The sequence below is a fragment of the Pseudomonas sp. NyZ201 genome (assembly GCF_049860765.1).
Lineage (GTDB): Bacteria > Pseudomonadota > Gammaproteobacteria > Pseudomonadales > Pseudomonadaceae > Aquipseudomonas > Aquipseudomonas bharatica.
Genome location: NZ_CP187557.1, coordinates 1,512,981 through 1,568,499 on the forward strand (window position 1 = coordinate 1,512,981; position 55,519 = coordinate 1,568,499).

Annotated in this window: 48 protein-coding genes, 2 tRNA genes, 1 pseudogene and 1 riboswitch (2 of these 52 only partly in view); of the genes and pseudogenes, 32 read left to right on the plus strand and 19 right to left on the minus strand. The window is 64.8% G+C overall.

Annotation, left to right across the window (positions count from 1 at the left end; genetic code table 11):
* Both ACPFMA_RS06975 and ACPFMA_RS06980 read right to left on the minus strand, forming a co-directional pair.
* On the minus strand, positions 1-573 hold the start of the coding sequence (locus ACPFMA_RS06975) for a PQQ-dependent sugar dehydrogenase (RefSeq protein WP_420059280.1). It extends 744 nt beyond the left edge of the window; the window shows 573 of its 1,317 coding nt (coding positions 1-573); the start codon lies at positions 571-573; the stop codon falls past the left edge of the window.
* A gap of 95 nt (positions 574-668) precedes the next feature.
* Positions 669-1,247, minus strand: coding sequence for a hypothetical protein (locus ACPFMA_RS06980; protein WP_425929894.1), 579 nt, complete (start codon positions 1,245-1,247; stop codon positions 669-671).
* A 158-nt stretch (positions 1,248-1,405) separates the two neighbouring features.
* A riboswitch (cobalamin riboswitch) is annotated at positions 1,406-1,615 on the plus strand.
* 117 nt (positions 1,616-1,732) lie between these two features.
* Here ACPFMA_RS06980 and cobO point away from each other — a divergent pair.
* The 14 genes from cobO to ACPFMA_RS07050 all read left to right on the plus strand — a co-directional run bounded on the left by cobO (position 1,733) and on the right by ACPFMA_RS07050 (position 13,045).
* Positions 1,733-2,344, plus strand: coding sequence for a cob(I)yrinic acid a,c-diamide adenosyltransferase (gene cobO / locus ACPFMA_RS06985; RefSeq protein ID WP_420059278.1), 612 nt, complete (start codon positions 1,733-1,735; stop codon positions 2,342-2,344).
* Entirely contained in the window at positions 2,341-3,636 is a 1,296-nt protein-coding gene (locus tag ACPFMA_RS06990) for a cobyrinate a,c-diamide synthase (RefSeq protein WP_425929895.1), read from the plus strand. The genes cobO and ACPFMA_RS06990 overlap by 4 nt, the downstream gene beginning before the upstream one ends.
* A complete protein-coding gene (gene bluB / locus ACPFMA_RS06995; RefSeq protein ID WP_064305010.1) occupies positions 3,633-4,283 on the plus strand; it encodes a 5,6-dimethylbenzimidazole synthase in 651 nt (216 codons plus the stop codon). Before ACPFMA_RS06990 ends, bluB begins: the two co-directional genes overlap by 4 nt.
* Positions 4,280-5,188, plus strand: coding sequence for an adenosylcobinamide-phosphate synthase CbiB (gene cbiB / locus ACPFMA_RS07000; RefSeq protein WP_064305009.1), 909 nt, complete (start codon positions 4,280-4,282; stop codon positions 5,186-5,188). Before bluB ends, cbiB begins: the two co-directional genes overlap by 4 nt.
* Positions 5,181-6,173 carry a threonine-phosphate decarboxylase CobD gene (cobD, locus tag ACPFMA_RS07005; protein WP_064305008.1) on the plus strand — a complete coding sequence of 331 codons (993 nt, stop codon included), beginning with the start codon at positions 5,181-5,183 and terminating at the stop codon, positions 6,171-6,173. The genes cbiB and cobD overlap by 8 nt, the downstream gene beginning before the upstream one ends.
* Positions 6,170-7,624 carry a cobyric acid synthase gene (locus ACPFMA_RS07010; protein ID WP_425929896.1) on the plus strand — a complete coding sequence of 485 codons (1,455 nt, stop codon included), beginning with the start codon at positions 6,170-6,172 and terminating at the stop codon, positions 7,622-7,624. Before cobD ends, ACPFMA_RS07010 begins: the two co-directional genes overlap by 4 nt.
* 1 nt (position 7,625) lies before the next feature.
* On the plus strand, positions 7,626-8,147 hold the full coding sequence (gene cobU, locus ACPFMA_RS07015; protein WP_009407407.1) for a bifunctional adenosylcobinamide kinase/adenosylcobinamide-phosphate guanylyltransferase: 522 nt from the start codon (positions 7,626-7,628) through the stop codon (positions 8,145-8,147).
* Entirely contained in the window at positions 8,144-9,199 is a 1,056-nt protein-coding gene (gene cobT, locus ACPFMA_RS07020; protein WP_064305006.1) for a nicotinate-nucleotide--dimethylbenzimidazole phosphoribosyltransferase, read from the plus strand. Before cobU ends, cobT begins: the two co-directional genes overlap by 4 nt.
* Positions 9,196-9,762, plus strand: coding sequence for an alpha-ribazole phosphatase family protein (gene cobC / locus ACPFMA_RS07025; RefSeq protein ID WP_425929897.1), 567 nt, complete (start codon positions 9,196-9,198; stop codon positions 9,760-9,762). The genes cobT and cobC overlap by 4 nt, the downstream gene beginning before the upstream one ends.
* A 134-nt stretch (positions 9,763-9,896) precedes the next feature.
* Positions 9,897-10,625: an adenosylcobinamide-GDP ribazoletransferase gene (locus ACPFMA_RS07030; RefSeq protein WP_064305004.1), complete on the plus strand. Its 729-nt coding sequence runs from the start codon at positions 9,897-9,899 to the stop codon at positions 10,623-10,625.
* 43 nt (positions 10,626-10,668) lie between these two features.
* Positions 10,669-11,073: a MarR family winged helix-turn-helix transcriptional regulator gene (locus tag ACPFMA_RS07035; RefSeq protein WP_064305003.1), complete on the plus strand. Its 405-nt coding sequence runs from the start codon at positions 10,669-10,671 to the stop codon at positions 11,071-11,073.
* Between the two features lie 62 nt (positions 11,074-11,135).
* A complete protein-coding gene (locus tag ACPFMA_RS07040; protein WP_064305002.1) occupies positions 11,136-12,338 on the plus strand; it encodes an MFS transporter in 1,203 nt (400 codons plus the stop codon).
* On the plus strand, positions 12,335-12,457 hold the full coding sequence (locus ACPFMA_RS07045) for a hypothetical protein (protein WP_009407416.1): 123 nt from the start codon (positions 12,335-12,337) through the stop codon (positions 12,455-12,457). The genes ACPFMA_RS07040 and ACPFMA_RS07045 overlap by 4 nt, the downstream gene beginning before the upstream one ends.
* Before the next feature lie 39 nt (positions 12,458-12,496).
* Positions 12,497-13,045, plus strand: coding sequence for a glutathione peroxidase (locus ACPFMA_RS07050; protein WP_064305001.1), 549 nt, complete (start codon positions 12,497-12,499; stop codon positions 13,043-13,045).
* Positions 13,046-13,049: 4 nt separating this feature from the next.
* Here the strand turns inward: ACPFMA_RS07050 and ACPFMA_RS07055 are convergent, their stop codons facing one another.
* Positions 13,050-13,316, minus strand: coding sequence for a DUF2798 domain-containing protein (locus ACPFMA_RS07055; protein WP_009407418.1), 267 nt, complete (start codon positions 13,314-13,316; stop codon positions 13,050-13,052).
* Positions 13,317-13,437: 121 nt separating this feature from the next.
* Between ACPFMA_RS07055 and ACPFMA_RS07060 the strand changes: the two genes are divergently transcribed.
* The gene (locus ACPFMA_RS07060) at positions 13,438-14,373 is read left to right on the plus strand and encodes a LysR family transcriptional regulator (protein WP_064304999.1); all 936 of its coding nucleotides are present in this window, start codon (positions 13,438-13,440) and stop codon (positions 14,371-14,373) included.
* A gap of 51 nt (positions 14,374-14,424) precedes the next feature.
* On the opposite strand, the gene ACPFMA_RS07065 is transcribed toward ACPFMA_RS07060, so the two are convergent.
* From ACPFMA_RS07065 to ACPFMA_RS07075, 3 genes are all read right to left on the minus strand, one after another.
* Complete coding sequence (locus ACPFMA_RS07065) at positions 14,425-15,693, minus strand: OmpP1/FadL family transporter (protein WP_064304998.1); 1,269 nt, start codon at positions 15,691-15,693, stop codon at positions 14,425-14,427.
* A 147-nt stretch (positions 15,694-15,840) separates the two neighbouring features.
* Positions 15,841-16,323, minus strand: coding sequence for a hypothetical protein (locus ACPFMA_RS07070; protein WP_064304997.1), 483 nt, complete (start codon positions 16,321-16,323; stop codon positions 15,841-15,843).
* 273 nt (positions 16,324-16,596) lie between these two features.
* Positions 16,597-16,821: a hypothetical protein gene (locus ACPFMA_RS07075; protein ID WP_037062346.1), complete on the minus strand. Its 225-nt coding sequence runs from the start codon at positions 16,819-16,821 to the stop codon at positions 16,597-16,599.
* Positions 16,822-17,785: 964 nt separating this feature from the next.
* On the opposite strand from ACPFMA_RS07075, the pseudogene ACPFMA_RS07080 reads away from it, so the two are divergent.
* Both ACPFMA_RS07080 and rmuC read left to right on the plus strand, forming a co-directional pair.
* Positions 17,786-18,100 (plus strand): annotated as a pseudogene (locus ACPFMA_RS07080) (sel1 repeat family protein); the annotation flags it as partial.
* A 70-nt stretch (positions 18,101-18,170) separates the two neighbouring features.
* A complete protein-coding gene (gene rmuC / locus ACPFMA_RS07085) occupies positions 18,171-19,685 on the plus strand; it encodes a DNA recombination protein RmuC (RefSeq protein ID WP_425929898.1) in 1,515 nt (504 codons plus the stop codon).
* Here rmuC and ACPFMA_RS07090 read toward each other — a convergent pair.
* The gene (locus tag ACPFMA_RS07090; protein WP_420059268.1) at positions 19,657-23,133 is read right to left on the minus strand and encodes a PAS domain-containing hybrid sensor histidine kinase/response regulator; all 3,477 of its coding nucleotides are present in this window, start codon (positions 23,131-23,133) and stop codon (positions 19,657-19,659) included. The two genes, rmuC and ACPFMA_RS07090, sit on opposite strands and share 29 nt — an antisense overlap.
* Before the next feature lie 245 nt (positions 23,134-23,378).
* Between ACPFMA_RS07090 and ACPFMA_RS07095 the strand changes: the two genes are divergently transcribed.
* Together ACPFMA_RS07095 and ACPFMA_RS07100 are read left to right on the plus strand one after the other, a co-directional pair.
* Positions 23,379-24,512 (plus strand): TDT family transporter, encoded by a 1,134-nt coding sequence (locus tag ACPFMA_RS07095; RefSeq protein WP_064304994.1) that lies wholly within the window; start codon positions 23,379-23,381, stop codon positions 24,510-24,512.
* Positions 24,513-24,716: 204 nt separating this feature from the next.
* Complete coding sequence (locus tag ACPFMA_RS07100) at positions 24,717-26,591, plus strand: MFS transporter (protein WP_425929899.1); 1,875 nt, start codon at positions 24,717-24,719, stop codon at positions 26,589-26,591.
* Here ACPFMA_RS07100 and sugE read toward each other — a convergent pair.
* Positions 26,588-26,905 (minus strand): quaternary ammonium compound efflux SMR transporter SugE, encoded by a 318-nt coding sequence (sugE, locus tag ACPFMA_RS07105; protein ID WP_009407432.1) that lies wholly within the window; start codon positions 26,903-26,905, stop codon positions 26,588-26,590. The two genes, ACPFMA_RS07100 and sugE, sit on opposite strands and share 4 nt — an antisense overlap.
* A 232-nt stretch (positions 26,906-27,137) precedes the next feature.
* Complete coding sequence (gene rdgC / locus ACPFMA_RS07110; protein WP_009407434.1) at positions 27,138-28,058, minus strand: recombination-associated protein RdgC; 921 nt, start codon at positions 28,056-28,058, stop codon at positions 27,138-27,140.
* Positions 28,059-28,217: 159 nt separating this feature from the next.
* Between rdgC and ACPFMA_RS07115 the strand changes: the two genes are divergently transcribed.
* The 3 genes from ACPFMA_RS07115 to ACPFMA_RS07125 all read left to right on the plus strand — a co-directional run bounded on the left by ACPFMA_RS07115 (position 28,218) and on the right by ACPFMA_RS07125 (position 30,224).
* Positions 28,218-28,293, plus strand: a tRNA-Val gene (locus ACPFMA_RS07115).
* A gap of 16 nt (positions 28,294-28,309) precedes the next feature.
* Positions 28,310-28,386: transfer RNA gene (locus ACPFMA_RS07120), tRNA-Asp, on the plus strand.
* Between the two features lie 146 nt (positions 28,387-28,532).
* Positions 28,533-30,224 (plus strand): molecular chaperone HscC, encoded by a 1,692-nt coding sequence (locus tag ACPFMA_RS07125; RefSeq protein WP_279897977.1) that lies wholly within the window; start codon positions 28,533-28,535, stop codon positions 30,222-30,224.
* On the opposite strand, the gene ACPFMA_RS07130 is transcribed toward ACPFMA_RS07125, so the two are convergent.
* Positions 30,172-32,880, minus strand: coding sequence for a DUF805 domain-containing protein (locus ACPFMA_RS07130; RefSeq protein WP_425929900.1), 2,709 nt, complete (start codon positions 32,878-32,880; stop codon positions 30,172-30,174). The two genes, ACPFMA_RS07125 and ACPFMA_RS07130, sit on opposite strands and share 53 nt — an antisense overlap.
* The gene (locus tag ACPFMA_RS07135; RefSeq protein WP_420057322.1) at positions 32,877-33,572 is read right to left on the minus strand and encodes a DUF1266 domain-containing protein; all 696 of its coding nucleotides are present in this window, start codon (positions 33,570-33,572) and stop codon (positions 32,877-32,879) included. Before ACPFMA_RS07135 ends, ACPFMA_RS07130 begins: the two co-directional genes overlap by 4 nt.
* Before the next feature lie 396 nt (positions 33,573-33,968).
* On the opposite strand from ACPFMA_RS07135, the gene ACPFMA_RS07140 reads away from it, so the two are divergent.
* From ACPFMA_RS07140 to ACPFMA_RS07175, 8 genes are all read left to right on the plus strand, one after another.
* Positions 33,969-37,721 carry a molybdopterin-dependent oxidoreductase gene (locus ACPFMA_RS07140; protein WP_425929901.1) on the plus strand — a complete coding sequence of 1,251 codons (3,753 nt, stop codon included), beginning with the start codon at positions 33,969-33,971 and terminating at the stop codon, positions 37,719-37,721.
* A gap of 371 nt (positions 37,722-38,092) precedes the next feature.
* A complete protein-coding gene (gene nirB / locus ACPFMA_RS07145) occupies positions 38,093-40,651 on the plus strand; it encodes a nitrite reductase large subunit NirB (RefSeq protein ID WP_425929902.1) in 2,559 nt (852 codons plus the stop codon).
* Entirely contained in the window at positions 40,651-41,010 is a 360-nt protein-coding gene (gene nirD, locus ACPFMA_RS07150; protein WP_064304987.1) for a nitrite reductase small subunit NirD, read from the plus strand. The genes nirB and nirD overlap by 1 nt, the downstream gene beginning before the upstream one ends.
* 133 nt (positions 41,011-41,143) lie before the next feature.
* Positions 41,144-42,076 (plus strand): pca operon transcription factor PcaQ, encoded by a 933-nt coding sequence (gene pcaQ, locus ACPFMA_RS07155; RefSeq protein ID WP_009407447.1) that lies wholly within the window; start codon positions 41,144-41,146, stop codon positions 42,074-42,076.
* A 177-nt stretch (positions 42,077-42,253) separates the two neighbouring features.
* Positions 42,254-43,015, plus strand: coding sequence for an FKBP-type peptidyl-prolyl cis-trans isomerase (locus tag ACPFMA_RS07160; protein WP_425929903.1), 762 nt, complete (start codon positions 42,254-42,256; stop codon positions 43,013-43,015).
* Between the two features lie 275 nt (positions 43,016-43,290).
* Complete coding sequence (locus ACPFMA_RS07165; protein WP_064304986.1) at positions 43,291-43,731, plus strand: YkvA family protein; 441 nt, start codon at positions 43,291-43,293, stop codon at positions 43,729-43,731.
* Between the two features lie 100 nt (positions 43,732-43,831).
* Positions 43,832-44,176: a helix-turn-helix domain-containing protein gene (locus ACPFMA_RS07170; RefSeq protein WP_064304985.1), complete on the plus strand. Its 345-nt coding sequence runs from the start codon at positions 43,832-43,834 to the stop codon at positions 44,174-44,176.
* On the plus strand, positions 44,173-44,541 hold the full coding sequence (locus tag ACPFMA_RS07175; protein WP_009407455.1) for a hypothetical protein: 369 nt from the start codon (positions 44,173-44,175) through the stop codon (positions 44,539-44,541). Before ACPFMA_RS07170 ends, ACPFMA_RS07175 begins: the two co-directional genes overlap by 4 nt.
* A gap of 58 nt (positions 44,542-44,599) precedes the next feature.
* On the opposite strand, the gene ACPFMA_RS07180 is transcribed toward ACPFMA_RS07175, so the two are convergent.
* Positions 44,600-46,357 carry a bifunctional diguanylate cyclase/phosphodiesterase gene (locus ACPFMA_RS07180; RefSeq protein WP_064304984.1) on the minus strand — a complete coding sequence of 586 codons (1,758 nt, stop codon included), beginning with the start codon at positions 46,355-46,357 and terminating at the stop codon, positions 44,600-44,602.
* A gap of 134 nt (positions 46,358-46,491) precedes the next feature.
* On the minus strand, positions 46,492-48,594 hold the full coding sequence (locus ACPFMA_RS07185; RefSeq protein ID WP_420057532.1) for a carboxy terminal-processing peptidase: 2,103 nt from the start codon (positions 48,592-48,594) through the stop codon (positions 46,492-46,494).
* Positions 48,595-48,732: 138 nt separating this feature from the next.
* Between ACPFMA_RS07185 and ACPFMA_RS07190 the strand changes: the two genes are divergently transcribed.
* The gene (locus tag ACPFMA_RS07190; RefSeq protein WP_064304982.1) at positions 48,733-49,695 is read left to right on the plus strand and encodes an NAD(P)H-quinone oxidoreductase; all 963 of its coding nucleotides are present in this window, start codon (positions 48,733-48,735) and stop codon (positions 49,693-49,695) included.
* Positions 49,696-49,808: 113 nt separating this feature from the next.
* Here ACPFMA_RS07190 and ACPFMA_RS07195 read toward each other — a convergent pair whose 3' ends face one another.
* From ACPFMA_RS07195 to ACPFMA_RS07220, 6 genes are all read right to left on the minus strand, one after another.
* On the minus strand, positions 49,809-50,462 hold the full coding sequence (locus ACPFMA_RS07195) for an HAD family hydrolase (protein ID WP_009407463.1): 654 nt from the start codon (positions 50,460-50,462) through the stop codon (positions 49,809-49,811).
* 22 nt (positions 50,463-50,484) lie between these two features.
* Positions 50,485-51,474, minus strand: a complete 990-nt coding sequence (locus tag ACPFMA_RS07200; protein WP_064304980.1) for an ABC transporter ATP-binding protein — start codon at positions 51,472-51,474, stop codon at positions 50,485-50,487.
* 1 nt (position 51,475) lies between these two features.
* Positions 51,476-52,273 (minus strand): ABC transporter permease, encoded by a 798-nt coding sequence (locus tag ACPFMA_RS07205; protein WP_009407467.1) that lies wholly within the window; start codon positions 52,271-52,273, stop codon positions 51,476-51,478.
* Positions 52,260-53,102, minus strand: a complete 843-nt coding sequence (locus ACPFMA_RS07210) for an ABC transporter permease (RefSeq protein WP_009407469.1) — start codon at positions 53,100-53,102, stop codon at positions 52,260-52,262. The genes ACPFMA_RS07205 and ACPFMA_RS07210 overlap by 14 nt, the downstream gene beginning before the upstream one ends.
* On the minus strand, positions 53,099-53,905 hold the full coding sequence (locus tag ACPFMA_RS07215) for an alkaline phosphatase family protein (protein WP_425929904.1): 807 nt from the start codon (positions 53,903-53,905) through the stop codon (positions 53,099-53,101). Before ACPFMA_RS07215 ends, ACPFMA_RS07210 begins: the two co-directional genes overlap by 4 nt.
* 130 nt (positions 53,906-54,035) lie before the next feature.
* The gene (locus tag ACPFMA_RS07220; RefSeq protein ID WP_009407473.1) at positions 54,036-55,100 is read right to left on the minus strand and encodes an ABC transporter substrate-binding protein; all 1,065 of its coding nucleotides are present in this window, start codon (positions 55,098-55,100) and stop codon (positions 54,036-54,038) included.
* 345 nt (positions 55,101-55,445) lie between these two features.
* Between ACPFMA_RS07220 and ACPFMA_RS07225 the strand changes: the two genes are divergently transcribed.
* Positions 55,446-55,519: the 5' end (the start) of a UTRA domain-containing protein gene (locus ACPFMA_RS07225; RefSeq protein WP_064304978.1), read on the plus strand. 640 nt of this gene lie beyond the right edge of the window; 74 of the gene's 714 nt are visible here — the first part of the coding sequence; the start codon lies at positions 55,446-55,448; its stop codon lies off the right edge, out of view.

Below are 55,519 nucleotides of genomic sequence, written 5' to 3' on the forward strand. Positions count from 1 at the left end.
CGGCTCGCCGGTGCCATTCAGCGAGGTGGCGCCCTCCTGGTACTTGAAGCGCAGCAGGCGGTCGGTATCGGCAACGTACAGGTCATTGCCGACCAGGGCCATGCCGAAGGGTGAATTGAGATCCTTGAGGAATACCGTGCGGGTTTCCGCCACGCCATCCTTGTCAGCATCGCGCAGCAGGGTGATGCGGTTGGCGCTGGGCACCCCGGCGCCGGCCTTGGCCATGACCTTCTTCATCACCCAGCCGCGGATGCCCTTGCTGTCCTCGGGCTTCTCCGGCGCGTTGGTTTCCGCCACCAGTACGTCGCCGTTGGGCAGGACATACAGCCAGCGCGGATGGTCCAGGCCATCGGCGAACGCGGCCACCCGCGTGCCCTGGGCCGCCTTGGGCGTGCTGCCGTCGGGCCAGCCCACCGCCGGGGCGATGTTCACCGTGGGGATCAGGGTCTTGTTCGGCTCCGGCAATTGCGGCGAAGGGCCGCTGCCATCCGTGACCTGGAGGCGGGCGGATTCGCCGCAGGCGGTCAGGCCGGTGGTGATGGCCAGCAGGATGGCGAGGCGCAGGGTGGGCATGGTCTGACTCCTTGGGAAGATCCTAAGAAGTCAGAGATTGAATCATGCAGGGAGGTTCAATTACCGGGGACCGCTCCAAGGCAGCCCAAAGTATTTCAGGCCTGCTTCAGGAGCAGCGCCACTCCCGGATAGTACTGCCCCACCTCGTCATGCAACTTGCGATACCCATACGGAAAACACCAGGCAATCGCACAGGCGGTGTGCTTTTGCAGATCGTCCACCAGGTCCTGCAACTCCTCCGGGCTGGCATGCTGCCCCAGCTTGCTCGGGCTGACGAACAGTGCCGCGATCTTCAACTGGCTCGGATAGGCGATGGCCTTGGCCTGCGTGGCCGTCTCCTGCAGCGCCCCGTCCAGGTCCAGGCGTCCGACCCTGGGCCAGCGCTGCTGGGCGTGCAGGTAGGCGGATTCATCCTTGCTGGCGATCAGCAGGTCGCAGTGCGCGGCGCGGTCGCCGTCATCCCGCTGTTTCTTGCTCTGGTAACCCTGCAAGGTCACCAGCTCGGCCTGCCAGAGCGCCGCCGAAAACAGCCCCAGGTTGCCTTGCATCCCTTGCCAGTACGGACCTTCGTTGTCGCCCAGGGTCTGGTTGAAACGTTCGATGCATTCGCCCCAGCGTTCAAGTGCCGGACGCAGGAACTCCAGGCGAGGATTATTGATGATCAGGCCTTGCATGCTGCTCTCCTTGGTCATTGTTGTACGAGCTACAGCTACAGCGAAAAATCATGGCAATGTGATATCACTGGCTTGGAGTGTGGCACAACGTGAAAGTTGCGCCGTTGGTCGCAATGTGATGGGTGTCTCCAATTGACGCTCCGGGCCCAACCCTCTAACCTTCGCGACGTGTTTCAGGTGCCCCGTGACTGCAAGGTCGACCGGGTGAAACAGGGAAGCCGGTGCGACTCCGGCGCTGCCCCCGCAACGGTAAATCGAGTCAAGACCGCGCATGGCCACTGGGTGTTCGAACCCGGGAAGGCGCCCGGTCAGGATCGCCCGGCGATCCGCTCGTGAGCCCGGAGACCGGCCTGCAAACAGTCAACGGCACCACGGCGGGTGGTGCGCGGTTCTCCGGGCCCTTGCGCCCGGTGCCAGCGCGTCCCTCCGTGCCCCCATCCCCTCAGCTGTCGCCGCTTGGCGTCAGTGGCCCGCGGAGACCCCCGATGAGCGAATCCCCCGAACGTGACCAACGCCACCTGGCGCGCATGCAGCGCAAGAAGGCGGTGATCGACGAGCGTATCGCCAATGCCCCCAACGAATGCGGCCTGCTGCTGGTGCTCAGTGGCAACGGCAAGGGCAAGAGCAGCTCGGCCTTCGGCATGCTCGCCCGGGCCATGGGCCACGGAATGCAATGCGGCGTGGTGCAGTTCATCAAGGGGCGCAATGCCACCGGCGAGGAACTGTTCTTCCGGCGCTTTCCCGAGCAGGTGCGCTATCACGTCATGGGTGAGGGGTTCACCTGGGAAACCCAGGACCGCCAGCGCGATATCGCCGCTGCCGAGGCTGCCTGGGAAGTGTCCCGACAACTGTTGCGCGACCCGCAGATCGGTTTCGTCGTGCTCGATGAACTGAATATCGCCCTCAAGCACGGCTACCTCGACCTCGACAGCGTGCTCGCCGACCTCCAGGCCCGCCCGCCGATGCAGCATGTGATCGTTACTGGTCGCGGCGCCAAGGACGAAATGATCGAGCTGGCCGATACGGTCACCGAGATGGGCATGGTCAAGCACGCGTTCCAGGCCGGCATCCGCGCGCAGAAGGGCGTCGAACTATGAGCGACACCCGGCATTGCCCGGCGGTGCTGATCGCCGCGCCGGCTTCCGGCCAGGGCAAGACCACCGTCACTGCCGCCCTGGCCCGCTTGCATCGCAACCAGGGGCGCAAGGTCCGCGTGTTCAAGTGCGGCCCGGACTTTCTCGACCCGATGATCCTCGAACGGGCCAGCGGTGCCCCGGTGTACCAGCTCGACCTGTGGATGGTCGGTGCCGAGGAAAGCCGGCGCCTGCTCTGGGAAGCGGCGGGCGAGGCCGACCTGATCCTGATCGAAGGGGTGATGGGGTTGTTCGACGGCACGCCGTCCAGCGCCGACCTCGCCCGTCACTTCGGCGTGCCGGTACTGGCGGTGATCGACGGTACCGCCATGGCCCAGACCTTCGGCGCCCTGGCACTGGGCCTGGCCCGTTATCAGCCCGACCTGCCCTTTGCCGGCGTGCTCGCCAACCGGGTTGGCTCGCTGCGCCATGCACAACTGCTCGAAGGCAGCCTGACCGAAGGCTTGCGCTGGTACGGCGGCCTGTCCCGGGAAACCGGGATCGAGTTGCCGAGTCGCCACCTCGGCCTGGTCCAGGCCAGCGAACTGACCGACCTCGACCTGCGCCTCGACGCTGCTGCCAAGGCCCTGGGTGATAGTTGCCAGTCCTCCTTGCCGCCGCCCGTGGCCTTCGAGCAGCCCGCTCCCCGGCCTATCGAGCCCATGCTGGAAGGCGTGCGCATCGCCGTGGCTCGTGACGAAGCCTTTGCCTTCACCTATGGCGCCAGCCTCGACCTGCTGCGGGAGATGGGCGCCGAGCTGCGCTTCTTCTCGCCGATCCATGATGGCGAACTGCCGGACGCCGAAAGCCTGTACCTGCCGGGCGGCTATCCGGAGTTGCATCACCATGCCCTGGCCGCCAACGCACCGATGCTGGCGGCGATCCGTGCCCATCACCAGGCCGGCAAGCCGCTGCTGGCCGAATGCGGTGGCATGCTTTACCTGCTCGAAGCCCTGACCGATGTCGCCGGCGAACGGGCCGAACTGGCCGGCCTCCTGCCGGGCGAGGCGAACATGCAGAAGCGCCTTGCCGCCCTGGCATTGCAGAGCGTGGAATTGCCGGAAGGCACGCTGCGCGGCCATACCTATCACCATTCCCTGACCAGCACCGCACTGGAGCCCATCGCCCGGGGCCAGAGCCCCAATGGCGGGCGCGGCGCGGAAGCGGTGTACCGTATCGGCCGGCTGACGGCCTCCTACGTGCACTTCTACTTTCCGTCCAACCCCGCTGCGCTGGCGGTGCTGCTGGCGCCATGAACGAGCACGCCTACAGCGAGGCCGAGCGAGCGGCCATCTACCGGGCCATTGGCGAACGTCGCGATATGCGTCATTTCAGTGGTGGCGAGGTGGCGCCGGAGCTCCTTGCGCGCCTGCTCGAGGCGGCGCACCAGGCACCCAGCGTCGGCCTGATGCAGCCCTGGCGTTTTATCCGCATCACCCAGCGCGCGTTGCGCCAGCGTATCCAGGCCCTGGTCGAGGACGAGCGCCTGCGCACCGCCGAGGCCCTCGGCCAGCGCTCCGACGAGTTCATGCAACTCAAGGTGGAAGGCATCAACGATTGCGCCGAACTGCTGGTGGCGGCGCTGATGGACAAGCGCGAGGCACATATCTTTGGCCGCCGCACCCTGCCGGAGATGGACCTGGCCTCGCTGTCCTGCGCGATCCAGAATCTCTGGCTGGCCGCCCGCGCCGAAGGCCTGGGCATGGGCTGGGTGTCGCTGTTCGATCCGCAGGCCCTGGCCGACCTGCTGCACATGCCCGCCGGGGCCAAGCCCCTGGCGATACTCTGCCTCGGCCCGGTCCATGAGTTCTATCCGGCGCCTATGCTCGCGCTGGAAGGCTGGACCACGCCCCGGCCGCTGGCCGACATGCTGTTTGAAAACCAATGGGGAGAAGCCGAATGAGTGTGGCCTTGCTGACCGTGGCCGGGGTGGCGCTGGATGCGCTGCTGGGCGAGCCGCGGCGCTGGCATCCGCTGGTGGCCTTCGGCCGTTTCGCCGGGCGCCTGGAACAACGCTTCAATTCCGGCGGGCGCGGCTGGCGCAGTCATGGCGTCACGGCCTGGTTCCTTGCGGTGATTCCGTTGACCCTGCTGGCGACCGCGTTGTCCTGGTTGCCTTATATCGGCTGGCTGGTGGAGATTCTCGCGCTGTACTGCGCCCTTGGCCTGCGCAGCCTTGGCGAGCATGTGCAGCCGGTGGCCGATGCCCTGCGCGGCGGCGACCTGGACGAGGCGCGCAAGCGGGTCGGCTACCTGGTCAGCCGGGAAACCGCCGAACTCGATGAGACCGCCGTGGCCCGCGCTGCCACCGAATCGGTGCTGGAGAATGGCAGCGATGCGGTATTCGCTGCGCTGTTCTGGTTCGTCATCGCCGGCGCGCCGGGCGTGGTGCTCTATCGCCTGAGCAACACCCTGGACGCCATGTGGGGTTACCGCAACGAGCGTTTCGAACGCTTCGGCTGGGCGGCGGCGCGGATCGACGATGTCCTCAACTATGTGCCGGCGCGGCTGGTGGCGCTGACCTACGCGCTGCTCGGCAAAACCCGTCTGGCGCTGAAGTGCTGGCGCCAGCAGGGCCCGAAGTGGGACAGCCCGAATGCGGGGCCGGTGATGGCTTCCGGCGCCGGTGCGCTGGGTGTCGAACTGGGTGGTTCGGCTGTCTATCACGGCGAGCTGCACGAACGCCCGCAACTAGGCGAAGGCCCGCCAGCGGACGCCGGCGCCATCGAACGCGGCTGGCAACTGGTCTGCAAGGGCGTGTGGCTGTGGTTGCTGCTGCTGTGCCTGGGAGCGGAATTCTATGCTTGAACACGGTGGCCGCCTGCTGCGGGCGATCGAACACTACGGTATCCCCCGTAAGGACTGGCTGGACCTGTCCAGCGGCATCGCGCCCTGGGCCTTCCCGGTTCCCGAAATTCCCTTGCGCGCCTGGGCACGCCTGCCGGAGACCGATGATGGTCTGGAGCAGGCCGCCGCTGCCTACTACGGCGTCAGCACACTGCTGCCGGTGGCCGGTTCCCAGGCGGCGATCCAGGCCCTGCCGCGCTTGCGGGCGCGAGGCAACGTCGGTGTGGTTTCGCCGTGCTATGCCGAGCATGCCGCTGCCTGGCGCCGGGCCGGGCATCATCTGTCGGAACTGGGCGAAGATCAGGTCGAGGCGCGGCTGGATGATCTCGACGTGCTGGTGCTGGTCAATCCGAACAACCCCACCGGACGTCTGTTCGGCCCGGAAACCCTGCTTGGCTGGCATGAGCGCCTGGCCCGGCGGGGTGGCTGGCTGCTGGTGGACGAAGCCTTCATGGACAACACCCCGGCCCACAGTATTGCGGCGTTCAGCCAGCGGCCGGGGCTGATCGTGCTGCGTTCGTTCGGCAAGTTCTTCGGCCTGGCCGGGGTGCGCCTCGGTTTCGTGCTGGCCGAAACGGCGCTGTTGCGCGCCCTGGCGGAAGAGCTGGGGCCTTGGTCGATCAGCGGGCCGACCCGGGTCCTCGGGCAGGCGAGCTTCGCCGACAGTGAAAGCCAGCGCGTGCAGACCGAACGCTGCGCCACCGCCAGCGCCCGTCTCGCCGCCTTGCTGGCGTCCGCCGGCCTGGCGCCCGCCGGTGGCTGTGACCTGTTCCAGTACCTGCGCCACGACCAGGCGGCGCTGTTCCACGATTTCATGGCGCGGCGCGGCATTCTCCTGCGCCTGTTCGACCACCCTCCGGGCCTGCGCTTCGGCCTGCCTGCCGACGAAGCCGACTGGCAACGCCTGGCCGCTGCGCTGGCCGCCTACCGCAAGGAACAGCCATGACCACCCTGATGGTGCAGGGCACCACCTCCGATGCCGGCAAAAGTACCCTGGTCACTGCGCTGTGCCGCTGGCTGAAACGCCAGGGCGTCGGCGTGGTGCCGTTCAAGCCGCAGAACATGGCGCTCAACAGCGCGGTCACCGCCGACGGCGGCGAGATCGGTCGGGCCCAGGCGGTGCAGGCCCAGGCCTGCGGGCTGGAGCCGCATACCGACATGAACCCGGTGCTGCTCAAGCCCAACAGCGACACCGGGGCGCAGGTCATCGTCCATGGCCGCGCGGTCACCAGCATGAATGCGGTGGCCTATCACGACTACAAGGCCATCGCCATGCAGGCGGTACTCGCTTCGCACCAGCGCCTGAGCGCCGCGTATCCCGTGGTGATGGTGGAAGGTGCCGGCTCGCCGGCCGAGATCAACCTGCGTGCCGGCGATATTGCCAACATGGGCTTTGCCGAGGCGGTGGATTGCCCGGTGATCCTGGTTGCCGATATCAATCGCGGCGGGGTGTTCGCCCATCTGGTCGGTACCCTGGAACTGCTGTCGCCGAGCGAGCAGGCACGGGTCAAGGGGTTCGTCATCAACCGCTTCCGGGGTGACATCGCCTTGCTCCAGCCCGGCCTCGACTGGCTGGAAGAGCGCACCGGCAAGCCGGTACTGGGCGTGCTGCCCTACGTGATGGACCTGCACCTGGAGGCCGAGGATGGTCTCGACCGCCGCCAGGGCGCCAAGGCGGCGCAGGTACTCAAGGTTATCGTTCCGGTGCTGCCGCGGATCAGCAACCACACCGACTTCGACCCGCTGCGCCTGCATCCCCAGGTGGACCTGCAATTCATCGGCCCGGGCGAGGCGATTCCGCCGGCCGACCTGATCATCCTGCCCGGCTCGAAAAGCGTGCGCGGCGATCTGGCGCAATTGCGCGAGCGCGGCTGGGAACAGGCGATTGCCCGCCACCTGCGCTATGGTGGCAAGCTGGTGGGAATCTGTGGCGGCCTGCAGATGCTCGGCCATGAGGTGCATGATCCGCTGGGGCTGGAAGGGCCCGCAGGGAGCAGCCCGGGGTTGGCGCTGCTGGACTACTCGACGGTGCTGGAGGCGCACAAGCAGCTGCGCAATGTCAGTGGCAGGCTGACCCTGGAACAGGCTGCGATCAGCGGCTACGAGATCCATGCCGGCGTCACCGAGGGGCCGGCCCTGGAGCGTCCGGCGGTGAAACTGGCCGACGGTCGCGACGACGGCGCCATCAGCGCCGATGGCCAGATCCTCGCCACTTATCTCCATGGCCTGTTCGAATCCCCCGACTCCTGTGCCGCGCTGTTGCGCTGGGCCGGGCTCGAACAGGTCGAGCGCATCGACTACCACGCCCTGCGCGAGCGGGACATCGAGCGCCTTGCCGATCTGGTCGACAAGCACCTGGACCCGGCGCACCTTCGTCAACTCTGCGGGCTCGACTGACATGCTCAACCTGATTCTCGGTGGCGCCCGTTCGGGCAAAAGCCGCCTGGCCGAACAACGTGCCCAGGCCAGCGGCCTGGCGGTGACCTATATCGCCACCAGCGAACCCCTCGACGGTGAAATGAATGCCCGGGTGCAACTGCACCGCGAGCGGCGCCCGGCCGAATGGGCGCTGATCGAAGAGCCACTGGCGCTGGCTTCGGTATTGCGCGCCCATGCCGCCGCCGACCGCTGCCTGCTGGTGGACTGCCTGACCCTGTGGCTGACCAACCTGCTGATGCTCGAAGACCCCGCGCGCCTGGCGGCCGAGCGCGATGCGCTGCTCGAATGCCTGGACCAGCTGCCGGGGGAAATCATCCTGGTCAGCAACGAAACCGGCCTGGGCGTGGTGCCCCTGGGTGAACTGACCCGGCGCTATGTCGATGAGGCCGGCTGGTTGCACCAGTCTGTCGCCGAACGCTGCCAGCGGGTGATCCTCACCGTCGCCGGCCTGCCGCTCTATCTCAAAGGAACCCAATCATGACCCACGCCTGGTGGCTCGATCCATGCCGCGCGCCGGACGAACAGATACGCGCCGAGGCCCTCGCGCGCCAGCAGCAACTGACCAAGCCGGCCGGCTCTCTGGGGCGGCTGGAACAGGTGGCGGTTGAGCTGGCAGCGTTGCAGGGGCAGCTCAAGCCAACGCTGGACCAAGTGTGGATCAGCATCTTTGCCGGTGACCATGGCGTGGTTGCCGAGGGTATCTCCGCCTATCCGCAGGAAGTCACCGGGCAGATGCTGCTGAACTTCGTCAGTGGCGGCGCGGCGATCAGCGTGCTCGCTCGCCAGCTGGATGCGCGGCTGGAAGTGGTGGACCTGGGGACGGTGAATCTCGGCCTCGATCTGCCGGGCGTGCTTCACCTGCGCATCGCGCCGGGTACCGCCAACTTTGCCCAAGCGCCGGCCATGACGGTGGAGCAGGGCGAGCGCGCCTTGCAGGGCGGTCGTGACAGCGCCTTGCGTGCGGTGCAGGCCGGGGCGCGCTTGTTTATCGGTGGCGAGATGGGCATCGGCAACACCACGGCAGCCAGCGCGCTGGCGTGCGCCTTGCTGGGCTGTGCGGCGGTCGAGCTCAGCGGCCCCGGGACCGGGCTGGATGCGGCCGGTGTGCGCCACAAGGCCGAAGTGATCGAGGCGGCCCTGCGCAAGCATGACGGGATCGCCGGCGACCCGTGGCAGGCATTGCTGCATGTCGGCGGGCTGGAAATCGCTGCACTCGCGGGCGCCTATCTGGCCTGTGCCCAGGAAGGTGTCGCGGTGCTGGTGGACGGCTTTATCTGCACCGTGGCGGCATTGCTGGCGGTGCGCTTGAATCCGTCGTGCCGGGCCTGGTTGTTCTTTGGTCACCGTGGTGCCGAGCCGGGTCATCGTCGGGTGCTGGCCGAGCTGGACGGCGAGCCGTTGCTGGAGCTGGGCCTGCGTCTGGGCGAGGGCAGCGGTGCGGCGCTGGCGGTGCCGCTGCTGCGCCTGGCCTGTGACCTGCATGGACAGATGGCGACCTTCGCCGAAGCGGCGGTGGCGGATCGGCCGGCATGATCCTCGACCTCTTGCGTCACGGCGAGACCGAGCTGGGTAGCGGCTTTCGCGGCAGTCTCGACGATGCCTTGACCGAACAGGGCTGGGCGCAGATGCAGGCGGCAGTGGCAGGTGGCGGGCCGTGGGATCGGCTGGTCAGTTCGCCGTTGCAGCGCTGTGCGCGGTTCGCCGAGCACCTGGCCGGGGAGCTTGCCTTACCGCTGGTGCTGGAACCGGGGATGCGGGAATTGCATTTCGGCGAATGGGAAGGGCGTACGGCGCTGCAACTGATGGAAGATCATGAGGCGGCGCTCGGCAAATTCTGGGCGGATCCTTACGCCTTCACGCCACCGGGTGGCGAGCCGGTGACTGACTTCTCCGAGCGCGTGCTGGCCAGCCTGGCGCGTTTGCAAACCACCTATGCTGGCGAACGGGTGTTGCTGGTGACCCATGGCGGCGTGATGCGCCTGTTGCTGGCACGGGCCCGAGGGTTGCCGAGGGAGCAGTTGTTGCAGGTGCAGGTGGGGCATGGGGCATTGCATCGGTTGCGTGTCGAGGCTGATAACCTGCAGGAAATCTGCTGAACGACACCGAACCTTGTGGGAGCGCGTTCACCCGCGATTGCGGCGGCGGATTCACTACCGTAATCGCGGGTGAACCCGCTCCCACAGGGGTACGTGTCGTGCTTTTGATTTTGTTCTTTCATGAGGGACTGGCCATGCTGCCATTCTGGATCGCCCTGCAATTTCTCAGCAGCCTGCCCGTCACGCTGCCGGGTATGCCGACCCCCGAGCAGAACGGCCGCTCGTTGCTGTTCTATCCGCTGGTCGGCCTGCTGTTCGGCGTCCTGCTCTGGGCCCTGGACGCCTTGCTGCAAGGTACCCAGCCACTGCTCCATGCGGCACTGCTGCTGAGCGCCTGGGTCATCCTCAGCGGCGGCCTGCACCTGGACGGCCTGGCCGACAGCGCCGATGCCTGGCTCGGCGGCTTCGGCGATCGCGAGCGCACCCTGGCCATCATGAAGGACCCGCGCAGCGGGCCGATTGCCGTGGTTACCCTGGTGCTGGTGCTGCTGCTGAAATTCTGTGCCTTGCTGGCGCTGGTCGAGGGCGGGCAGGGTGCGTTGCTGATCCTGGCGCCGGTGATCGGCCGGGCAGCGATGCTGGCGTTGTTCCTGAGTACGCCCTATGTGCGTCGGGGTGGGTTGGGGCAGGCCCTGAAGGATCATCTGCCGCGCAAAACCGCCTTGTGGGTCCTCGGCGTCAGTGCCGTGGGCTGTCTGCTGCTGGGGGGCTGGCTGCCGCTGCTGGTGGCGGCCGTGGCCTTCTTCGCCCTGCGTCGCTCCATGCTGCGGCGTCTTGGCGGCACCACCGGCGATACCGCTGGCGCCTTGCTGGAACTGCTTGAACTGGCCGTGGTTGTGACCCTGGCCTGCAATGTTTCGTAACTTTTCCTTGCGTCGCCGCTGATGCGGGTATATACACGCATTCATGTTGACCAGTACCTGCATCTGCACCCATCTGCGTCGCGCTGCCCGTGGGGTGAGCCGGCATTACGACGAGGCCCTCGAAGGCTTCGGCATCAATGTCGCCCAGTTTTCCCTGCTGCGGCACCTGCAACGCCTGGACAAGCCGAGTATCTCGACCCTGGCCGAAGCCATGGGGCTGGACCGCAGCACCCTGGGCCGCAACCTCAAGGTGCTGGAAGGCGAAGGCCTGGTGGCCCTGGCCGAAGGCAGCGACCTGCGCAATCGCGTGGTGCTGTTGACCGCCGAGGGTGCCGAGCGTTTGCGCAGTGCCGAACCGGCCTGGGAGAAAGCCCAGGAGGGCCTGGTACACACATTGGGAACGGACCAGCGCGATGAACTGATCCGCCTGCTGAAACAATTGGCCTGAGCTTTTTCACGACCTGAAGCGGGTATATACCCGCAATCTTGCGCAAACAGGAGAGAAGAACAATGACATCCGTATGGCGTACCAGCGGCTGGGTATTACTGGGGGCGGCCCTGATCCTGGCGCTGTCGCTGGGCGTGCGACACGGCTTCGGCCTGTTCCTGGCGCCGATGAGCGCCGAGTTCGGCTGGGGCCGCGGCGTGTTCGCCTTCGCCATCGCCCTGCAGAACCTGGTGTGGGGGCTGGCCCAGCCGTTTGCCGGGGCCCTGGCCGATCGCCTGGGTGCCGCGAAGGTGGTGATCATCGGCGGCATTCTCTACGCAGCCGGCCTGGTGCTGATGGGCTTGTCGGATTCGCCGGTGTCGCTGTCCCTGAGCGCTGGCCTGCTGATCGGGATCGGCCTGTCCGGCACCTCGTTCTCGGTGATTCTCGGCGTGGTCGGGCGCGCGGTGCCGGCGGAGAAACGCAGCCTGGCCATGGGCATCGCCAGCGCCGCCGGTTCCTTCGGCCAGTTCGCCATGCTTCCCGGTACCCTCGGCCTGATCAACTGGCTGGGCTGGTCCGTGGCCTTGCTGGTGCTGGGCCTGATGGTGGCCTTTATCGTGCCGCTGGTGGGCATGCTCAAGGACCGTCCAGTGGCGGCCCAAGGGCAGGAGCAGACCCTCGGCGAAGCGCTGCGCGAAGCCTGCTCGCACAGTGGTTTCTGGCTGCTGGCGCTGGGCTTCTTCGTGTGCGGTTTCCAGGTGGTCTTCATCGGCGTGCACCTGCCGGCCTACCTGGTCGACCAGCATTTGCCGGCAACCACCGGCACCACGGTGCTGGCCCTGGTCGGGCTGTTCAATATCGTTGGCACCTATACCGCCGGCTGGCTTGGCGGACGTATGTCCAAGCCGCGCCTGCTGACCGCGCTGTACCTGTTGCGGGCGGTGGTGATCGTGCTGTTCCTGTGGGCGCCGGTGACCCAGTTCAGTGCCTATCTGTTCGGTATCGCCATGGGGCTGTTGTGGTTGTCCACCGTGCCGCTGACCAACGGCACCGTGGCCACCCTGTTCGGTGTGCGCAACCTGTCGATGCTGGGCGGGATCGTCTTCCTCTTCCATCAGTTGGGCGCGTTCCTCGGCGGCTGGCTGGGCGGCGTGGTGTACGACCAGACCGGCAACTACGAGCTGGTCTGGCACATCTCCATCCTGCTCAGCCTGCTGGCCGGCGCCCTCAACTGGCCGGTACGCGAGCGCCCGGTAGCGCGCTTGCAGGCTGCATCGGCGTGAGCCTGCTGCGTGTCTGGCTGATCGGGCTGGGCCTGGCAATCCTGTTGCTGGGCCTGGCCTGGTGGGGCTGGCAGCGCGGCGGGCTGGCGCTGATGCAATTGGGCATGGGCGTTTGTTAGGCGTACTCTGAGTGTTCGTACAGCGAATGGAGAATCGTCATGCAAGCACGCCTGTTGATTGCCGCCCTGGCCTTGGGCGTTAGTGGCTTCGCCCTGGCCGACGGTTGCCCGGCCCTGCTCCAGGGCGACCTGCCCAAGCTGCGGGCCAAGGAAACCATCGATCTGTGCCAGCAGTTCGGCGGCAAGCCGCTGGTGGTGGTGAATACCGCCAGCTATTGCGGTTTCGCTCCCCAGTTCGAAGGGCTGGAAGCGGTGTACAAGGCGTATCACGGCCAGGGCCTGGAAATGCTGGGTGTGCCGTCCAACGACTTCAAGCAGGAAGACGCCGACAGCGAGAAGACCGCCAAGGTCTGCTATGCCAACTACGGCGTGACTTTCACCATGACCGAGGCGCAAAAGGTGCGCGGCGACGGCGCCATCCCGTTGTTCCGCGAGCTGGCCAGCCAGAGCACCGCGCCCAAGTGGAATTTCTACAAATACGTGATCGACCGCCAGGGCCGGGTGGTCGACAGTTTCTCCAGCCTGACCAAGCCGGACGATCCGAAATTCAGGGCTGCCATCGAACAGGCCATCGCCTCCAAGCCGTGAGCAGCTAGTTGCCCGAGTGCACGGTCAGGGCCACCAGCCTGACCACGATCGGGCGCACTACCAGCACGCAAGCGAAGGCTACCGGCATGGCGAGTTGGTAGGCCCTGAGCACGTTGCCCAGGTAATGCTGGTCAATGCCGCTGTTGGCTGCGGTGATGACGAAGCACATGAGCATCGCCATGATCGACGACATATACAGGGCGAACACATAGGGCGTGGCGCGGGCGCCAAGCTTGCGAGGGCGAATGCGGCTGGTGGTCCTTGATTGCATGCTGTTTCCTGCGGTGCCTGTGTTGGGATCGACGCAGGTTAGCAAGGTGCCTGGCAGGCAAGTAGACGGGCAGGCGTTTGGGCTTTATAAAGGAAAACTTACGAATCCTGCGGAGATCGCCGTGAACCTGCTGGGCCTGATCAAGAGCTTCATCAAGGTGGTCGAGGCTGGCAGCATCGCTGGCGGTGCACGCAGCCTCGGCCTGAGTGCGGCGGCGGTGAGCCAGAATATCGCCCGTCTGGAGGCTCATCTGCAGGTACGCCTGCTGTCGCGTACTACCCGCAGCATGGTGCTGACCCCCAGCGGTAGCCTCTACTACGACAAGGTGCGGCTGATCGAGCGTGACCTGGAAGACGCGCAACTGGCGGTCACGGCAACCGACAGCGAGCCACGCGGACGTTTGTGCATCGCCACCAGCTCGGCCTTCGGGCGTCATGTGCTGGCGCGGCTGATCCCGCAGTTCAGTGCGCTGTATCCCCATCTTTCAATCGAAATGCTTACGAGTGATGCCAAGGTCGATCATGCCCGGCAAGGGGTGGACGTCAGCCTGCGCATCACCCCGCAACTGGAAGATGGTTTGCTGGCCCGGCATATCGCCCAGGTGCCGTTCATTTGCTGTGCGTCGCCTGGCTACCTGGCACGTGAGGGCTGGCCGCAAAGTCCCGAGGAACTCAAGCAGCGCCGTTGCCTGGTGTTTCGCTATCCGGTGGATGGACGCTTCCTGCGTTGGGGCTTCGTGCGTGACGGCCTGCGCTTCGAGGCCGAGTTCGGCGATGTCTTGATCAGCGACGATATCGACGTACTGGCACAGATGGCGGTCCACGACGGCGGCATCACCCGGCTAGCCGAGTTCGTCGCCCGTCCCTGGTTGCAGCGTGGTGAGCTGGTACCGCTGTTCGAGGAGGAGGGTGGCGGGCGTGCCTATGCCCAGACCGAACCGATGGATATCTACCTGTGTGTCACCGATCGGTTTGCCATGACTCCGAAGGTCCGTGCCTTCATGGCGTTTCTCAAGGAGAACCTGGGCGACGAATGGAAGGTCAGGGCCTCCAGCTGAAATGAAAAAACCGCCAGCGAGGGCGGTTTTTTCATACAGCCGGCAGTGAAATCAGAAGCGGTAGGTCAGGGACGCGCCCAGGCCGTGTGCACTGTTTTCGTACTTGGCGCTGTAGGCCCCTTTGCTCGGGTCACGCAGATTGACCTTGGTGTCTTCTTCCCACAGGTAGGAGTAGGCCACGTCGATGGTCATGTCGTCGGTCGGAGACCAGCCAGCACCAACGCTGAAGATCTTGCGATCGCCAGTGGGGATGCGTGGCGAGCGGTTGACGTTGTTGGTCGGCGACTGGTCGACGGTGAAGCCGGTGCGCAGGGTCCATTCCTTGTTCAGCTTGTAGGACGCGCCGATGGCGTGGGCCCAGGTGTCGTGCCAGTTCTGCTCTTCGCTGATGGTGCCCAGGTTCGCGCGCAGAGGGGCCGGTACGCCGTCGTTCTTGACGGTGATGGCCTCCAGGCGGCTCCAGCGGGTCCAGGTGCTGCCCGCGTAGAGGGTCCATTGGTCATCCAGCTCGTGGGTGACGGACAGGTCTACGGATTCCGGGGTCTTGATGTTCAGCGAAGCGTCGAACTTGGCGCCGTTGAACGGGCCGAAGCCGGTGCCCTGGATCTTGGTGTCGCCCTTGAGCTTGTAGTCGACCATCGAGTGGTAGGTCAGGCCGACGCGGGTGCTGTCGGTGGCCTGGACCAGCAGGCCGATGTTGTAGCCGACGGCGGTGTCGTCGCCGGAGATCTTCACCTTGCCGTCGTTGCGGCCCAGGCTTGCGGTGTTCAGCGTGGCCGACTCGAGGGCGCCGTCGATGCGGTTGATGGTCGGGCCGAAACCGATCGAGACCTTGTCGTTGAAGGCGTAGCTGACGGTCGGCTGGAAGGTGACCACCTGGACTTCCGACTTGCTGCCGAAGTAGCGGCCGGCGAAGCCGTGTTCGTAGTCGGTGATCAGGCCGAACGGCACGTAGACGCCGAAGCCGACGCTCCAGTGATCGTCGATCGGCTTGACGTAGTAGCCCATCGGGACGCCAACCACGGGAACCATGTCGCCGTCGTTGCTGCCGCCGAAGGTGCCACGGCCATCCTTGATGTCGGTCTTGGCGATCACGGCAGCGCCGCCGACGGTGATTTGTTCGCGTTTCAGGCGGGACATGCCGGCAGGGTTGCCGTACACGGTGCTGGCATCATCGGCAGTAGAAGAACGACCGGCGAAACCGGTGCCCATGCCGCTGACACTTTGTTCGTTGAGTGCGAAACCGCTGGCGAGCAGGTGGGAGGAAGCCAGGGTTACCGCAATGGCGAGGGTGCTTTTGATGAGTGTGACTTTTTTCATTATTAGAAACTCCAGGGGATCACCGGGGCGCAAATTACCAACATTTTCCGGAGCGCGCTATAGCCCCTATCGCGGGAGATAGGCGCATTTTGTAGGACAATCCGACCAAAATTGGCATTTATTCCGTTTGGTGTTGTAGGTGTTTTCCTAACATGCCTGACGTTCCACGGGTGCGATGCAGGCCTGCCAGGCCTGGGTGAAGTCGCGCAGCCGGCCTTGCGGCTGGAAAATCTGACGCCAGACCTTGGCCAGTCCGAGCAGGTCGTCGGGTTCCGGCAGATGCGGCGCCTGCTCTTCGATCAGCATCCATGCGATGGCGGTGGCATAACGCAGGTTCACCGTCAGTTCCAGGTGCGGGCCGTTGAGAAAAGCATGCTGACTAGCCAGACCGCGGACGAGGCTGGCCAGTTCCGGATCGCGTGCGAGAAAGTGATCCCAGACCGATTGGTGACGCATTTCCGCGATGCGGTACAAGCCGTGACCACGGCGATCGTGAAGTGCGGCGCCCAGGGCCGACTGGCTGGCGGCGATCCCCAGCAACAGGGCTTCGGCGCAGGGGCTATGGCGGTCCAGGTAGATCAGCGTCGGCCGGATCACGTATTGGCTCAACTCGCTCGCGGCGATTCCCATGATGCCCTCGAACAGAAAAGTGGCCGGCGGGACGCTGGTGCTTGGCAGCAGGGTGGGTCGGAGTCAGGCCCGCCGGAAGCGGACAGGGCCGCTTGAGTTGAAGTGTAGTGTCATATTCCGGCTGTAAAGGGCTGTTTTTAAATCGTTTCCGGCATCTGTTCATAAGCCATATGCCGAACGGTACTTAAAAATGCGGGGATATTTGCGCAATGCGGGAGGGTGTGGCGGATAGCGAAAGCCCCTCGGATGAGGGGCTTTGGAGAGAGTGGTCCATCAGGCGATCAACGCCTGACGGGTCCGGTCGATCACCGCCTGCAGCGGCTCGGCACGGGTGTATTGCTCGGGGTAGAGGCGTTCGCTGTGCTGGGCGATGCCGTGTTCATCGACCAGGGTAAAGCTGAAGCTGTTCTTGCGCGAAGCAAGGATGATGCAGTTCAGCGGCGCGAAGGCCTGGGACAGGGTGCGGATGGCCGCTTGGGTATGAGCGTTGTGAGTCATCATTGTTTTGGACGTTCCTGCATGAGATACGGCTAGTTTGAGCCGTATATGTTTCAAACGTTCCAGTGACGCGTGCCTTTGGCGGGCAGGATGCGGCAGAACCCCTGGAACAGGGCAGCCAGTGAACGAGCGCAATATAAAAGGTGGCGCCTTGGGCTGACTGGTAGGTACTTCGGAAGACGGGCAACACGCCAGGGCAATAGGTTCTGTGCCCCTGGGTGAGGATCCTGTTCAGTCTGCTGGAGGGCTCGGCAGGGCGGTATGGATATGCCTGGGGAGCTTTTCGGTTGGCGGGTCCTGGTTTCAGCAGGATGGCCCATTCCTTTGAGATGGAGGGGCGATGCTGCAAGGACTGCTTTGGCCAGAATTGACTTTCAGCTTGGTACTAACGGCGGCGAAGATACCGGCTTCCGCTCTCGCTGGCAAGTGGTTTTCATCTTTCGTCCGGCGAGCCGGGCATTATCTCGATTTTATACAGCGCTGGGAAGCCCCGTGTAAGACTGCGAATGCCCGTGATGGTGCGCTGGATCGCTTCGCTTTGGGGCGCTTGTACACACTTGGGGCGCCCCTTGTCACCACCGGGTCATGCCCCTGCATGGGTGCCCCATTGACCGGTCGGATCCGACAAGTCAATGAAAAAAAACACTTTTTTTAGCTGGTGAAAAAATCGTCAGTTTGAGCGCAGGCCCCATTCTATCGGGGTTTGCGGGGTGTATGAGGCGGTTGTCCACTGAGTTATCCACAGCTTCTGTGGATTGTCCCGGGCGCTTGCTCTAGGACGGGCGTGCCAGCAAGGCGAGGCGTGTCGGACAATTCACTAGTGAGGTCTTATTGAGTGAAAAATCGCCTCGGAAAGGTCAAGAAAAAAACTCAGAAATTTCTTAAGTAACTTCAAAAATGGCATGAGCGATTGTCGGAAAAATCGGGTAGAGTGCGCGCCCCAAGAAATGTCCTGCCTGTTTTTATGAAGTTTCGCGGTCGATCCACTGAATCCAATCCCTCCGCTTCTCCCCTTGCCGAACCCCGACGCCTGTCGCTGAAGGTTGCCTTGTGGCTGCTCGACAGCCCACGCCTCGGCGCCAAGCCGCAGGTCAAGCATTTCGCCGGGCGCTTGCTCAAGCAGCCGGCGCGCGCAGGGGTGGTCGAGGCGCAGAGCCGTTTGGGGCGCATGCTGTGTCGCGAATGCGGCAACGCCCGCGATCGTCGCATCGGCCACGAGCTGTTGCGCCAGGCTGCTCGTGCCGGCGATCACAGTGCCCAGCTGGAACTTCGCCGATTGCCGCGCGACTGAAGAGCCGGACCGACCTGATGACTGTTAAGCTCAGCGGGATTTTTTCCGAGGGGTGAACATGCTGTCGATGGTTGCACTGGATCTGACCAGCCTGATGCTGGGTATGTTGCTGGCGGCGGTTCCCGCAGCCGTGGTGCTGGTGCGCTGGCAGCGTCGGCACAGTGAGCGCCAGGCGCAGATGAGCTTGCAGGAAGAGCGCCTGGGCGGCGCCTTGCTGGCCCAGGAGGGCTTGCAGGCGCAACTGGACGCCTGCCGCGACGAGATCAGCGACCTCAGCCAGGCCAACAGCGCCAAGCAGGCCAGCCTGGCGGCCCAGGCCCGCGAAATCGATCTGTTGCAGATCGAGCGCGACAACGCCCGCGATGCCGCCCACGCCTGGAACCTGGAGCGCAGCGCGCGTGAAGCCGAACTGCGCCGCCTCGACGCCCGTTGCGCCGGCCTCGAAGCGGAATTGCGCGAGCAGCAGGACAGCCATCAGCAGCGCCTCGCCGACCTGCAGGCTTCGCGCGATGAACTGCGTGCCCAGTTCGCCGAGATGGCGACGAAGATCTTCGATGAGCGCGAGCAGCGCTTCGCCCAGACCAGCCAGCAGCATCTCGGCCAGTTGCTCGATCCGCTCAAGGAGCGCATCCAGGCTTTCGAAAAGCGCGTGGAGGAAAGCTACCAGCAGGAAGCCCGCGAGCGTTTCTCCCTGGCCAAGGAACTGGAGCGCCTGCAGCAACTCAACCTGCGCCTGAGCGACGAAGCGACCAACCTGACCCAGGCCCTCAAGGGCCAGAAGACCCAGGGCAACTGGGGCGAACTGATCCTGGAAAAGGTCCTTGAACATGCCGGCCTGGAGAAGGGCCGCGAGTACCAGACCCAGGTCAGCCTCAAGAGTGCCGACGGCGAGCGCTACCAGCCCGACGTGCTGATCATGCTGCCGGGCGACAAGCAGGTGGTGGTGGATTCCAAGGTCAGCCTGACCGCCTACCAGCAGTTCATCGGTGCCAGTGAGGACGACGTGGCCCAGGCCGCCCTCAAGCAGCATGTGCATTCGCTGCGCAGCCATGTGAAAGGCCTGTCGAGCAAGGACTACAACCGCCTCGACGGTCTGACCAGCCTGGACTTCGTTCTGCTCTTCGTCCCCATCGAAGCGGCGTTTTCGGCTGCCCTGCAGGCCGAGCCGGGCCTGTTCCAGGAGGCGTTCGACCGGCAGATCGTCATCGTCAGCCCGACCACCCTGCTGGCCACCCTGCGGGTCATCGACAGCCTGTGGAAGCAGGAACGGCAGAGCCAGAACGCCCGGGAAATCGCCGAGCGGGCGGGCTGGCTGTACGACAAGTTCGTGCTGTTCATCCAGGACCTGGACGAGCTGGGCAGCCGCCTGCAGCAGGTGGACAAGGCCTATGCGGCCGCGCGCAACAAGCTCTGCGAGGGGCGCGGCAACCTGGTCAGCCGCAGCGAGCAGCTCAAGCTGCTCGGTGCCCGGGCCAGCAAGAGACTGCCCGGCGAGTTGCTGGAGCGGGCCATGGCCGGGGAGGCCGACCCGGCCAACGATGCGCTTATTGCACCAGGCTCAGATGGCGATTGAGCAGCGCGCGCAGGGCCGCTGGCTTCACCGGCTTGCTGAGGAAGTCGAGGCCGGCCGCGTGCACCTTGGCCATGGTCTCGCCATGCCCGTCGGCGCTGATCACCACCCCCGGCACTGGCTCGCCGAGGCGGGTGCGTAGCCAGGCCATCAGCTCGGTACCGATTTCGCCATCGTCGAGGTGGTAGTCCACCAGCGCCAGGTGCGGGCGCAGGCCTTTGTCCAGCAGCGCCGCGCACTCCTCGCGATTGCGCGCGGTGGACACCTGGCAACCCCAGCGACTGAGCAGGCTGTTCATGCCGATCAGGATGCTGTCTTCATTGTCCACGCACAGCACTTGCAGGCCCGCCAGCGGTTGTCCGGCCTGTTCCGGCGATTTCGCCTGTTCCGGCGCCCGGGCCGTGGCCAGCGGCACACTGACCCGGAAGACGCTGCCCTTGCCGGTCCATGAGCGTACTTCCAGCGGGTGGCCGAGCACCTTGCACAGGCCGTCGGCGATCGCCAGGCCCAGGCCCAGGCCTTTCTCGGCACGGGTCTGGTGACTGTCCAGGCGCTTGAACTCCTCGAAGATCACTTGCAGCTTGTCGTCGGCGATGCCCGGGCCACGGTCCCAGACTTCCAGCCACAGATGCCCCTGGCTGCGACGCACGCCCAGCAGGATCGGGCTTTTGCCGTAGCGGAAGGCATTGGTCAGGAAGTTCTGCAGGATGCGTCGCAGCAGCTTCATGTCGCTGTGCACCCGCAGCTTGCTGCCACGCACGCGGAAGTCCAGGCCCTGTTCCCGCGCCAGTACCTTGAACTCGGCGCCGAGGGTGTCGAACAGCTCGTTGAGGGCGAAGGGCTTGGCGTCCGGGGTGATCTTGCCGTTCTCCAGGCGCGAGATATCCAGCAGGTCGCTGATCAGCTCTTCCGCCGAGCGCAGCGAGCTGTCCATATGCCGGACCAGTTGCTGGGCTTCCTCCGACAGGCCTTCGGCCTGGTGGGAGAGGGCGGCGGAGAACAGTCGTGCAGCGTTGAGCGGCTGCATCAGGTCATGGCTGACGGCCGCCAGGAAGCGCGTTTTGGACTTGTTCGCTGCCTCGGCATGGCTTTTCGCCTCGGTCAGCGCCAGGTTCAGTTGCGACAGCTCGCGCGTACGTTCGGCGACCCGCTGTTCGAGGCTTTCGTTGGAGTCCTTGAGCAGTTGCTCGGCTTCGCGGAACGGGGTGATGTCGGTGAAGCTCATGACGAAGCCGCCGCCGGGCATCGGGTTGCCGATCAGTTCGATGACCCGCCCGTTGGGGAACAGGCGTTCCGAGGTATGCGCACGCCCCTGGCGCATCCAGTGCAGGCGCCGAGCCACATGCACCTGGGCCTCGCCCGGCCCGCACAGGCCGCGTTCGGCGTTGTAGCGAATGATATCGGCGATCGGCCGGCCGACACTGATCAGGCCGTCGGGGTAGTTGAACAGTTCCAGGTAACGGCGGTTCCACGCCACCAGGCGCAGCGACTGGTCGACCACGCTGATGCCCTGGCTGATGTTCTCGATGGCGCCTTGCAGCAGGGCGCGGTTGAATTGCAGCACCTCCGAGGCTTCGTCGGCGATGCGCACCACGTCTTCGAGCTGCATGTCGCGGCCTTCGATGGCCGCCTTGACCACCGCGCGGGTCGATGACGTCCCCAGTACCCCGGCGAGCAGGCGCTCGGTGTGTTCGATCCATTCGCCGTCGGCGTTCTGGTTGGGGTTGAAGCCCTTGCCCTGGCGATAGGCGAAGCGGATGAAGCTCTGCCGTGCCCGTTCTTCGCCAACGAAACGCGCGGCCAGGTGCAGCAGGTCGTCGATCTGCACCGCCAGCAGCGAGCGGTTGCTCGGCCGCGAGCTGCTCTGCTGGCCGATGAAGCGCCCGGCCTGCCAGTGCTCGGTGACCCGGGTGCGCGAGAAGATCGAGACCCAGGCAAAGATGATGAAGTTGCCCGCCAGGGACAGCACCACGCCCTGGGTCAGCGGGGTGATCGGCAGGCCCAGCGGGTTGCCGTGCAGCCAGGCCAGGCCCGGGAACACTTCCAGCGGCCAGCCCAGGCTGTGGGCCGCGATCGGCAGGACCAGGGTGTAGAACCAGAGGAAGGTGCCGGTCGCCAGGCCGGCGAATACGCCGCGGCGGTTGGCCTGTTTCCAGTACAGGGCACCGAGCATCGCCGGGGTCAGTTGGGTCACCGCAGCGAAGGCGATCTGGCCGATGGTCGCCAGGCTCGCCGTGGAGCCGAGCAGGCGATAGCTGACATAGGCCAGCAGGAGAATGACCACGATGGTCACCCGGCGCACCGTCAACATCCAGCTGCGGAACGCCTCGAACGGCCGCTCGGCGTTGTTGCGCCGCAGTAGCCAGGGCAGCAGCATGTCGTTGGAAACCATGGTCGACAGCGCCACCGCTTCGACGATGACCATGCCGGTAGCCGCCGAAGCGCCGCCGATGAAAGCCAGCAGGGCCAGGCTCGGATGGGCCTCGGCCAGGGGCAGGCTGATGACGAAGGAATCGGAAATCACCGTGCCCGGCAGCAGCATCTGCCCGGCCAGGGCGATGGGCACCACGAACAGCGCCGCCAGGACCAGGTACAGGGGAAAGACCCAGCGCGCCAGGCGCATGTCCTGGGGTTCGATGTTCTCCACCACCGTGACCTGGAACTGCCGGGGCAGGCAGATGATCGCCATCATCGCCACGCCGGTCTGGACGATCATCGACGGCCAGTTGATGGTTTCCTGCCAATAGTTGTCCAGGGCCGGGGCGGCGCGGGCCTGGCTGAACAGGTCGTCGAAGCCGTCGTACAGGTTGAACACCACGAAGGCACCGACGGCGAGGAAGGCCAGCAGCTTGACGATGGCCTCGAAGGCGATCGCCAGGACCATGCCGCGATGGTGCTCGGTCACGTCCAGGCTGCGGGTGCCGAAGACGATGGAAAACAGGGCCAGGACCAGGGAGACCACCAGCGCCGTGTCCTGCACGCGGCTACCGGTGGCGTCGGCATTGGCGCCGATCAGCAGGTTGACGCCAAGGACGATACCCTTCAGTTGCAGGGCGATATAAGGCAGGACGCCAACCAGGCAGATCAGCGCCACCACCACGGCCAGGGTCTGGGACTTGCCATAGCGCGCGGCGATGAAGTCGGCGATGGAGGTGATGTTCTCCTGTTTGCTGATCAGCACCATCTTCTGCAGCACCCAGGGCGCAAAGATCAGCAGCAGCACCGGGCCGAGATAGATCGGGAGAAACGCCCAGAGCTGTTCCGCAGCCTGGCCGACCGCGCCGAAAAACGTCCAGCTGGTGCAATACACCGCCAGCGACAGGCTATAGACCCAGGCACGCAGGCGCGGTGGCAGCGGCGTGCCGCGACGGTCGCCGTAGAAGGCAATGGCGAACATGATGGCCATATAGGCCAGGGCGACCACCGCGATCAGCCCGCTGGACAACGACATGGAGACTCCGAACCAAAAACCACCTCGATCAATCAGTCTGGCATGCCGCCTGCGCTTCGTCAGCGCCGACGAAAGTCGCGGTGGCAGGTCGTCGCAGGGAAAGGCCATTTCAGGCGGTTCGCGGCAGCATCGGGCTGTTTTTTATCTGTTAAATCGATAACAGATAGAGAAAATAACCGTTATATGGATATATCTTTTACTTGTAAGGTGTTTTCACCTCTTCAGAGGACAGGAGACCCGACATCATGCCTTGCCAGACCGCCGCCCATCCCTTGCGCCCCTTCAATCGACTGACCCATCCCCGGGAAGTGATTCGTCAATTCACCCCCAACTGGTTCGCCGTGGTCATGGGTACCGGCGTGCTGGCGCTGGCCTTGCCCCAGGCGTTTCCTCGGCTGCACGCGGTGGCCGAGGCGCTGTGGTGGCTGGCGCTGGGCTTGTTCGCACTGTTCAGCGTTCTATACAGCGCGCGCTGGCTGATGTTCTTCCATGAGGCGCGACGGATCTTCAGCCATTCCACGGTTTCGATGTTCTTCGGCACCATACCCATGGGGTTGGCGACCGTGCTCAACGGCGCGCTGGTATTCGGCCTGGCGCGGTTTGGCCAGGGCATCCTGCCGTGGGTAGAGGCGCTGTGGTGGGTGGACGTGGGCATGGCACTGCTCTGTGGCGTGGCGATACCCTTCCTGATGTTCACCCGCCAGGAGCACAGCATCGACCAGATGACCGCCGTCTGGCTGCTGCCGGTGGTGGCCGCGGAAGTGGCGGCGGCCAGCGGCGGCTTGCTCGCTCCGCACCTTGCGGACAGTGCGCGGCAGTTGCAGGTGCTGGTCACCAGCTACGTGTTGTGGGCGGTGTCGTTGCCGGTAGCGTTCAGCATCCTGACCATCCTGATCCTGCGCATGGTCCTGCATAAGCTGCCGCCGGCGCATATGGCCGCGTCGAGCTGGCTGGCACTGGGGCCGATCGGCACCGGAGCGCTGGGCATGTTGCTGCTGGGGGGCGAGGCGCCAGCGATCTTCGCCGCCAACGGGCTGGCCAGCTTCGGCGAGACCGCGCGCGGGCTGGGGCTGATCGCCGGGATGGTGCTGTGGGGGTGCGGGTTCTGGTGGTTGCTCACGGCGGTGCTGATCACCCTCAAGCATGTGCATCAGGGCATGCCGTTCAATTTGGGCTGGTGGGGCTTTACCTTTCCGCTGGGGGTGTATGCGCTGGCGACCCTGAGGCTCGGGGCGTGGCTGGAATTGGGGTTCTTCAAGGGCATGGGCGCGCTGCTGGTGGTGGCGCTGGTGGGGTTGTGGTCGCTGGTGGGTTGGCGAACCTTGTGCGGGGCCTGGCGGGGGGAGCTGTTTGTTTCTCCCTGCATCCAACAAATCTGAAAGCAGGACGCGGACCCTGTGGGAGCGGGTTCACCCGCGATCGCGATAGTGAATCCACCACCGCAATCGCGGGTGAACCCGCTCCCACAGGGGCCGCGCTTGGCTTCGGAAGGGCTGGCCGCAGGCAAGGCTTATCCGGCAAAGTGTGGCTTTTCCCGCTTTCGGCGCCTCAAATAACCAACGCCCCGAACAGGTACATGGACGATGAGCCACACCTCGCAGTTCGCCTTGCTGAAGAAGCGCCGCTTCTTGCCTTTCTTCATTACCCAGTCGCTGGGTGCCTTCAATGACAACCTGTACAAGCAGTCGCTGATCCTGGCGATCCTCTACAAGTTGAGCCTGGGCGGCGATGGCTCGATGCTGGTCAACCTCTGCGCCTTGCTGTTCATCCTGCCGTTCTTCCTGTTCTCGGCCCTGGCCGGACAGTTCGGCGAGAAGTTCGCCAAGGACGCGCTGATCCGCACCATCAAGCTGGCCGAGGTGGTGATCATGGCCATCGGCGCCGTGGGCTTTATCTTCAACCAGCTGTGGCTGCTGCTCCTGGCGCTGTTCGCCATGGGCACCCACTCGGCGCTGTTCGGCCCGGTCAAGTATTCGATCCTGCCCCAGGCCCTGCGCGAAGAAGAGCTGGTCGGCGGCAACGGCCTGGTGGAGATGGGCACCTTCCTGGCGATCCTCGCCGGTACCATCGCCGCCGGGGTGATGATGTCCACCTCGGAATATGCCCCGGTGGTGGCCTGCGGCATCGTTCTTACCGCCGCGCTCGGCTATCTCGCCAGCCGCTTCATTCCACGCGCCGCCGCTGCGTCGCCGCAACTCAAGCTGCAATGGAACATCTTCTCCCAGACTGCCGCGACCCTGCGCCTGGGCCTGGGCCAGACCCCTGCGGTGTCGCGCTCGATCGTCGGCAACTCGTGGTTCTGGTTCGTCGGGGCGATCTACCTGACCCAGATCCCGGAGTACGCCAAGCTGTGGATGCATGGCGACGAAACCGTGGTCACCCTGATCCTGACCCTGTTCTCGGTGGGCATCGCCCTCGGCTCGCTGCTTTGCGAACGCTTGAGCGGACGCAAGGTGGAAATCGGCCTGGTGCCGTTCGGCTCCTTCGGCCTGACCCTGTTCGGTCTGCTCTGGTGGTGGCACTCCGGGGATATCCCGGCAGCCGCCGCGCCGTATGACTGGCTGGCGCTGCTGGAGATGAGCAAGGCCTGGTGGATCCTGCTGTCGATCGTCGGTCTCGGGGTATTCGGCGGCTTCTATATCGTGCCGCTGTATGCCCTGATCCAGGCGCGCACCGCCGAGGACCAGCGCGCCCGGGTGATCGCTGCGAACAACATCCTCAATGCGCTGTTCATGGTGGTTTCGGCCATCTTCACCATGCTCTTGCTGGGCGTCGCCGGGCTGGAGATTCCCCAGCTGTTCCTGGTGGTGTCGTTGCTGAACATCGCGGTCAACGCCTACATCTTCAAGATCGTCCCCGAATTCAGCATGCGCTTCATGATCTGGCTGTTGAGCCATTCCATGTACCGGGTCAAGCACCGCGACCTGGAGCGCATCCCCGACGAGGGCGCGGCGCTGCTGGTGTGCAACCACGTGTCCTTCGTCGATGCGCTGCTGATCGCCGGGGCCGTGCGCCGGCCGATGCGTTTCGTCATGTACTACAAGATCTACAACCTGCCGGTGCTCAACTTCATCTTCCGCACCGCCGGGGCCATCCCGATTGCCGGGCGCAACGAGGACCGCGCCACCTTCGACCAGGCCTTCGAGCGGATTGCCGCGTATCTGGAGGAAGGCGAACTGGTGTGCATCTTCCCCGAAGGCAAGCTGACCGGGGATGGCGAGATCGACGAATTCAAAGGCGGGGTACGGCTGATCCTCGAACGCACCCCGGTGCCGGTGATTCCACTGGCGTTGCAGGGCTTGTGGGGCAGTTTCTTCAGTCGCGATCCGGCCAAGGGCTTTTTCCGCCGCTTCTGGTCGCGGGTGACCCTGGTGGCCGGCGATGCGATTCCCGGTGAGGAAGCGCAGCCGGCGCTGTTGCGTGAACGGGTCGGGGCGCTGCGCGGAGAGGTTCGCTAGCTGGCGCTGACCTTGAGGCCGATCAGGCCGGCGATGATCAGCGCCACGCTGGCCAGACGCACCAGGGCCATGGATTCGCCGAACAGGATGACCCCGGCGATCACCGTGCCGACGGCACCGACGCCGGTCCAGATGGCATAGGCGGTGCCCAGCGGCAGTTCCTTCATGGCCAGGCCGAGCAGGCCCAGGCTGATGGCCATGGCGGCGATGGTCAGGACGGTGGGGAGGGGGCGGGTAAAGCCGTCGGTGTATTTCAGGCCGACGGCCCAGCCGACTTCGAAAAGGCCGGCGCAAAACAGGATGATCCAGGACATGTTCGATACTCCATCAGTGTGATGGGGCCGTCCCCGGGCGTTCACGCGTTGCGTCGCGAGGCCGTCCTCGCTGTGCGCGCTATGGTGCACCGTTCTGGTGCCTGGAGCAAATCCTGGGGCCGCCTTGCGGCCCATCGCCGGCAACGCCGGCTCCCACAGGGTTCATGCGCACCGCCGACCCTCGTGGGAGCCGGCGTTGCCGGCGATGGACCGCAAAGCGGTCCCGGGGACCTCAGATCCCCTGCGGAATCTCTTCCCCACCCAGCGCCTCGAACAGCGCCGGGAGGAATTCGGTGAAGGTCAGCATCATCAGGGTGAAGCTGGCATCCAGCTGGCCCAGCGCTTCCTCGCCGCCGTCTTCCTCGGCCTGGTCCTGCAGCAGTTCCTCGAACTTCAGGCGCTTGATCACCGTCTTGTCGTCCAGCACGAACGACAGCTTGTCCTGCCAGGCCAGGGCCAGTTGGGTGACCTGCTTGCCGGTGCCCAGGTGCATCTGGATTTCTTCGCTGGTCAGGTCCTGGCGCTTGCAGCGCACGATGCCACCGTCTTCGTGGGTGTCGCGCAGTTCGCATTCGTCCAGCACGTGGAAGTCCGGGGCTGCCTGCTGGTTCTTCACCCAGTCGGTCATGGTCGCGCTCGGCGCGATCTTCACGGTCACCGGACGCACCGGCAGCGACCCCATCACTTCACGCAGGGTCGAGAGCAGGTCTTCGGCACGCTTGGCGCTGGCCGAGTTGACCAGGATCAGGCCGAGCTTCGGCGCGATGGCGGCGAAGATCATTGCCCGGCGAATGAAGGCCCGGGGCAGGAAGGCCTGGACGATCTCGTCCTTGATCTGGTCGCGTTCCTTTTTGTAGACCTTGCGCATCTGCTCGGCCTCGATCTCCTCGACCTTCTCCTTGACTGCGTCGCGCACGACGCTGCCTGGCAGGATGCGCTCTTCCTTGCGCGCGGCGATCAGCAGGAAGTCACCGCTGACATGCACCAGGGGAGCGTCCTCGCCTTTGCCGAACGGAGCGACGAAGCCATAGGTGGTCAACTCCTGGCTGGCGCACGGGCGGGCGGGCTTGCTGGCCAGTGCGGTTTCCAGTGCTTCGGCATCGAACGGAATGTCCTGGGTCAGGCGGTAGCTCAGCAGGTTTTTGAACCACATGGGGCGGATCTCTCCTCTCTATATAAGGGGGGCATTATTCTCCGGCGGACGCTTCCAGGCCAAGTCCGCTAAGTCGTTGGAACGCCTGAAAATTTTTTTTCAAAAAGTGCTTTACAGACCTTGGGGTGCTCCGTAGAATGCGCGCCACACCGAGACGATGGGTGATTAGCTCAGCCGGGAGAGCATCTGCCTTACAAGCAGAGGGTCGGCGGTTCGATCCCGTCATCACCCACCACTTCTCAGTGTTACGCGCAGCGGTAGTTCAGTCGGTTAGAATACCGGCCTGTCACGCCGGGGGTCGCGGGTTCGAGTCCCGTCCGCTGCGCCATATTCAACTTCCAGGGCCCACTGAACACCCGGAAGTTACAAAGAAAGCGACCTTAGGGTCGCTTTTTTTGTTTCCGTCGTTCGTCCAGAATCAAACCAGCGCGCTGGTGTCACTTGCCAGCACCTTTTCTGAGCAAGAGATCGACCATGCAGGACGCCAGTATTTCCTCCGCCCCGTTGCTGGGCATTGACCTCGGTACCACAAACAGCCTGATCGCCGTCTGGCAGGAAGGTCGTGCCCAACTCATTCCCAACGCCCTCGGCGAGGTGCTGACCCCGTCGGCGGTCAGTGTCGACGAAGACGGCAGCATCCTGGTCGGCCGCGCCGCCCGTTCGCGCCTGACTACCCACCCCGAGCGCAGCGCCGCAGCGTTCAAGCGTTTCATGGGCAGCGACAAGCGCTTCGAGCTGGGCGGCCAGTCGTTCAGCCCGGAAGAGCTCTCGGCCCTGGTGCTGGGCGCGCTGAAACAGGACGCCGAAGCCTTCCTCGGCGTCCCGGTCAACGAGGCTGTCATCTCGGTCCCGGCCTATTTCAGCGATGAACAGCGCAAACGCACGGTTTTCGCCGCCGAGCTGGCGGGCCTGAAGGTGCAGCGCCTGATCAACGAACCGACCGCCGCGGCCATGGCCTACGGCCTGCACGAGCAGAAGTTCGAGCGCACGCTGATCTTCGACCTGGGCGGCGGCACCTTTGACGTCACCGTGCTGGAGTATTCCCTGCCGCTGATCGAGGTGCATGCCTCCACCGGCGACAATTTCCTCGGCGGCGAAGATTTCACTGCCGCCTTGCTGCAGGCCTGCCTGAAGGACTGGCAGCTCGATATCGCGAAGATCGAGCCCCAGGCCCTGGCAACCCTGTGCGATGCCCTTGAACAGCTCAAGTGCCGTCTGGCCCAAGGCCCGCAGTCACTGAGCTGGAAAGGCGCGGGCGAGCTGCGCGAATGGCGACTGGACGAAAGCCGTGCCCAGTCGATCTGGGAACCACTGCTGGCGCGCCTGCGTGCACCGATCGAGCAGGCCTTGCGTGATGCCCGCCTGAGCCCGCGGGACCTCGACAGCCTGGTGCTGGTCGGTGGTGCCACGCGCATGCCGGCGGTGCAGCAGATGGTTGCCACGTTATTCGGGCGCCTGCCGTACCGGCACCTCGACCCGGATACCATCGTCGCCCTCGGCGCTGCCAGCCAGGCAGCCTGCAAGGCGCGGGACGCGGCCATCGAGGAGCTGATCCTGACGGACGTGTGCCCCTATACCCTGGGCATCTCGACCACCCGTGGCGATGATGTGCGCGGCGCCTTCTCGCCGATCATCGAGCGCAATACGGTGATCCCCACCTCGAAGGTACAGCGCTTCTACAGCACCCACCCCGAGCAGAAGGTGATCCGTATCGAGGTGTACCAGGGTGAGCGTCCGTGGGTGCGCGACAACATCTTCATCGATGCCTTCGAGGTGCAGTTGCCCCAGGTCGGGCGCCAGCAGGACCTCGACGTGCGCTTCAGCTATGACATCAACGGCTTGCTGGAAGTGGACGTGACGTTGCTGGAAACCGGCGAGCGCCACAGCCACAGTATCGACCGCAGCCCCACCGGGCTCGACGAGCAGGCCCGGGCCAACAGCCGCGCGCGCCTCGCCGCATTGAAGATCCACCCCCGCGACACCTTGCCCAACCGCGCCCTCACGGCCCGTCTTGAGCGGGCCTGGATGCACAGCCTGGGCGAGGAGCGCGAGCGTATCGGCGCCTGGCTGGACGAGTTCAATGCGGTACTCGCCAGCCAGCGCGGCGAAGAGATCACCAGCCGTCGCCAGGCTCTAACACGCTTGCTGGACGAGCTCGGCGCTTAGGTTTCAACTGGCGCAGCAGCGCTTGCAGACCACCGGTCGGCGCTGCCTGTCCGTCGCCCGGCCGCCCGAAGCGGTTGGGCAGGACATCGCTGGGCAGCACCAGCAACGCCAGCATGTACAGCGGGATCAGCACCGGGAAGATCACCATGGCAATCCACAGCCACAGTGGCTGTTCGCGGTCCCGCAGGCGGCGTACCCAGGTGCCCAGCCCGGCGCCGATGAAGAACAGCGCGGCAAGCACATGCAGCTCGCTGGGCATCAAAGCAATGCTCGCCAGCAGTCCGGCGCAGAGCCCCATCATCAGGCCATAGCTGCGCCGGCCCAGGCGCCGGTCGATACGCCAGAACTGCCAGGGCGCGACAGCGGTAACCGGGGTCTTGAGCGCCATCAGGCGCTCGGCCAGCGCCAGCACCGCCGTCAGCGCCAGGCGCAGGCCGTTGCCGTTGGCCGGGTCATCCTTGCTCATCTGCAAGGTCGCCAAGGCGCGGGACGCCGGCCAGGCACTGTCCACGGCGGCCATTTTCTCCAGGGCATCCAGGGCCAGGTAGAAGGCATCGCCGTCGATGCCCTGGCGCTCCAGGACCTTGCGCGCTGGCCGCTGGATCTTGCGCTTGGGCAGGTACTGGCGGAATTTCTCGCACCACGGGTCGTCGTCGGCCACGCTCTTCATCTGTTCGAGCAGGTAGCCGCGATCCTCATCGCTGAGCTCCGGGTCGAGGAACAGGGCGCCGAGGAACAGGGTCATGCTGTAGCGGTCGCCGGCGAAGGCTTCACGGTCATTGGCGAAGGTCTTGATCAGCAGCGCCGGGCGCGGCAGGTGTTCGCCGGCCATCACGCTGTCGAGCGTGCAGAGTTCATCGGCGAGCAGTGCCTGGACCGGGTTGGCGTGGTCGAGTTGGCTCAGCAGCGCTTCGACCGGCGTCCCTGACGCCAGCCATTGCCCGAGCAGATCGCGGGTTGCGGCAAACGGATGCCCGGCCGGGTAGTCGAGGTTGCGCAGCATCGACGGGCTGATCAGGCCCAGCCAGCGTTCGGGTTTTTCCAGCAGGGCGAGGATGAACAGGCCCTGTGCATGCCAGGTCCAGGCTGGCGCCATGTCGTCTTCCGGCGGCAGTTCCAGGCCACGCTTGGCCAGCCGTGCCTGGTGGTCCAGGGCGAAAGGGCGGGGATACATCTGCCGCGGGGCGAACTGCTCGAAGACCCGGTACAGCGCGCGCTGGTCGAAGGCGCGCATGTGTCGCAGCCAGTTGCGGCAGGCGAGGGGGCCGAATTCCTTGCCGAGCGGGCGCGGAAAGTCCGGATAGCGTTCCTCGCTGGCGAGATAGCCGCCCAAGGCCAGGGGCACCGGCGCCTCGGCCAGCCAGCGCAGGCGTTGTGCGGCCTGGCGGCGGAATTCCCTGAGCACCAGTTCCTCGTACAGGTCGGTGCTGACGGGTGCTTCGCTGATTTCCCGCAGCAGCCTCTCGTTACCTCGGGACAAGCCCCAGGCATAACGGTAAAGGCGTTGCAGTGCGGGTTGCGGGTGGTCGTCGAGCAGCAAGGCCAGCAGGTTTGTTTCGCACTCGTCGTCGAGGCGCCAATTGACGAACGCGGCGGCTAAACCGTCCGGTTCCGTGCGCCTGGCGATGTACCAGCGCGACAGCGTCTCCGGCGACTGGGCGAAGCTGCCGAACAGCTGGCCCTGTTCCTCCAGGCCTTGCGGCCAGGCATCGACGTCTTGCTGACGATCGAAGGCCTGGATCAACAGTGGCACGAACTGCGGTTGCTGCCCATGGCACAGCTCGATCAGCCGGCGGGGAGCCTGTGGATGGTGGAACTGCCAATGCAGCATTGCCCAACTGCTGAGCGCCTCGGGAATCCGTTCCAGGATGGTCGCGTGCTGCGCCAGGAGGAACAGCAGATCGATATTTTCCGGATCGGCAGCCTGCTGCCCGGCGCAGCGCTCATACAGGCTCGGGCTGGGTACTTCAGCGATGGCGAACTGCACCATCAGGCGCTGGATCAGCGCATCATCCGCCGGCAACGGCAGGCAGGTATGCAGGTTGGCGAAGCTGGCGTATTCGAACAACGGACGCTGGTGGAACAGGTACTCCAGGGAGTTGAGATACCACAGGGTTTCCTGCTGGGCGATCGCTGACCACTGGCCCATCAGGCCGGTGGGGAAGGGGTCGGGTTGCTCCAGATGATCAAGGAAGCCTTCGATCTCCCGTGCGGCCTCGAAGTCCAGGCGCAGCAACTGCTGCGACCAGGCCAGGCGCTTGGCGAGGATGCGCACGCACTCGCGGGAAATCATTCCGCAGCTGCGCACACCTTGCAGCAGCGACCAGCTGACGTCCTCGAGGGTTTCCAGCGGCAATTGATCCAGTTGGCGGACGAAGGCCTGCCAGGCTGGCGGGTCGTAGCGCCGGGTGCTGTCTTCGAGCAAGGCGCGGAATTCGTCGAGGATGCCCGGCGCGGCTGCGGCTGCGGGCTCTTCGCGCGGCGTTTGTGGCTCCTCGCGGGCGTGGCGCAGGGCGCTTTCATAGGCTTCGCGCAGGGCCTGGAAACCTTCCGGATCGGTCTCCGGGTGATGCTCCGGCAGGCGCGCGCGGTAGGCGCCGCGAATGGTGTTCTGATCCTTGGTCGGTTCGATGCCAAGGCGGATCCAGCAGCTCATGACCAGTTACCCAAGTCGAGGGAGGCGGGTTGCTCCGGCAGGTTCAGTTCCAGGTGCCAGGGCAGGTTGACCAGCGGCGAGTCGGGGTCGTTGCTCAGGCTGGCAACGATGTGCTGGTTCCAGTGTTCGGAACCCTGGCGCTCCAGTTGTCGGCTGAATTGCTCGTCGGGCAGGTCGGAGCAGGCCCACAGGCCGCGGCCGATCACATAACCCGAGACGTAGGACGACCAGCTGCCGTAGTAATGCCGTGCCCGGGCGGCCAGGCGCCCTTGCAGCCAGAGGCTTTCATCGAAGCTGATCCATTCGTTGCGCAGCCCGCAGCGCAGCAGGAAGCCCATGCGGCCCAGGTCCCAGGATCGGGTGCCGCCAAAGCCGCAATCGAGGAAGGTGCGCGCGGCGTAATCGTGGAGGATGCGCTCGCGCAGGCTCAACTGCTCCAGCAGCGTCTGCCACTCGCCGGGCAGTGCCCGCTGATAGCGCCAGTAGGCGGTATTGAGGTCGGTAGCGTGGCCGTTGTCGGCCATGCGCATAACGATATCGAGCAACTGTTGGCGGGAGTCGACGTTCCACGACTCGCCCAGGTTGATCTTGCCTTCTTCGTCGTAATAGTACGGCGAGGTGTAGCTCGCGCCGTTGAGCGCGGCCATTGGCGCCGACAGGGCATAGAGCCAGCGCTGTTCGATCTCTTCCATGAAGCACTCCGGGGACGGGCAGGAGGCGAATTGTAACCAGGCGTTAGAGGCTACGACCATGTCTGTCGCGCTTTGGTGCGAGGCTCACCAGGACGGTGCAGGCGGACGCGGATCCTGTGGGAGCGGGTTCACCCGCGATCGCGATGGTGAATCCAGCGACGTCATCGCGGGTAAACCCGCTCCCACAGGGGCCGCGTTGTGTTTTGGAGAGGGGTTCATGCGACAGCGCTGTCGACCCCGAGCACTCTGGCGCGCCCCTTGCTTAAACCCGCCTATCAGGCAATCAACGTCGATTGCCCCATTCACGACAAAGGCGCCGTGCTGCTCCCCTGTTCATTCAGGTCGGGCGGCAGGGCGCTTTTTTGTTTTTGCGGAAAAGGCAGGGGAGGCGGGATCATGACCAGCACGACGGTGCGCAGTGTCTGTCCATATTGCGGTGTCGGATGCGGCATCGTCATGAGCGTGACCGATAACCAGGTCACCCGGGTCAGCGGAGACAAGCAGCACCCGAGCAATCTCGGCCGGTTGTGCACCAAGGGCCTGACCTGCCACCAACCGCTGCGCGAGTCCGGACGCATGCAATGGGCCTGGCTGCGCGACCAGCGCCAGCGCGATCCGGTGCGTCTTGGTATCGACCAGGCCATCGGCCAGACCGCCCGGCGCCTGCGCGCCATCATCGATACCCACGGCCCCGACGCCGTCGCGCTGTACGTCTCGGGGCAGATGTCCCTGGAAGCCCAGTACCTCGCCAACAAGCTGGTCAAGGGCTACATCCGCAGCCGCCATATCGAATCCAATTCGCGCCTGTGCATGGCCAGTGCCGGGAGTGGCTACAAGCTGTCCCTGGGCGCCGACGGACCGCCGGGCAGCTACGAGGATTTCGACCGGGCCGAGGTCTTTCTGGTGATCGGCGCCAACATGGCCGATTGTCACCCGATTCTCTTCCTGCGCCTGCTCGACCGGCTCAAGGCGGGTGCACGCCTGATCGTGGTCGATCCGCGGCGCAGTGCCACCGCCGACAAGGCCGACCTGTTCCTCCAGGTTCGTCCAGGCACCGACCTGGCGTTGCTCAACGGCCTGCTGCACCTGCTGCTGGAAAACGGCCATACCGACAATGCGTTCATCGAGCGCTACACCGAAGGCTGGGAAGAGATGCCGGCCTTTCTCGCCGACTACACACCCGCCCGTGTTGCGCAGATCACTGGCCTGACCGAGGCCGATATCCGCCAGGCGGCAGCCTTGATCGGCGGCGCGAAAGACTGGATGAGCTGCTGGACCATGGGCCTGAACCAGAGCATCCACGGCACCTGGCACAGCAACGCCGTGTGCAACCTGCACCTGGCCACCGGCGCCATCTGTCGCCCGGGGAGCGGCCCCTTCTCCCTCACCGGTCAGCCCAACGCCATGGGCGGACGGGAAATGGGCTACATGGGCCAGGGCCTGCCGGGGCAACGTTCGGCGCTGGTCGAAGCCGATCGCCGGTTCATCGAGGCGCTTTGGCGCATCCCCGCCGGCAGCCTGCGTGCCGAGGCGGGCGAAGGCACCGTCGATCTGTTCCGGCAGATGGCAGCGGGGCAGGTCAAGGCCTGCTGGATCATCTGCAGCAACCCGGTGGCCAGCGTCGCCAACCGCCAGACGGTGATCGACGGGCTACAAGCGGCGGAACTGGTCATCAGCCAGGACGCCTTCCTCGACACGGAAACCAACCGCTACGCCGATATCCTCCTGCCGGCCGCCCTGTGGGCCGAATCCGAAGGGGTGATGGTCAATTCCGAGCGCAACCTGACCCTTGCCGCCAAGGCGGTCGATGCGCCGGGCGACAGCCTGGCGGACTGGCAGATCATTGCCCGGGTCGCCTGTGCCATGGGCTATGAGGAAGGTTTCAGCTACACCAGCGCCGAGCAGGTCTTCGACGAAATCCGCCAGGCCTGGAACCCGGCCACTGGCTACGACCTGCGCGGTCTGGACTACCCGAAACTGCGCGCAGGCCCGCAACAGTGGCCGTTCGAGCCGGGGCGCGCGACCTCCCGCAGCCCGCTGCGCTACCTGAATGACGGCCTGAGCCAGGCCCTGCGGGAAAACGCAGCGGGTGAGCGCCCGGCAATCAGCTTCCCCACCGCGTCGGGCAAGGCACGTTTCTTCGCTCGTCCCTGGTTGCCGCCTGCCGAATTGCCGGATGAATCCTATCCGCTGGTGCTCAATACCGGACGTGTGCAGCACCAGTGGCACACCCTTACCAAGACCGGCAAGGTTGCCAGCCTCAACAGGCTGGATCCGGGGCCCTTCGTTGAAATCCACCCGGCCGACGCAGCCGATCTCGGAATCATCGACAAGGACCAGGTACAGATTCGCTCCCGTCGTGGCCAGGCGGTACTGCCGGCGCGGATCACTACCCGGGTGATGCCGGGCAACTGCTTTGCGCCGTTTCACTGGAACGATCTGTATGGTGAGCAACTGGCAATCAATGCACTGACTTGCGATGCGGTCGATCCGCTTTCCCTGCAGCCGGCCTTCAAGCACTGCGCCGTAGCCCTGACCCGGGTCGCTGGCGAGCGGATAGACGCCCTGGAACTGCAACCCGCCGTCACCGAGCCCCCTGACGACCGCCAGCGCCATTTGGTGCTTTGGGCCTCGCAGACCGGCAACAGCCAGACCCTCGCCGAGCGTTGCGCCAGGCATTTGCGGGCGGCCGGCCTGGCGGTGCACCTGGAATGCATGGATGCCGCGCGGCCGGAGCAGGTCGGTGCGGCCGCCAGCCTGCTGTTGATCGCCAGCACCTTCGGCGATGGCGAGGCGCCGGACAGCGGCGTGGCGTTCTGGCAGGCGCTGCAAGGCGAAGCCGGGGATTGGACCAGGCGGCCCTACGCGGTGCTGGCGCTGGGTGACTCCAGCTACGACCGGTTCTGTGGCTTCGGGCGCAAGCTGGACCAGCGCCTGGCCGAGCTGGGCGGCCAGCGCATGCTGGAGCGGGTGGACTGCGAGCCGGAGTTCGACGAGCCTTTCGCCGAATGGTTGGCGGCGCTGACGGCCACGCTGGCGAATGGGCAAGCACCGCTGGCGGTCGCCGAGAGCGAGACACCGGTGGTCGGCAAGTACAACCCGGTGCCTGCTCGCCTGCTGGACAACCGCCTGCTCAGCGGGCCGGGTGCCAGCAAGGAAACCCGGCAGATCGTCTTCGACCTGGGCGACTGTGGGCTGAGCTACCAGGCCGGCGATGCCCTCGGTGTGTGGCCGCGCAACTGCCCGGAACTGGTGGATGAATTCCTGCGGCGCACCGGCCTCGATGGTGACGCCGAAGTCGATTGCAAAGGCCGGATGCCGCTGGCCACTGCGCTGGCCGGACGACTGGACATCACCCGCATCACCCCGCGGATCCTGCAGAAGGTCACCGGCCTGCCCACGGACAAGGCTGCGCTCGATGACTGGCTGTGGGGGCGGCAACTGGTGGACCTGCTTGCCGAATTTCCCCTGGCGCTTTCCCTGGACGAGTGGCTGGCGCTGCTCAAGCCCTTGCAGCCGCGCCTGTACTCGATCAGTTCCAGCCCGAGGCGGCACCCGACGCAGGTTCACCTGACGATGTCCACCGTACGCTACGGGCGGCGCAAGGGCGTGTGTTCGAGTTTCCTCGCCGACCGCGCACAGGGCCTGCACGTCGACATCTTCCCGCAACCGACGGCCAGCTTCCGTTTGCCGGATAACGACGAGGTGCCGGTGATCATGGTCGGGCCGGGCACCGGCGTCGCGCCGTTTCGTGCATTTCTCCAGGAACGCGAGGCGCGACAGGCGCGCGGGCGCAACTGGCTGTTCTTTGGCGAGCAGCACCAGGCGTGCGATTTCTACTACCGGGATGAACTGCTGGCCTGGTGCGAGTCCGGCTTGCTGACCCGGCTGGACACGGCGTTCTCCCGTGACCAGGAACGGAAGATCTACGTGCAGCAGCGCATGCAGGAGCAGGGTGCGGAGTTGTGGCGCTGGTTGCAGGAGGGGGCGTTCTTCTACGTGTGCGGCGATGCTTCGCGGATGGCCAGGGATGTGGATGCGGCGTTGAAGGCGGTGGTAGCGGAGCATGGCGGGATGAGTATCGATGAGGCTGCCGCGTATGTGGCGCAGATGGGGAAGGACAAGCGGTATCTGCGAGATGTGTATTGATCTCTCGGTCCCCATCGCCGGCAACGCCGGCTCCCACAAGGTTCTGCATGCACCGCCACACTGTGGGAGCCGGCGTTGCCGGCGATGAGGCCGGGAAGGTCTGCAAAAAGACATGCTCCAAAACGGTGACTCCCGCACCAGCATGGTTCAGAAAATTCACCCGCTAAACCCTGAAATCCCCGGAAATCAGGCCCTGCCAGCACTTGGCACAGTCCCTGCTTTTACCTTTCCACAACGTCCCGGGTGGTCAACGTCGATCACCGCACCGGACCACAACGATCAAGACCAGGCAAAGGCGCCTGGAGCTTCGGCTCCAGGCGCCTTTTTTTGTGTTTTTTCCGGGGCACGCCCCGCACCGTGAGGAACCGCGCATGAACGCTTTCGCGTCCATCCAACAACGAGAAAAGCTGGTTATCGTCGGCAACGGCATGGTTGGCCATCACTGCGTCGAGCAATTGATCGAACGCGGCGCCCTGGGGCGTTTCGAGGTGCGGGTATTCGGCGAGGAGCGCCAGCGCGCCTATGACCGCGTGCACCTGTCCGAATACTTCGGCGGCAGCGACGCCGAAGCCCTGGCCCTGGGCGACGCCGGCCTGTACGCCGAACACGGTGTGGCCCTGCATCTGCACGAGGCTGTGCTGGAAGTGGACCGCGAGCGCCGCGAAGTGGTGACCAGCGCCGGCCGTTATGCCTACGACCGTCTGATCCTCGCTACCGGGTCCTATCCCTTCGTCCCGCCGATCGAGGGTTCCGAAGGCGCGGCGCGCCTGGTCTATCGCACCCTCGACGACCTCGACAACATCCGTGCCGCCGCCGCCAGCGCCCGGCGCGGGGTGGTGGTCGGTGGTGGCCTGCTTGGCCTGGAAGCGGCCAACGCCCTCAAGTCCCTCGGCCTGGAAGCCCATGTGGTGGAATTCGCCCCGCGCCTGATGCCGGTGCAACTGGACGCTGAAGGCGGAGCGGCGCTGCGTGCGCGGATCGAGGCACTTGGGGTCGGTGTGCACCTGTCCCGCGCCACCCAGGCCATCGTTGCAGGCGAGGAGTACCGCTACCGGATGAACTTCGACGGCGGCGAGTTCCTCGAAACCGACCTGATCGTGTTCTCCGCCGGTATCCGCCCCCAGGACGCCCTGGCCCGCGCCTGCGGTCTGGACGTAGCCCCCCGTGGCGGCGTGGTGATCGATGGCGAGTGCCGCAGCAGCGATCCGCAGATCTACGCCATCGGCGAATGCGCGTCGTGGAATGGCAGCGTATTCGGCCTGGTCGCCCCGGGCTACAGCATGGCGCGCAACCTGGCGGCGGCCCTGGCCGGGCAACCGTCGGTTGCCTTCGCTGGCGCCGATATGTCGACCAAGCTCAAGCTGCTGGGCGTCGATGTCGGTTCCATCGGCGATGCCCACGGCGCCACCCCGGGCTCGCGCAGCTACCGCTTCATCGACGAAGGCGGCAGCAGCTATCGCCGGCTGGTGCTGGACGCCAGCGGCAAGCGGGTGATCGGCGCAGTGCTGGTGGGTGACAACAGCTACTACGACACCCTGCTGCAATACGCCCAGAACGGCATCGCCGTACCCGCCGATCCTTCGGCACTGATCCTCCCGCAATCCTCCGGTGCCCCCGCCCTGGGCGCCGATGCCCTGCCGGACAGTGCGACCATCTGCTCCTGCCACAACGTCAGCAAGGGGGCGATCTGCGCCGCCATCGACAGCGGTTGCGCCGACCTCGCGGCGGTCAAGGGCTGCACCAAGGCGGCCAGCGGTTGCGGCGGCTGCGCGGCCTTGCTCAAGCAGGTGTTCGAGCATGAACTGACGGCGCGCGGCGTGGCCGTGGACAAGAGCCTTTGCGAACACTTCGCCTATACCCGCCAGGAGCTTTATGCGCTGGTGCGGGTGGAAGGCATCCGCGATTTCGACGAACTGCTCGCCCGCCACGGCAAGGGCCACCTGGGCTGCGACATCTGCAAACCCACGGTCGGCTCGATCCTCGCTTCGTGCTGGAACCAGCCGATCATGGACCCGGCGCTGGTGCCGCTGCAGGACACCAACGACACCTTCATGGCCAACATGCAGAAGAACGGCACCTACTCGGTGGTGCCGCGCATCCCTGGCGGCGAGATCACCCCGGACAAGCTGATCGTGATCGGCGAGGTGGCGAAGAAATACGATCTCTACACCAAGATCACCGGCGGCCAGCGTATCGACCTGTTCGGCGCGCAACTGCACGAACTGCCGCTGATCTGGGAAGAACTGATTGCTGCCGGCTTCGAGACCGGGCATGCCTATGGCAAGTCGACGCGCACGGTGAAGTCCTGCGTGGGCAGCACCTGGTGCCGCTACGGGGTGCAGGACAGCGTGAAGATGGCCCTGCACCTGGAAGACCGCTACAAGGGCCTGCGTTCGCCGCACAAACTCAAGTTCGCCGTGTCCGGCTGCACCCGCGAATGCGCCGAGGCGCAGAGCAAGGATATCGGCGTGATCGCTACCGAGAAGGGCTGGAACCTTTATGTCTGCGGTAATGGCGGCATGCGTCCGCGTCATGCCGAACTGTTCGCCACCGACCTGGATGACGCCACGCTGGTGCGGCTGATCGATCGCTTGCTGATGTTCTACATCCGCACCGCCGACAAGCTGCAGCGCACGTCGGTCTGGCGCGAGAACCTGGAGGGCGGGCTGGACTACCTCAAGCAGGTGATCCTCGACGACAGCCTGGGCCTGGCGGCCGAACTGGAAGCGCAGATGCAGCACGTGGTCGATCGTTATGAGTGCGAATGGGCAAACGCTCTCAAGGACCCGGAAAAGCTCAAGCGTTTCCGTACCTTCGTCAACGACCAGCGAGCCGACCCGGACCTGCACTTCGTCCGCGAACGCGGGCAGCGCCGGCCGATTGCCGCTGCCGAGCTGCACCTGATTCCCGTCACCGAGGAGGTGCTCTGATGAGCCAGACGAATGCTGTTGTGAACCCGCCGGTCGAATGGACGCCGGTCTGTGCCGAAACCGACCTGGTTGCACGTTCCGGGGTAGTGGTCTGGCACCAGGGCGCCCAGGTCGCGCTGTTCTATGTGCCGGGAGCCGAAACCGAGGTGCATGCACTGGACAACCACGATCCGCTCTCCGGGGCCAATGTGATCGGGCGGGGGTTGATCGGCAGCCTGAAGGGCGAGTTGGTGGTGGCGTCGCCGTTGTACAAGCAGCATTTCTGCTTGCGCGATGGGCGCTGCCTGGAGGATGAACAACAGGCTTTGCGGGTGTGGCCGGTACGGGTGAATGAGGGGCGGGTGGAAATCGCGGGCTGACATGTAACCGGGTTGCCCCACAGGTACAGCGGTGCTCTCGGGAACACTGGTGAACCTGTGGGAGCTGGCTTGCCAGCGATAGGGCCCTCAAACCCGGCACAAAAATGTCAGGACACAGATACACTCCCACCTCATGAACCTCGACACCCGCATCAAATTCCGCCACCTCCTGTGCTTTCTCGAAATCGCCCGCCAGGGCAGTTTCGCCAAGGCCGCAGATGCCGTGGCCATTACCCAGCCGGCGATTTCCAAGACCCTCAAGGAACTCGAAGACCTGCTCCAGACCCGCCTGTTCGAACGCGGCCGCCAGGGCGTCGAGCTGACCCCGGCCGGCGTGCGTTTCATGCGCTACGCAGGGCCTTGCGTGCAGGCCCTGCGCGAAGGCGTCAGCAGCCTGCGAGGCGAAGAGCACGCGCCGCCGCAGGTCAGGGTCGGCGTGTTGTCCACTGTCGAAAGCCTGCTCATGCCGGAGGTCATCCGCCGCCTGCACCAGCGCCATGCGGCCCTGGTAGTCAGCGTCGCCACCGGCCCCAGCGCCCATCTGCTGGCGCAGTTGCACGTGGGCGAACTGGACCTGGTGATCGGCCGCATGACCGACAGCCCGCAGATCCAGGGCCTGCTGTTCGAGCACCTGTACAGCGAGTCGATGTCGCTGGTGGTGCGTCCGGGCCATCCACTGCTGGCCAGCGACCCGCTGGAGCGCGCGCGCCTTGCCGACTACCCGCTGGTGCTGCCGCTGGCCGGCACCACGATCCGCAAGCATGCCGACAGCCTGTTCGTGCAATGCGCCATCGAGCAGCCGCGCCAGCGTCTGGAAACCCTGTCCCCGGCCCTGAGCCGGCGTTATGTGCAGGGTAGCGATGCGGTCTGGGTCGCGCCCCGGGATGCGGTGCGGGTCGATCTGGACCGCGGCGAGCTGCACGAGCTCGACCTGGGCGTCAGCGAACCCGGTGGTTCCGTGGGGATTTGCAGCAACGCGGCCTTGCCCGCCACGCTGCCGGCGCAATGGCTATGTGAAGTGTTGCGCGAAGTTGCAGCACAATACCGGGACGGCGACTACCCGTGAGGCCGGCTGCGACGCGCCTGCTGGCCTGGTGCCGCCCGGCTGCATGAAGAACTGTTCATGGTCCTGAACTTCCGGGGCTTTTCTCGTTCCTATTGCCGGTAGCCATTGGTCGTGGCCGCCTGATATTCTCGCGGCTTTACCCCGATTGCCCCTTTGGCGCATGAACAAGGAAATAGCATGAAACAGCATCGGTTGGCGGCTGCGGTTGCCCTGGTTAGCCTGGTCCTGGCGGGTTGCGATTCGCAGACCAGCGTCGAGCTGAAAACCCCGGCACAGAAAGCCTCCTACGGTATCGGCCTGAACATGGGCAAGAGCCTGGCCCAGGAAGGCATGGACGACCTCGATTCCAAGGCCGTTGCCCAGGGCATCGAAGATGCCATCGGCAAGAAAGAGCAACGCCTGAAGGACGACGAGCTGATCGAAGCCTTCGCCGCGCTGCAGAAGCGTGCCGAAGAGCGCCTGGCCAAGCAGGGCGAAGAGTCCGCTGCCGCAGGCAAGAAATTCCTCGAGGAAAACGGCAAGAAGCCGGGTGTGGTCACCACCGCTTCCGGCCTGCAGTACGAAGTCGTGAAGAAAGCCGACGGCGCCCAGCCCAAGCCTACCGACGTGGTTACCGTCCATTACGAAGGCAAGCTGATCGACGGCAAGGTCTTCGACAGCTCGGTCGAGCGCGGTGCGCCGATCGACCTGCCGGTCAGCGGCGTGATCCCGGGCTGGGTCGAAGGTCTGCAACTGATGCACGTGGGCGAGAAGGTCAAGCTGTTCATCCCGGCTGAACTGGCCTACGGCGCGCAGAGCCCTAGCCCGATGATCCCGGCCAACTCGGTGCTGGTCTTCGATCTGGAACTGCTGGGCATCAAGGACGCTTCCAAGCTGGAAGCCCCTGAAACCGATGCCGCTCCTGAAGCGCCGGCTGCCGACGCTGCTCCAGCCAAGTAATCTGGCTGTCGCTGTTGTCCAACGCCCCGTAGCCTCACGGCTACGGGGCGTTGTCGTTTTTGCCGGAGGGCCGGAGTAGAGTGGTCGGGGCCGCTGTGACCGGGTTCACAAAAAGTTCCGCAAAACGATTGCGCAGTGACACAAGTGTGTAAAAAACGCCCGATCCGACCCCGGCCCTTGTCTACCGGGAGCCCCGGACCGGAAACGAAGCTCTGTTCACAAGGTTATCCACAATTAATGTGGATAACCTTCCCGCCACCGCTGATGGAGGTCCCATGAAAGCACCCTGGAATTTCACCCGCTTCCTGCCCCTCGCCGAGCGTCTGCTCAGCCGCGGACGCCTGCCGGCGCTGTTGTTCGCCGTGGCGCGCAAAGGCCCGCGGCTGGGGCAACTGAAGGAGGATGTGCGCCTGCTGCAGGCGCTGTGCGTGGCCTGGTGGCGTGGCGAGTACCGGGCGATCAGTCCGAAGGCACTGGTGACCATCGTCGCCGGCCTGCTGTATTTCGTCAGCCCGCTGGACGCGATCCCGGACTGGTTGCTGGGCGTGGGCATGCTCGACGACATCGCCGTGCTCGGCTGGGTGCTGAAGACCGTGAGCGACGAACTGGACGCCTTCCGCGCCTGGCGCCAGCGCCAGTCGCCGGAAAAGCTGCGTGTGGTCGAGCGCCTGCCGGACACGCCCGAGGCGCTGCGTCTGGAGCAAAACCACAGCTGATTACCGCAGCGTGCTGCAATTCCCCGGATGGCTGGTAATATTATTGGCATAACGATTATGCCTACAGATTACATGCGAGAAGTCCGACAAGGGGGTTGTAATGGCTATTCAGGTTATCAGCCGAGATGGTCAACCCGAGTACGCGGTTGTTCCCTGGGATCAATATCAGGCGTTACTCAAGGCGGCAGGGCAACCGGAGGCGGTGTCCACCGAAGCACAAACCACCACTGAAGCAGCTTCTTCCCCGGCCAGCGTGCCCTCCCTGAGCAGGCTGGCCGTACTGCGTGAGGCCAAGGGCATTCCTGCCGAGCAACTGGCGCGCAAGGTCGGTATCAGCCCGGCCTACCTGGCGATGATCGAAAGCGGCGAGCGCGTGCCGGATTCGGCGATTCGCCGCAGCCTGGCCTGGGAGCTGGGATTATCCGGCTGGAGCGATCCGTCATGAGCGCCGTACGGATCAGCCGGCAGCACTGGGAGGGCTTGCTCGGCGAGCTGGATGTGGCCCGCCGTCAACGCCATCTGCTGACCTACCGCGCGCTGCTGGAGCGTCTGCAACTGCCGAGCCCGGCGATGCAGACCCTCACCGCAGCGCTGGAATACCTGGCGGTGCTGGATGCCCGCGCCGAACAGCCGTTGCGCAGTTCGCTGGTGATCAGCCAGGGGGCGAGCCGCCTGCCACGCACCGGGTTTTTCGAATGCGTGGAGCGGCTGGGACGGTTTTCCGGACCTTCGGACGGCATGGCGGCGGCGTCGTGGCATGCGTCGGAGGTGGTGCGGGTGTTCGAGTATTCCTATCCCGAAGAAGCTTGAGTCTTCGAGGGCCTCATCGCTGGCTTGTCGGACCGCCGCACCGCAGCGATGAGGCCTTTCAGGCCGCCGCAGTATCTATGAGATACACACTGGCCCCCTGAACCTCCTTGGCATGATGCTTGGCCTGCGACGCCAGGTCCGCCAGTTGGTCCGCATCCAGTTCGCCGCAGGTTTCCGCACGCAACTGCACCACTCCGATCGACAGCGACAGCAATGGAAACTCCTGGCGCTGCCCGAGCCGGTTGTGGGCAATGAAACATCCCGCCTCCACGTGCTCGCTGCGGTAGAACCGCCGGCACTGCTGTTCGAAATCCGCCAGCAATACATCCAGGCGCTGCTGCCAATCCTGCGAACTCAAGACCAGCATGAAATCGTCGCCACCGATGTGCCCGACGAAGTCCCGGCTCGGGTCGACCCGTTCGTTCAGGCACTGCGCCAGGCATAGCAACACTTCGTCACCGCGGGCGTAGCCGTAGATATCGTTGAACGGTTTGAAACTGTCGATATCGACATAGCAGATCGCCGCCTGGCGCCGCTGTTGCAGCAACCGCGCCAGGCATTGCTGGATCGGCACGTTGCCCGGCAGCAGGGTCAGCGGGTTGGCGTAGCGGGCCTGCTGGATCTTCTGCTCGGTGATCAATTTCAGCACGTCGATGACCCGCCCCAGGCCGACATAGCGCCCCTGGTCGGTGATGATGAAGTCTTCCTCGATACGCTGCCGTGCGCGGCTGGTGAGCAGGCGGCTGACACTTTGCAGCGACTGGCCCAACTCTACCGCAAGGAAATCCTCGCTCATCAGCCGGCTGACCGGCTTGCGCGCGAAGAGTTCGGTGGCGAAGGGCTTGAGCAGGGCATCGGAGAGCGAATAGCGGTGGACGATGCCACAAGGTCGCTGTTGCTCGTCGAGCACCGCCAGCGAGTTGAGGTTGGCCTGTCGGCGGAACGCTTCCAGCACCAACGGCGTCGCGGTATCGCGGGTGACGGCCGGTTGGTCGATAAGGAGTGCGCCGAGATCGGAGGCTTCGTCGCCAAGCACCGGCAGGCTGTTCAGCATCGAACCGGGAAGCAGCAGCGTGACGTCCTTCGGCGGATGCTCCTGGGGCCGGCAGACCAGGTAACCCTGGACCAGGTCCACGCCCATCTCGGTCAGCACCGCCAGCTCCTCGGGCAGTTCGATGCCCTCGGCAACCACCTTGGCCCGCGACGCCTTGGCGATCTGCAGGATGGACCCGACGAACTCGCGCTTTACCGCATCCAGATGAATGCCGTCGATGAAATGGCGATCGATCTTCACGTAGTCCGGGCGCAGTTCCGACCACAGGCGCAGGCTCGAATAGCCGGCGCCGAGGTCATCCAGGGCAATGGAGAATCCCATGTCGCGGTAGTGGTGCAGGGCGTTGTAGAGCAGCTGGAAATCGTCGGTCGGGGTCTGTTCGGTAAGTTCGATGACCACCCGGCTCGCCGGGATTCCAAGGTTCTGCAGCAACTTCAGGGTCAGCCCGGACTGGTACTGCGGTTCGAGCAGCGACTCGGGAGAGACGTTCAGGAACAGCTTGCCTTCCAGTTTCTGCTGGCTGAAACGCCGACAGGCACTTTCCCGGCAGGCGATCTCCAGCTCGGTCAGGCGCCCGGCATGACGGGCCACCGCGAACAGGTTGATCGGTGAATGCAAGGGGCTGTTGGACGGGCCGCGGCTCAGGGCTTCGTAACCCAGGATGCGCCGTTCGGAAAGGCAGACGATGGGCTGGAACAGGCTGTGCAAGCCGCCTTGAGTCAGGATGGAACTCAATGCGCTGAGCTGTTCGGTCATGGTCATCTCGCTGCTACCTTGAAAAAAAGGGACTGGGCGCCGATAGCGCTCAGTCCCTTATTTCACGACAGTTTGATGACTGTTTAATGACGCAATGCTACTCGATCATGGTATTTCGCCATTATCGATTCAGCCTTTCTTCAGTGTTTCGCCACCGAGGCGTTGAGGCTCAGGTAGTCCAGCAGGATACGCCCGGTTTCGCTGAGGTAGGCGTCGTCTTCCGGTTTGCTGTCGTCCGGCTCGGCGGGGATCGCATCCTCGTCTTCCTTCTTCAGCTCCTTGAGCGGTTCTTCGCCCTTGGCCTTGCGCCGGGTGTTTTCCAGGGCCAGTTGCTGGTTCTCGATAGCGGTGTGCTTGGCGCGGCGTTCTTCCTCGTTGAGGCTGACGGTCTTCTCGCTCATCAGCTTCTGGGTCAGGGCCAGGCGGTCACGGATGTAGACGAACTCGGCGTCCTTGGCGCTGCGGGCGTCATGGCGAGCCTTGAGCTGGGCCAGGTACGGCTTGAACGGATCGCTGGTCGGCTTGATCGCGGCGCGGATGGTGTCCCAGGGCATGGCCTCGGGCAGTGCGCTTTCGCCGATTTCCTTGGTGTCGATGATCGACGGGTAATCGATGTCGGGCAGTACGCCTTGATGCTGGGTGCTCTGGCCGGAAACCCGGTAGAACTTGGCCATGGTGACCTTGAGCTCGCCGTGATTGAGCGGTTCGAGGTTCTGCACGGTGCCCTTGCCGAAGGTCTGGCCACCGATGATCAGGGCCCGGTGGTAGTCCTGCATGGCGCCGGCAAAGATTTCCGACGCCGAGGCCGACAGGCGATTGACCAGCACCGCCAGCGGGCCACGGTAGTAGGCGCCGGTGGGGTTCTGGTCCTCGAGCACGGCCAGGCGGCCATCGGCGCTGCGGATCAGCACGGTCGGACCACTGTCGATGAACAGGCTGGTCAGCTCCTGGGCTTCCTGCAGCGAACCGCCGCCGTTGTTGCGCAGGTCGATCACCACACCGTCGACGTTGTCTTTCTTCAGTTCGCCGAGCAGTTTCTTCACGTCCCGCGTAGTGCTCTTGTACTCGGCGTCGCCGGCACGCATGGCCTTGAAGTCCTGGTAGAAGGCCGGCAGTTCGATGATGCCGATCTTGTAGGTGTGGCCGTCCTGCTTGAGCTCCAGCACGGATTTCTTCGCTGCCTGCTCTTCGAGCTTCACCGCTTCGCGGGTGATGGTGACGATCTTGCTGGTCTGGTCGTTCGGCGCGTTGCTCGCCGGAATCACCTCGAGCCGCACCACCGAGCCTTTCGGGCCACGGATCTTCTTGACCACTTCATCCAGGCGCCACCCGATCACGTCGACCATCTCGCCGTCGCCCTGGGCAACCCCGACGATCTTGTCGGCAGGTGCGACCTGCTTGGTCTTGGCGGCCGGGCCGGCGGGTACCAGGCGGACGATCTTGACCTGGTCGTTATCGCTCTGCAGCACGGCGCCGATGCCTTCCAGCGACAGGCTCATGTTGATGTCGAAGTTTTCCGCGTTATCCGGCGACAGGTAGTTGGTGTGCGGGTCGTAGGACTGGGCGAAGGTGTTGATGTAGGCCTGGAAGATATCTTCCGAGCGGGTCTGCCCCAGGCGCGCCAGCTGGTTCTTGTAGCGCTTGACCAGCAGTTCCTGGATGGCCTTGGGTTCCTTGCCGGCGATCTTCAGGCGCAGGACCTCGTCCTTCAGGCGTTTGCGCCAGAGGTCGTCCAGCTCGGCACCGGTCTTGATCCAGGGGGCGTCCTTGCGGTCCACCAGCAGGGTTTCGTGGGTGGTGAAGTCGATCTTGTCGACGCCCTTGTCCAGCTCGGCCAGGGTGAAGTCCAGACGCGACTTCACCCGGTCCAGGTAGCGCTTGTAGATATCGAAGCCGGGTTCGAGGTTGCCGCTCTTGAGGAAATCGTCGAACTGGGTCTTCCACTTGTCGAATTCGGCGATATCGCTGGCGAGGAAGTAGCTGCGCGCCGGATCCAGCAGCTTGAGGTAGCTGTCATAGATGATCACCGAGCGGGCGTCGTCCAGCGGCGGCTTGCTGTAGTGACGACGCTTGAGCAGCTCGACGATGTTGACGCTCGCCATCGCCTGGTCGCGGTCGGGCTGAAGCGAGTCCCAGCTGTTGGCCGCCGGGGCGGTGGCAGCAGCCAGGGCATGATCTGCCAGCGGCAGATTGCCAAGGCCGATCAGCAAGGCGAGGGCGGTGCTGGAGAAGAAGTGCTTCATGCCGATTCGACGCAGGGGCAATTGATAACGCATAGTGGGCCGTCTTTGATTCGCCGGCTCCAAAGAGCCGGGCGCAGAATGCAAAAAGCCTGGAGCTAGCAGCTCCAGGCCCCGTCTGACATCAACTATGGAGGCACTGTGAAGGCATTGCAAGGCGTTGAAGGCCATGTGGAGTGGGTTGAGGCGACAAGTCCAACCTGCGATGTAGGTCAAGTGCGAATCCGGGTTGCCGCCGCGGGCCTCAACCGTGCCGACCTGTTGCAGCGTGCCGGGCTTTATCCGCCGCCGCCCGGGGCCAGCGAGTACCTTGGCCTGGAGTGCTCCGGGGTGATTACCGAGGTGGGGGCCGGGGCGTCCTGGCAGGTGGGTGACCGGGTCTGTGCGCTGCTGGCCGGCGGCGGGATGGCCGAGGAAGTGGTGGTCGATGCGCGCCATGTGCTGCCGGTGCCGCAAGGCCTGGGCCTGCAGGAGGCTGCCGCGATTCCCGAAGTGTATGCCACGGCCTGGCTCAACCTGTTCCAGCTCGGTGGCCTGCGCCCGGGCGAGAAGGTGCTGTTGCATGCCGGTGCCAGCGGCGTGGGCTCGGCGGCGATCCAGTTGTGCAAGGCGTTCGGCAGCCCGTGCTGGGTCAGCGTCGGCTCCGCCGATCGCCTGGCCTATTGCGAAAGCCTGGGCGCCATCGGCGGTGTGGTGCGCGGTGTCGATCTCGAGGCACTGAACGACTTCGCGCCCTTCGATGTGGTGCTCGATCCGGTGGGCGCCAGCTACACCGAGCTGAACCTGAAGGTGCTGGGCCGCGACGGGCGCTGGGTGATCATCGGCCTGATGGGTGGACGCGAGGCGAATCTGGACCTGGCCCAGGTACTGGGCAAGCGTATCCAACTGACCGGCTCGACCTTGCGCAACCGCAGTGACCAGTTCAAGGCCGACCTGCTCAGCGATCTGCACCAGCAGGTGTGGCCGCTGTTCACCGAAGGGCGCCTGAAGCCGCAGTTGGTGGGCAGTTATCCGGTGGCGGATGCCCAGGCGGCGTTCGAGGAACTGGCGGGGAACCAGGTTTCCGGGAAGCTGGTGCTGGTGGTTGATCCGAGCCTTGTATAAAGCCTGAGGACTTACACGGACTCTGTGGGAGCGGGTTCACCCGCGATTGCGTCGTTGAATTCACTACCGCAATCGCGGGTGAACCCGCTCCCACACGGTCCCTGCTAAACCCTTCAGCTCCAGGCCAGAATCGGCCAGCCATTCTTCTCGGCATGCTCGCGCAGCACCGGATCCGGATTCACCACATGCGGGTGGTCCACCTTCAGCAGCAGCGGCAGATCATTGCGCGAGTCCGAATAGAAACTCGCTCCCTCCAGGTTCTCCTCTTCCTGATCCAGCCACTCCAGCAGGCGGGTGATCTTGCCTTCCCGGTAGGTCAGCACACCCTGGGTGCGCCCGCTGTAGACTCCATTGACTACCTCGAGGTCGATGGCCAGGAACTCATCGATCCCCAGCCGCGCCGCGATCGGACCCACCAGGTGGGTGCCCGAGGCCGAGATCACCAGGATCCGGTCGCCCAGGCGCCGGTGCTCGGCGATTGCCCGGCAGGCATCGCTGAAAATGATCGGCTCGATGACGTCCTCGACCCAGGGTTCGACCAGATGCTCGACTTCCTCCGGCGTGCGCCCGGCCACCGGCTCCAGGCTGAAGGCCATGTAGTCCTCCATCGCCAGGTGGCCCTTGCCGTAGGCCTCCATCAACTCATGGTCGCGACGCAGGAACGACGGGCCATCGACCCAGCCCAGGCGGGCCATCTGCTCGCTCCACAGCGAAGCGCAGTCGCCGTGGATCAGGGTTTCGTCCAGATCGAAGATCGCTAAAGCCATAACGCAAAACTCCCGTGCATCCCTACGCGACTTCGCGCAGGGCAGTTGGATCGATCGACAAGGATACCCGTTGCCCGTCCGGATAGAGATCCGCGGACGAGCGATTGAGCACGTCCACCGACAGCTCGACGCCGCGGGCCTCGACCCGGTAGCGGATGATATTGCCGAGCAGGCTGTGGCTGCGCACCTGGCCGTCGAGGGCTCCGTCCAGGCTCAGGGCGATGGCTTCCGGGCGGATCGCCAGGCGGCAGCTCACCGGGCGCTCGAGCAGGCGGCTGGCGCTTTCGGCGTCGAGCAGGTTGTAGTTGCCGATGAACCCGGCGGCGAAGGCGTCCACCGGCGCGGTGTAGAGGGTTTCGGCGTCGCCGCTCTGGACGATCCGGCCCTGGTTCATCAGGAAGATGCGGTCCGACAGGGTCAGCGCCTCCTCCTGGTCGTGGGTGACGAACACCGTGGTCAGCCCCAGCTCGCGCTGGATGCTGCGGATCTGCTCGCGCAGGTGCTTGCGAATGCGTGCATCGAGGGCCGACAGCGGTTCGTCGAGCAGCAGCAGGCGCGGGCGGGTCACCAGCGAGCGGGCCAGGGCCACGCGCTGGCACTGGCCGCCGGACAGCTGGTGTGGATAGCGCGCGGCGAAGTCCTGCAACTCGACCATGCGCAGGGCTTCCTCCACCCGCGACCGACTGTCCTGGCTGGCGACCTTCTGCATGCGCAGGCCGAAGGCGACGTTCTGCGCCACGGTCATGTTGGGAAACAGCGCATAGCTCTGGAACACCATGCCGATCCCGCGTTTTTGCGGGCTCAGCGGAACCAGGTCGGTACCGTCGAGGAGGATCCTGCCGCTGTCCACCGGGGTCAGGCCGGCGATGCAGCGCAGCAGGGTCGACTTGCCGCAGCCGGACGGGCCGAGCAGGGTGATGAATTCGCCGCGAGCGATGTCGAAATTGATGTCCTTGAACACCGGGCTGCCGGCGTAGGTCTTTTCCAGGTTCTGGATGCTGACGAAGCTCATTTCAGGTTTTGTCCTTGTTCAGGCGGTTGGCTGCCCAGGTCAGCACCAGCACGAAGAGGAAGTAGGAAATCACCAGGGCACTGTTGAAGTGGCCGCTGCTGTTGCGCATGTTGTTCAGGTACACCTGCAGGGTTTCGTAGCGGGTACCCACCAGCAGGTTGGCGAACACGAACTCGCCGAAGAGGAAGGAGAACGACAGCAGCAGGGCGACCATCAGGCCCTTGCGCAGGTTCGGCAGCACTACCAGGAACGCCGCCTGCCAGGTGCTGGCGCCGAGCAGTTGGGCGGCATCCATCAGGTCGCGCAAGTTGATGGCCTGGAGGTTGTTGGTGATGGCCCGGTACATGAACGGCAGGGCCACGGTGAAGTAGCAGCCGATCAGGATCCAGGGCGTGCCGACCATGGCCATCGGCCCGGAGCCATAGAGCTGCAGCAGGCCCACCGAGGACACCACCGGCGGCACCGCGAACGGCAGCAGGATGAGGATGTTCATTAGTCCGTCGAGCCTGGGGAAGTGGTAATGCACGACGAACAGCAGCGGCAGGATCAGCAGCACCGACAGGACCAGGGCGCCGACGCAGACCAGCAGCGACTGGGCGAAAGCGGTGAGGAAGCGCGGATCGCTCCACAGCGCCAGGTACCATTTGAAGGTCAGGCCGCTGGGCAGAAGGCTCGCCGACCAACTGGTGGAAATGGAGTAGAGCAGGGTGCCGGCCAGCGGCAGCAGCAGGACAAGGAACAGGGCCCAGACCACCAGCCGGTGGTAGACGGCACTGCGTGCGGGTTCAGCGCGCGACATGGTAGCTCCTCTTCAGCAGCCATTGATGGACCAGGGTCACCAGGGTCATGAGGCCCACCAGGATGATCGCCAGTGCGCTGGCCAGGTTCGGGTCGAGGGAAATATCGCCGGCCACCAGCGCGGCGATGCGGATCGGCAGGACGTTGAAATTACCGGTGGTCAGCGCGTACACCGTGGCGTAGGCACCGAGGGCGTTGGCCAGGAGGATGACGAAGGTACCGAGCAGGGCCGGCGTCAGCACCGGCAGGCCGATATGCCGCCAGTACTGCCAGGGGCTCGCACCGAGCAGGGCGGCGGACTCGCGCCAGTCTTCGCGCAGGGCGTCGAAGGCCGGGTAGAGCAGCAGTACGCCGAGGGGAATCTGGAAATAGGTGTAGAGGATGATCAGCCCGGTCTTGGAATACAGGTTGAAATCCTCGATCAGCCCGGCCTGTTTCAGGGCCAGGGTCAGGGCGCCGTTGAAGCCCAGCAGGATGATGAAGGCGAAGGCCAGCGGCACCCCCGAGAAGTTGCTGGTCATGTTGGCGAAGGCGTTGACGAAGTCGCGCAGGCGCGAGTCGACCCGTTGCAACGAATAGCTGCCCAGCACCGCCACCAGGATGCCGAACAGGCTCGACCAGAAGCTGATCTCCAGGCTGTGCTGGATGGCCTGGCGGTAGAACTTCGAGCCCAGGATCTTGCTGAAGTTGTCCAGGCCCCAGCCGCTCTCGGCTTGCAGGCTGTGGATCGCCACCCAGGCCAGCGGGGCGATCTGGAAGATGATGAAGAACAGGGCGAAGGGCAGCAGGCACAGCAATGCCAGCCACTTGCCGCGGGAAAACGGATTCACGAGAGCAGCTCCCGGCAAAGCGGTTTGTCGTGGGCCACGCCCAGCAGCTGGCAGACGGTGCCGCACAGTTCGGTCTGCAGGGGCTTGGCCGTGGGGTCGAGGCTGAAACCGTCGCCGAACACGAACAGCGGCACTTCCCGTTCTTCCGGGAGCAGGCCGTTGTGCGAGCGGTCGTTGTTCATGCCGTGGTCGGCGGTCACCAGCACCTGGTAACCCTCGGCGAGCCAGGTGGCCAGGTAGTCGGCCAGGAGGATGTCGGCCGAGCGCGCGCTGTTGCGGTACTGGCTGCTGTCCAGGCCATGGCGGTGGCCGGCGTCGTCGATGTTCATCGGGTGGATCAGGAGGAAACCGGGGTCGTGCTTGCGCCGCAGGTATTCGGCATCGGCGAACAGGTGCGAGTCCGGGTAATGGTCGGCGTAGTAGAACAGACCGTGCTGGATCGGCAGCTTCGGCGCGTGGGTATGGCGGTCGCGGACCGGGTCGAAGGGCGTGCGGTTGTACAGCTCGCTGACCCAGTGATAGGCCGCGGCGGCAGTGGGCACGCCGGCGTCACGGGCGTAGTGGAAGATGCTGCGCTGGGTCGACAGGCGCAACACCTGGTTGTGCACGATGCCGCTGTCGATCGGCGCAACGCCGGTGAGGATGCATTCGTACAGCGGCCGGGACAGGGCTGGCAGCTCGCACTCCAGGCGATAGAGGGCGGCGCGGTCGGCTTCGACCCAGGCGTGCAGGTGGCCCATGGCATGGTGCGCGACCTGGTGGTTGAGGCCGTCGAGCAGGACAAGGATGACTTTGTGCTTCATGTGAGGCTCCGGGGACCGTGTGTGTAGCCTTGCGCGGTCCCTGTGGGAGCGGGTTTACCCGCGATTGCGATAGTGAATCCACCGACGCAATCGCGGGTGAACCCGCTCCCACACGGTCCCTGCTAAGGCCTCACTCCATCTCGATGATGACCTGCTCCTGCCACTTCTGCGGCAGTGCCTTGGAGGTCGCCTCCCACGCGGCCGCATCCTTGATCGGCTGGGCGGCGCGGTATTGCTCGTTCGGCAGCAGCTTGGCCTGGACGTCAGCCGGCAGCTTCAGGTGCTCGGCACGGATCGGGCGCGCATGGCCGATCGCCAGGTTGGTCTGCCCGGCATCGCTGAAGATGTATTCGCGGGTCAGCTTGGCGGCGTTCGGGTGCTTGGCGTACTTGTTGATGATGGTGGTGTAGCCGGAGATCACCGAGCCATCGGCCGGAATCAGCACTTCGAAGCGCTTGGGATCGATCTGCTCGCGGTAGCTCAGGCCATTGAAGTCCCATACCACGCCCACTTCCACTTCACCCTTTTCCAGGGTCTGGATGGTCGGGTTGGCCAGCGACAGGCGCTTCTGCTGGGCCAGCTTGGTGAACAGTTGCAGGCCCGGCTCGATGTTCTTCTCGTCACCCTTGTAGGCGATGGCGGCGGCCAGTACGCCATTGGCAGCCTGTGCGGCAGTGCCGACGTCGCCGATGGCGACCTTGTACTTGCCTTTTTCCAGGTCATGCCAGGTTTTCGGCATGTCCTCTTCCTTCACCAGTTGCTTGTTGATGATGAAGGCGATGGTGCCGGTATAGGCCAGCGCCCAGTGCCCGTCCTGGTCCTTCGCCCAGGCCGGGACCTGGTCCCAGGTGCTCGGCTTGTATGGCTGGGTCACGCCCTTGGCCACGGCGATCGGGCCGAAGGCGGCGCCGACATCGCCGATGTCGGCGCTGGCGTTGTCCTTCTCGGCGTCGAACTTGGCCACTTCCTGGGCCGAGCTCATGTCGGTGTCCATATGCTTGAGGCCGTATTTCTTCGCCAGGTCTTCCCAGGTTCCTTTCCAGTTCGCCCAGGCATCGGGCATGCCCACGCTATTGACGGTGCCTTCCTTGCGGGCGGCGTCCTCCAGGGCCTTGAGGTCGGTGTCGGCGGCCACGGCCGCATGCGACAGGGCAATGCTTGCGCCTAACAGAGAGGCCAGGAAAAGCTGTTTCATCCGAAGCTCCTTAATGGGTGCCTTGCACGACATGAGAGGTTGGGGCGTTGTTGCGTTTCGGTTGGTCTAGGTCAGCAATACCTGAGCCAAGGTAGGCATGTTGCGTGACAGTTTGATGTCGAACAGCCTTGCCGGGCGCTGCCGACCGACTCTGGAAATACAGCGTAGACCACGGTTGAGAGCACGATGGCCGTGGCCTCCAGCCCGGGCGGCAATGACCGTTGGGCGCACTTGTCATCTCAGGTTCATCTGCTTTGCCTAAGCTCAAGACGTTTTTCCAGCCGCGCCAGATGCACCCTTGCAGGGCATCGGGTGCGGCTGGACTAGTCCAGAAGGAAGCCCTTGATGCATGCACCGCCGCCCCGTGCCGTTACAGCCATTTGCCACGCCTTGCAGGAGCAGATCGAACACGGCCTGCT

What these genes read in the sequence shown, in the direction of transcription:
- ACPFMA_RS07185 (WP_420057532.1), bottom strand. Translation starts at nt 48,594, where the DNA reads ATGAAGCACTTCTTCTCCAGCACCGCCCTCGCCTTGCTGATCGGCCTT.
- ACPFMA_RS07070 (WP_064304997.1), bottom strand. Translation starts at nt 16,323, where the DNA reads ATGGGAATCGCCGCGAGCGAGTTGAGCCAATACGTGATCCGGCCGACG.
- rmuC (WP_425929898.1), top strand. Translation starts at nt 18,171, where the DNA reads ATGCTGTCGATGGTTGCACTGGATCTGACCAGCCTGATGCTGGGTATG.
- ACPFMA_RS06980 (WP_425929894.1), bottom strand. Translation starts at nt 1,247, where the DNA reads ATGCAAGGCCTGATCATCAATAATCCTCGCCTGGAGTTCCTGCGTCCG.
- ACPFMA_RS07075 (WP_037062346.1), bottom strand. Translation starts at nt 16,821, where the DNA reads ATGACTCACAACGCTCATACCCAAGCGGCCATCCGCACCCTGTCCCAG.
- ACPFMA_RS07130 (WP_425929900.1), bottom strand. Translation starts at nt 32,880, where the DNA reads ATGAGCTGCTGGATCCGCCTTGGCATCGAACCGACCAAGGATCAGAAC.
- ACPFMA_RS07170 (WP_064304985.1), top strand. Translation starts at nt 43,832, where the DNA reads ATGGCTATTCAGGTTATCAGCCGAGATGGTCAACCCGAGTACGCGGTT.
- ACPFMA_RS07065 (WP_064304998.1), bottom strand. Translation starts at nt 15,693, where the DNA reads ATGAAAAAAGTCACACTCATCAAAAGCACCCTCGCCATTGCGGTAACC.
- ACPFMA_RS07140 (WP_425929901.1), top strand. Translation starts at nt 33,969, where the DNA reads ATGACCAGCACGACGGTGCGCAGTGTCTGTCCATATTGCGGTGTCGGA.
- cobU (WP_009407407.1), top strand. Translation starts at nt 7,626, where the DNA reads ATGCTCAACCTGATTCTCGGTGGCGCCCGTTCGGGCAAAAGCCGCCTG.
- ACPFMA_RS07095 (WP_064304994.1), top strand. Translation starts at nt 23,379, where the DNA reads ATGCCTTGCCAGACCGCCGCCCATCCCTTGCGCCCCTTCAATCGACTG.
- ACPFMA_RS07050 (WP_064305001.1), top strand. Translation starts at nt 12,497, where the DNA reads ATGCAAGCACGCCTGTTGATTGCCGCCCTGGCCTTGGGCGTTAGTGGC.
- ACPFMA_RS07200 (WP_064304980.1), bottom strand. Translation starts at nt 51,474, where the DNA reads ATGAGCTTCGTCAGCATCCAGAACCTGGAAAAGACCTACGCCGGCAGC.
- bluB (WP_064305010.1), top strand. Translation starts at nt 3,633, where the DNA reads ATGAACGAGCACGCCTACAGCGAGGCCGAGCGAGCGGCCATCTACCGG.
- ACPFMA_RS07100 (WP_425929899.1), top strand. Translation starts at nt 24,717, where the DNA reads ATGAGCCACACCTCGCAGTTCGCCTTGCTGAAGAAGCGCCGCTTCTTG.
- ACPFMA_RS07125 (WP_279897977.1), top strand. Translation starts at nt 28,533, where the DNA reads ATGCAGGACGCCAGTATTTCCTCCGCCCCGTTGCTGGGCATTGACCTC.
- ACPFMA_RS07180 (WP_064304984.1), bottom strand. Translation starts at nt 46,357, where the DNA reads ATGACCATGACCGAACAGCTCAGCGCATTGAGTTCCATCCTGACTCAA.
- nirD (WP_064304987.1), top strand. Translation starts at nt 40,651, where the DNA reads ATGAGCCAGACGAATGCTGTTGTGAACCCGCCGGTCGAATGGACGCCG.
- ACPFMA_RS07165 (WP_064304986.1), top strand. Translation starts at nt 43,291, where the DNA reads ATGAAAGCACCCTGGAATTTCACCCGCTTCCTGCCCCTCGCCGAGCGT.
- ACPFMA_RS07055 (WP_009407418.1), bottom strand. Translation starts at nt 13,316, where the DNA reads ATGCAATCAAGGACCACCAGCCGCATTCGCCCTCGCAAGCTTGGCGCC.
- cobO (WP_420059278.1), top strand. Translation starts at nt 1,733, where the DNA reads ATGAGCGAATCCCCCGAACGTGACCAACGCCACCTGGCGCGCATGCAG.
- rdgC (WP_009407434.1), bottom strand. Translation starts at nt 28,058, where the DNA reads ATGTGGTTCAAAAACCTGCTGAGCTACCGCCTGACCCAGGACATTCCG.
- ACPFMA_RS06990 (WP_425929895.1), top strand. Translation starts at nt 2,341, where the DNA reads ATGAGCGACACCCGGCATTGCCCGGCGGTGCTGATCGCCGCGCCGGCT.
- ACPFMA_RS07135 (WP_420057322.1), bottom strand. Translation starts at nt 33,572, where the DNA reads ATGGAAGAGATCGAACAGCGCTGGCTCTATGCCCTGTCGGCGCCAATG.
- cobC (WP_425929897.1), top strand. Translation starts at nt 9,196, where the DNA reads ATGATCCTCGACCTCTTGCGTCACGGCGAGACCGAGCTGGGTAGCGGC.
- cbiB (WP_064305009.1), top strand. Translation starts at nt 4,280, where the DNA reads ATGAGTGTGGCCTTGCTGACCGTGGCCGGGGTGGCGCTGGATGCGCTG.
- cobD (WP_064305008.1), top strand. Translation starts at nt 5,181, where the DNA reads ATGCTTGAACACGGTGGCCGCCTGCTGCGGGCGATCGAACACTACGGT.
- ACPFMA_RS07160 (WP_425929903.1), top strand. Translation starts at nt 42,254, where the DNA reads ATGAAACAGCATCGGTTGGCGGCTGCGGTTGCCCTGGTTAGCCTGGTC.
- ACPFMA_RS07090 (WP_420059268.1), bottom strand. Translation starts at nt 23,133, where the DNA reads ATGTCGTTGTCCAGCGGGCTGATCGCGGTGGTCGCCCTGGCCTATATG.
- nirB (WP_425929902.1), top strand. Translation starts at nt 38,093, where the DNA reads ATGAACGCTTTCGCGTCCATCCAACAACGAGAAAAGCTGGTTATCGTC.
- ACPFMA_RS07035 (WP_064305003.1), top strand. Translation starts at nt 10,669, where the DNA reads ATGTTGACCAGTACCTGCATCTGCACCCATCTGCGTCGCGCTGCCCGT.
- ACPFMA_RS07215 (WP_425929904.1), bottom strand. Translation starts at nt 53,905, where the DNA reads ATGAAGCACAAAGTCATCCTTGTCCTGCTCGACGGCCTCAACCACCAG.
- ACPFMA_RS07175 (WP_009407455.1), top strand. Translation starts at nt 44,173, where the DNA reads ATGAGCGCCGTACGGATCAGCCGGCAGCACTGGGAGGGCTTGCTCGGC.
- ACPFMA_RS07195 (WP_009407463.1), bottom strand. Translation starts at nt 50,462, where the DNA reads ATGGCTTTAGCGATCTTCGATCTGGACGAAACCCTGATCCACGGCGAC.
- ACPFMA_RS07205 (WP_009407467.1), bottom strand. Translation starts at nt 52,273, where the DNA reads ATGTCGCGCGCTGAACCCGCACGCAGTGCCGTCTACCACCGGCTGGTG.
- sugE (WP_009407432.1), bottom strand. Translation starts at nt 26,905, where the DNA reads ATGTCCTGGATCATCCTGTTTTGCGCCGGCCTTTTCGAAGTCGGCTGG.
- ACPFMA_RS07030 (WP_064305004.1), top strand. Translation starts at nt 9,897, where the DNA reads ATGCTGCCATTCTGGATCGCCCTGCAATTTCTCAGCAGCCTGCCCGTC.
- ACPFMA_RS07220 (WP_009407473.1), bottom strand. Translation starts at nt 55,100, where the DNA reads ATGAAACAGCTTTTCCTGGCCTCTCTGTTAGGCGCAAGCATTGCCCTG.
- pcaQ (WP_009407447.1), top strand. Translation starts at nt 41,144, where the DNA reads ATGAACCTCGACACCCGCATCAAATTCCGCCACCTCCTGTGCTTTCTC.
- ACPFMA_RS07010 (WP_425929896.1), top strand. Translation starts at nt 6,170, where the DNA reads ATGACCACCCTGATGGTGCAGGGCACCACCTCCGATGCCGGCAAAAGT.
- cobT (WP_064305006.1), top strand. Translation starts at nt 8,144, where the DNA reads ATGACCCACGCCTGGTGGCTCGATCCATGCCGCGCGCCGGACGAACAG.
- ACPFMA_RS07040 (WP_064305002.1), top strand. Translation starts at nt 11,136, where the DNA reads ATGACATCCGTATGGCGTACCAGCGGCTGGGTATTACTGGGGGCGGCC.